A 54754-nucleotide genomic window follows, 5' to 3' on the forward strand; every position below is an offset into this window, starting at 1 on the left:
CCTATGCCTACAGCCACAGCAAGGTCGATGCGCCGGGCATGGCATTCGACGGCTTCGCGCCGGCGCAGGTGCCGCGCCATTTCGCCAGCGCGACGCTGGCCTGGGCGCCCAAGGCCGGGCCGGAGCTGTCGGCGACGCTGCGCTACACGGCCAAGCAATATGAGGATGATCTGCAGAGCGATGCGCTGCCCGATGCGCTGACGCTCGACGCCATCGCCCGGCTGCCGATCGGCCATGGCATCAGCCTGGTCGCGCGCGGCGAGAATCTGTTCGACGAGGATGTCGTCACCCGCAATGCCGGTGGATCGATCGATCTGGGTACGCCCAGGACGCTCTGGATCGGCGTCACCGTGCGCGGTTGAGCCGATTCCCGTCGCGCAGTTTCTTGCCCTCGCCTGGCTGCTGCTGGCGAACCTGATGGCCTTCATGCTGTTCGGGTTCGACAAGCGCCGGGCCGTGCGGGGGATGGCGCGAATCCGCGAGCGGACCTTGCTGCTCTGGGCGCTCGCAGGGGGGACGCTGGGTGCATTTGCCGCCCGCCACCTTTTTCGTCACAAGACGCGCAAACAGCCTTTCACCCGGTGGCTATGGCTGATCGCCGCGGCGCAGGGGCTGGTTCTCGCCGGATGGGCGATGATCTGATTTTTCATCTGTCGGGGGAGAAATGGTGCTGCCGGCGAGGATTGAACTCGCGACCTCAGCCTTACCAAGGATGCGCTCTACCACTGAGCTACGGCAGCACTCTATTTCGTCTCCGTCGCGCCGTGCGCTTCGGAGGTCGCGCCTATGGCCGCCCCATTGCCTCCTGTCAAGGCGGGTTGCGGCAGATAATGCATTTTGCTTATGCGCTTTGTCATGAGCGAGACCCAGGACGAAAAGAAAGCAAGGCTGGCGCAGGCGCTGCGCGACAATCTGCGGCGGCGCAAGGCCCAGAGCCGCGATGTGGCGCGGGAAGGGGCTGAGCCCACCCCCGCGCCGGAATCGTCCAAGGACTGATTCGGATTAGAGCGGCGCGCAGGCCGACTGGAGCCAGGCCAGCGCCTCGCCTTCGAGCTGCGGGCCGACCACGGCCAGCACCTGCGCATGATAGGCGTCGACCCAGGCGCGCTCGCCCGCATCCAGCAGATCGGTGGCGATGGCGTTGCGGTCGATCGGTGCGAAGGTCAGGGTCTCGAAACCCAGCATCGGCTTTTCGCCGCCGGCGATCGCCCGTTCCTCGACCAGCACCAGATTCTCGATCCGGATGCCATATTCGCCGGTCTTGTAATAGCCCGGCTCGTTCGAGAGGATCATGCCCGCCACCAGCGGCTCGTCGCCGCCGCCGAAGGTCGCGATCCGTTGCGGCCCTTCATGCACCGACAGGAAGCTGCCGACGCCATGGCCGGTGCCATGGGCATAATCCAGACCCTGCGCCCAGAGATATTGGCGCGCCAGCACGTCGAGCTGGCCACCGCGCGTGCCGACCGGGAAGACGGCGCGGGCCAAGGCGATATGGCCCTTCAACACCAGGGTGAAACGCTGCTTCATCTCTTCGCTAGGGCTGCCGATGGCGATGGTGCGGGTGACATCGGTGGTGCCGTCGCGATACTGGCCGCCCGAATCGACCAGGTAGAAGCTGCCGGTCTCGATCGGCCGATTGGTCTTTTCCTCGACGCGATAATGGACGACCGCGCCATTGGGACCGGCGCCACTGATCGTGTCGAAGGACAGATCCTCCAGCAGGCCGGTATCCTTGCGGAACGCTTCCAGCCGGTCCGAGGCGGAGAGTTCGGTCAGGCCGCCCTTGGGCGCTTCCACCGCGATCCAGTGCAGGAAGCGGCTCAGGGCCGCGCCGTCGCGCTCCTGCGCGGCCTTGTGGCCGGCAATCTCGGTGTCGTTCTTGATCGCCTTGGGCAGCACGGCGGGGTCGCGCAGGCTGAGTATCTGGGCGCCGCCGGCGTCGAGCGCCTCGAAGATGGCGGCGACCGCCCGCTCGGGATCGGCGACGACGGTCTTGCCCTTGAGGTCGGCCAGCGCATCGGCAAAGGCCGCGCGGTCATGGATGCGCACGGCGTTGCCCAAATGCTTGGCAACCGCCTCGTCCATCTTCTCCGGCGCGACATAGAGGTCGGCGGTCGCATCGGCATGGACGATGGCATAGGCGAGCGCGACCGGGGTGCGCTCGACATCCTTGCCGCGAATGTTGAAGGCCCAGGCAATCGAATCGAGCGCGGAGAGGACGGCGGCATCGGCCTTCTTCGACACCAGCCAGTCGGCGATGTCGGCGCGCTTCTCGGCCGCATTCTTGCCGGCATAGCGATCCTCATGGACCACCAGCTTGGCGTCGCTGGGCGCCGGGCGATCGGGCCAGACGGCATCGACGGGGTTGGTGTCGACTGCCACCAGCTCCGCGCCCTTCTGGGCCAGCGCTTCGGTGGCCTGCTTCACCCAGGCGCGGGTGTGCAGCCAGGAATCATAGCCGATGCGCGCGCCTTCGATCGCATGGTCTTTCAACCAGGCGGCGATCGAGGTCTGCGGCACGCTTTCATATTGCCAATGGGCGCCGTCCACCTGCTCGCGCACCTGCAGCGTATAGCGGCCGTCGACGAAGATCGCGGCCTCCTCCGGCAGGACCACGGCGCTGCCGGCCGAACCCTGGAAACCGGTCAGCCAAGCGAGCCGCTGGGCATAGGCGCCGACATATTCGCTCATATGCTCGTCGGTCAGGGGGACCACGAAACCATCGAGCTTCTGGCGTACCAGCTGGGCGCGCAGGGCCTTCAGGCGATCTTCATAACTGGACATCGAACTTCCCTTGGATCATTCCGGCCTCTTGCGTTGGCCATAATGCCGACAACATAGAGGGGCCGGCGCGCTTATTCCAGCGCAGCCCCCGTCTGGACCATGGATAGTTAATGACCGATCAAATGCAGCCGCCCCTGTCCCCGCCGATCGCCGAACGCCGCCCGCACAGTTTCGCGCATCATGGCATCACGGTGGACGATCCCTACGCATGGCTGCGCGACCCCGGCTATCCCGACGTCAAGGACAGGGATGTGCTGGCCTATCTGGAGGCGGAGAACACCTGGTTCGAGGGCGCGATGGCGCCGCACAAGCCGCTGCTCGACACGCTGTTCCACGAGATGAAGGGGCGCATCAAGGAAGATGACCAGTCGGTTCCGCAGAAGGATGGCGACTATATCTACTGGCGCGCCTTCGAGACCGGGGCGCAATATCGCAAATGGTATCGCAAGCCCGCAGCCGGCGGTGACGACCAGCTGATCCTGGACGAACCGGCGCTGGCGCAGGGCCATGACTATTTCCGGCTGGGTGCCATGTCGGTTAGCCCGGACGGCCGCTATCTGGCCTATGCCATCGACACCAATGGCTCCGAACGGTTCGAGGCGCGGATCAAGGATCTGTTTTCGGGTGAAATCCTGCCCGAAGTCATTCCCGACACATTGTCGTCGCTGGTGTGGACCAGCGATTCAAAGGGGCTGCTCTATGGCCTCGCCAATGAAAATTGGCGGACCGACAATGCGCGGCTGCACTGGCTGGGCCAGGATGTCGCGAGCGACGTCGAGCTGTTCCATGAGGAGGATGAGGGCTTTCGCGTCTCGATCGGCCTCACCTCCTCGGAAAAATGGATCGTCATCGCGACCGGCGACCATGTCACCAGCGAAGCCTGGCTGATCCCGGCCGACAATCCGACCGCGACGCCGCTGCTCGTCTCCGCGCGCAAGGCCGGCCGCGAATATGATGTCGATGAGCATGAGGGCACGCTCTACATCAAGACCAACGACACCCATCCCAATTTCCGGCTGGTGAAGGCATCGCTCGACGCGCCCGACCAGTGGAATGAAGTGATCGGCGCCGACGCCCATTTTTACCTGACCGATTTCACCCTGTTCAAGACCTTCTACGTTACAGAAGGGCGGCAGGACGGGCTCGACCAGATCGAGCTGCGCGATTATGCGACCCATGCGGCAAAGCGCATTCCGTTTCCGGAAGCCAGCTATTCGGCGAGCCTCGACGACAATCCCGAATATGAGGTGACGAAGCTGCGCATCGGCTATGAATCGATGGTCACGCCCGACACCATCTATGATTATCATCTGGCAACGGGTGAGTTGGAGATACTCAAGGTCCAGGAAATTCCCTCGGGCTATGACGCCAGCCGCTACGCCACCGAGCGGCTGATGATCCCGGCGCGCGACGGCACGCAGATTCCGGTGTCGATCGTCTATCCGGCCGACTTCCCCCGCGATGGCAGCGCGCCGCTGCACCTTTATGGCTATGGCGCCTATGGCCTGGCGATGGAGCCGGGCTTTTCGACCAGCCGCCTGTCGCTGCTGGATCGCGGCTTTGCCTTTGCCATCGCCCATATTCGCGGCGGCGACGATATGGGCCAGCAATGGTATCTGGACGGCAAGCTCGACAAGCGCACCAACACCTTCACCGATTTCGTCGATGTCGCGAAGGGGCTGATCGATCTTGGCTATTCGGCCAAGGGCAGGATCAGCATTTCGGGCGGATCGGCCGGCGGCGAACTGATGGGCGCGGTCATCAACTCCGATCCCGACCTGTGGGGCGCGGTGGTGGCGCATGTGCCGTTCGTCGATGTGCTCAACACCATGCTGGACGAAACGCTGCCACTGACGCCGGGCGAATGGCCCGAATGGGGCAATCCGATCGAGGATGAGGCCGCATTCCGCACCATCCAGTCCTATGACCCTTACACCCATGTCACCGCGCAGGATTATCCGCCGCTGATGGTGACTGCCGGGCTGAACGATCCGCGCGTCACCTATTGGGAGCCGGCCAAATGGGTGGCAAAGCTGCGCGCCACCAAGACCGACAAGAATATCCTGCTGCTCAAGACCAATATGGGCGCGGGCCATGGTGGCAAGTCGGGCCGGTTCGAGAGCCTGCACGAGACCGCCGAGGAATTTGCGTTCATCCTGTGGCAGCTGGGAGTGGAAGGCTGATGGCGTCGAGCTTCACCAAGCAGTTCACCGCACGGCCCGAGCATATCGATGTGCTGGGCCATGTGAACAATGCGGTGTGGGTGCAGTGGATGGAGCAATTGTCGGTCGAACATTGGATGACCGATGCCGATCCGGCCCATGTCGACGCCTATATCTGGGTCGTGACCCGGCATGAGGTTGATTATCGCGGTAACGTGACCGAGGGCGATGTCGTGTCGGGCCGCACCTGGATTCCGGAAGGACCGCGCGGCGCGCGGTTCGACCGGCTGATCGAGTTCACCGGGCCGGACGGCAAGGTGAAGGTGTCGGCCAAATCCACCTGGGCGATGATCGACAAGGAAAGCGGCCGATTGATGCGGGTGCCGGCCGAAGTCGCCGCCAACTTCATCGAGGGCTGAGCCGGCCCAGCTTCAGCGGGCGCTGACAGCCTGCGACAGGGCGCGGGCCGCCTGCACATAGGCCGGTCCGCCGCACACGGTCCAGGCCTGGGGCAGGCTGATGCGCGCTATGTCGCGCAGCACCGGATGGTGCAGCATTTCGGTGCCCTGGTCGGTGATGCGGTCGGTGGCGCTCTCGACGATCAGATAGTCGGGCCGGGCGGCGACCATCTCCTCCAGGCTGACCTGCGCGATCGCCGGCTTGCCAAGGTCGGCGGCCAGGTTGCGCAGCCCCGCCCGCGTCATCAGGTCGTCGACCAGCGTGCCCGTGCCGGTCATATAACCGCGCCGTTGATAATAGGCCGCCACCTTGGGCCGGGGTGCGCGGGGCAGGGCGGCAAGCTCCCGGTCCATCCGCGCGATCATCGCTTCGCCGCGGTCGGCATGGCCGATCGCCTGCGCCACCGTGCGGATCGACGCGACGATATCGGCATAGCTGTCCGCGCTCTTGAGATCGACGGCGGGATAATGCTGTGCCTTGAGGATCGCGATCGCCGGATTGCGCCGCGCCGGCATGCCGATCACCAGATCGGGATTGGTCGCCAATATCTGTTCGGCCGATCCGTCGAGGATGGGCAGGCCCTTCGTTACGGCCGCCACCGCCGACATCTGTCGATCGGCGGCATTATGGGTCAGGCCGGCAATCTGGTCGCGATCGGCCAGCGCGACCAGCAACTGGTCGGCGCACAGGTTGAGCGACACGATCCGTTGCGGACGTTTGCCTGCACTGGCAGGCTGGCGAGCGGTGGCCGCCCATAAGGTGGCGCCACCGACCAGAGCGATCATCAGGGCGATCATCCCCTTGCCGGGGCCGATGGGCGCAAATATCCGCATGGCCACCTCCCTTAGCCGGCGCGCTCCGCCAGGCAAGGAAGATTGACGCTCCAGTCGGGCTCGCCTATCGCCCGGACTGCGACAGGTTCCCCGGCAACGGGGATGAAAAGGGAATGGGGTTCAAGACCCCGGCTGCCCCTGCAACTGTGAGCGGCGAGCCTTTGTGCCACATGCCATTGGGACCGCAAGGTTCTGAGAAGGCGGCATGAATCAGCGATGACCCGTGAGCCAGGAGACCTGCCCGTCGCGGTCGTCCTTCGCGCGGACAGGGTGTGCCGAGCGGACGGGGGTGAACCCGCGTGGCGACAGGTGGACCGCACATTGCGGGGACCATGTCGCGCCCGGCCGGGCACCGATATCGTCCCTGGGATGCGGTCCCTCGTCCGGGGGCTTATGTGTTCAAATATCTGACTTTCTGTTCTTTCCTTCTCTCCACCACCGCTTTCGCCGAAGAGGCGCAGCAGGCGCCGCCGCCCGATGCCGCCGCCGATGTCGGGGCATCCTCGATCCTCGTCACCGCGACCCGCCTCGCCACGCCAGTGGATCAGGTGCCGGCCTCCGTCACCGTGCTCGACAAGGCGGCGATCGACCGGACGCAGGATCTGGGCGTCACCGAATTGCTGCTGCGCACGCCCGGCGTCAGCATCTCGCGCAATGGCGGCTATGGCACGGCGACGTCGCTGCGTATTCGGGGCGCGGAATCCGACCAGACCGTGGTCGTGATCGACGGCGTGAAGCTCAACGACCCGTCCTCGGCCGGCGGCGGCTATAATTTCGCCAATCTGCTGGTCGGCGATGCCTCGCGGATCGAAGTGCTGCGCGGCCCGCAGTCGACCCTGTGGGGCAGCCAGGCGATCGGCGGTGTCGTCAATGTCGTGACCGCCATGCCTGAAAAGGCGCTGGAGGGTAGCTTCGATATCGAGGCGGGGTCGCGTGACACGGTCAGCGCCCGTGCGGCGCTGGGCGGCAAGACCGGCCCGGTCAGTTGGAGGATCGGCGGCCAGAGCTTCACCACCGACGGCATTTCCGCGATCAGCCCGGCCTTTGGCGGCAAGGAGAAGGACGGCTACACCAATCGCAGCGTCACCGGCCGGGTCGAGGTCGCGCTGGCGGACGGGATCAGCGCGGACCTGCGCGGCTATTATTCCGACGGCCGGGTCGATTTCGACGCCACCAGCGCGGACAGCCCGGCCTATGGCACCAATCGCGAATTTGTCGGCTATGTCGGCCTTAACGTCGCGCTGCTCGACGGCCGGTTCCGCAACCGCTTCGGCTATGGCTATACCGACACCGATCGCGACAATTATGATCCGCGCAACCAGCGCAAGCAGACGTTCGACGCGGCGGGGCGCAACCAGCGGCTCGAATATCAGGGTAGCTTTGCCATTGCCGATGGCTGGACCGCGCTGTTCGGGGTGGAGAATGAGAATAGCCGCTTCCGCAGCGTGTCGCCTTCGGCGTCGCTTTCGGTGCCGATTCCCGACCCGGCCCGCGGCAAGGCGGAGATCACCAGCGTCTATGGCCAGCTCAATGCCCAGCCGATTACGGGCCTGACCCTGACCGGCGGGCTGCGCTACGACGATCATAACCGCTATGGCGGCCGGACCCTCTTTTCCGCCGGTGGCGTCTGGGCGCTGCCGACCGGGACGGTGCTGCGCGCCAGCTATGGTGAAGGGTTCAAGGCGCCGACCCTCTATCAGCTCTTTTCCGAATATGGGAATCAGGCGCTCGATCCCGAACGCGCCCATGGCTGGGAAGCGGGCGCGGAGCAGCGTTTCTTTGGCGAGAAACTGCGGCTGGGCGCGACCTGGTTCGATCGGACCACGACCGACCAGATCATCTATAACAGCTGTTCCTCCAGTTCGACCGATCCGCTCTGCTTCACGCCCGGCACCACCACCCGCCGCTATGGCTATTATCTCAATGTCGCGCGCGCCAAGGCGCATGGGATAGAGGCGCAGGCGGCGGTCGAGCCGGTCAAGGGGCTGACCATCGACGGCAATTATAGCTGGACCGTGGCGGAGGATCGTTCGGACGGCACCGCGAACGAAGGCAATTGGCTGCCGCGCCGGCCGCGCAACAGCGCCAATGGTTCGATCAGCTATGCCTGGCCGTTCGGCCTCACCACCGGCGCGGCGGTGCGCTGGTCCGGCCACAGCTATGATAATGCGGCCAACACGACGCGGCTGGACGATTATACGCTGGTAGACTTGCGCGCCGAATATGCGGTCACCCCGGCGTTGCGCCTGTTCGCCCGCGTCGAGAATCTCTTCGACGAGAATTATATGACGGCCTATCGCTATGGCACGCTCGGCCGCAGCATCTATGCCGGCTTCCGGGGGCGTTTCTGATGCTGCGCCCCGTCGAACCCGGCCCCGCCATCGTCGCCTGCAGCACCTGCCGCCATTCGGCCGAAGCACGGGAGGACGGGGAGGGCGTGCGCGGCGGGGCACGGCTGGCGCAGGCACTGCGCAGCGTGCAGGCCTCCGACCCGCGCTATGCCACCGTCGCGGTGCAGGACATGCCCTGCCTGTTCGCCTGCCAGGATCATTGCACCGTCCATCTGCGCGCACCGGGCAAGGTCGGCTATGTAATGGGGCGGTTCACCCCGGATGCCGATGCGGCGCGCGCGATCCTCGATTACGCCATTGCCTATGCCGCCAGCGAGCATGGCCGCGTCGCCTTTCGCGAATGGCCCGAAGGCGTGAAGGGCCATTTCATCACCCGTACCCCGCCGGAAGGATTTGTCGTCGAATGAGCTTCGCCTCGATCACCGATTTCGAAAATGCCCTGGCCAACCTGCCGCCGGCCGAGGAACTGGCGAGCGCGGCAGCACGCGCGCGGCAGGCCGAACTGACCAAGCCATTGGGGGCGCTCGGCCGGCTGGAGGATGTTGCGATCTTCATGGCGAGTTGGCAGGGGCGCGCGGTGCCGCGCCTGAAGCGGGCGCGTGCCGCGATCTTTGCCGGCAATCATGGCTTCACCGTCCATGGCGTCAGCGCCTATCCCCCCGCCGTGACCGCGCAGATGGTCGCCAATTTCGCCGCCGGCGGCGCGGCGATCAATGCGCTCGCCGGTGTCGCCGGGCTGGAACTGGCGGTGCGATCGATCGATCTGGACCGGCCAACGGCGGACTTCACCATTGCCCCCGCCATGACCGAGGAAGAGTGCCTGACCGCGCTGTCGATCGGCGCGGCGGCGGCCGAAGAGGATCTGGACCTGCTGGTCGTGGGCGAAATGGGGATCGGCAATTCGACCGCCGCCGCAGCCCTGAGCGCGCGCAGCTTTGGCGGCGCGGTGCGTGACTGGGTTGGTCCCGGCACGGGCGTCGATGGCGAGGGGATCGGGCGCAAGATCGCGACGATCGATCGGGCGCTCGCCTTCCATGCCGATGCGCCGGACAGCGCCTTCGAAACACTGCGCCGGCTGGGCGGACGCGAACTGGCGGCGATTGCCGGCGCAGTGCTGCGCGCCCGCCAACTGGGCGTGCCGGTGCTGCTCGACGGCTTCATCAGTTGCGCCGCGATCGCGCCGCTGGTGGCCCAGGTCCCGGCCTTTGCCGACCATTGCCTGGCTGGCCATTGCTCGGCCGAGCCTGGCCATGGCCTGCTGCTGGAGCGGATGGGCCTTGAACCGCTGCTGCGCCTCGACATGCGATTGGGCGAAGGCAGCGGCGCGGCGGTGGCGGCCAATATCGTCCGTGCGGCCGTAGCCGCGCATAGCGGCATGGCGACCTTTGCCGAAGCGGCGGTGTCGACCGCGACATGATGGGCATGCCGCTCCATCTGCTGCGGCATGGCGCACCCGAGACGCCCGGCCTGTTGCTGGGGCGGACCGACAGCGTGCCGACGCGCGCGGGCATCGACGCCTGTCTGGCGCAGACGGAGGGGCTGGAGATCGAGATGATCGTGACGTCCGACCTGCAGCGCGCCCGGCAGGCGGCAACCGCGATCGGCGAGCGCGCCGGCTTGCCGGTTTGGGTCGATCCGCGCTGGCGGGAACTGGATTTCGGCATCTGGGATGGCCTGGCCCCGGCCGATGTCGATCCCGAGGCGCTCGCCCGTTTCTGGCAGGATCCCGATGGCTTCGCGCCGCCGGGCAGCGAGGGATGGACGGCATTGCTGGGGCGGATCGCCGATGCGGTCGAGGATCTGCCGCGCGTGCCCACATTGGTGCTGACCCATGGCGGGGCGATGCGCGCGGCGCTGGCCCATTTGTGCGGGTTTAGCGTCCAGCAGAGCTGGAGCTTCGGCTTGCCCTATGCCGCCTTGCTGTCGCTGGAGCGCTGGACCGGGGAGCCGCCACTCGCCCGCATCACGGGCCTGCGCCCATGAAGGGGCTGGTCCTTGCCATCCAGTTTCTAACCCGCCTGCCGATGCCGAAGGTGACAGCGAACGAGACAGACTTCGCACGGTCCATTCGATGGTTTCCGGCGGTCGGCGCGATTGTCGGTCTATCTGTCATGTTCGCTGTCAATCTTGGCGTTCGCATCGATCCCTGGATCGGGGCGCTGGCCGGGCTGCTCTGCTGGGTCGGCGTGACCGGGGCGCTGCATCTCGACGGGCTGGGCGACATCGCTGATGCCTGCGGCGCGGTGCATAAAGGGCGGGACAGGCTGCTGGCGGTGCTGGCCGACCCGCATGTCGGCAGTTTCGGCGTGGTGGCGATCGGCCTGCAACTGATCGTCAAGCTGCTGCTGCTCCATGCGCTGGTCGAGCGGGGCATGATGTTGCCGCTGCTGCTCATTCCCTTTGCCGCGCGGATCGGGCCGCTGCTGTGGGCGCGGATGCTGCCGCCGCTGCATGCCGGGCTGGGCGCGCGCTTTGCCGATGCCGTCAAAACGATTCACATCGCCCTGTGGATAAGTCTGTTGATAATCGCCGCCTGGTGGCTGCCGGCCCTGCTCGCGGCGCCGCTGCTGATGCTGGTCTGGGGCCTGTGGCTGAAGCGCAGGCTGGGCGGCATTTCCGGCGATGGCCATGGCGCGGGTATCGAACTGGTTGAAAGCGGGCTGCTTTTCGTCGTCCTGATCGCGGGCGGCACGACATGACGACGCGCTGGACTTGGCATGGCGGCGGTGTCGCGGCGGCGAGCGCGCATTTCGGCGGCGCGCCCGCAAGCTGGCTCGACTTATCCACAGGCATCAATCCCCATGCCTGGCCCGGCGCTGCCGAGCAGGCGATCGACTGGCGCGCCTTGCCCGACGAGCAGGGACTGCGCGTGCTCGAACAGGCGGCGGCCGATCATTTCGGCGTCGCGGCCGATCATGTCTGCGCGTTGCCGGGGACGGAGATTGGCCTGCGCCTCGTTGGCAAATTGCTCGACGGTCCGGTCCGCCATGCCAGCCCGGCCTATCGCACCCATGGCGCGATGGTGCCCGGCGCCGCGCCGGTCGATCTCGACCATCTGGACCATGCGGATGGGCAGACGCTGATCCTCGCCAATCCCAATAATCCCGACGGGCGCATCCATGGCGTGGCCGCTCTGCGCGCCCTGCTCGACCGGCGCGGGCCGGACGGCTGGCTGGTGGTGGATGAGGCCTTTGCCGATGGCCATCCGGATATCAGCCTGGCGCCCTTCGTGGCCGACGATCGTCGCCTCATGCTGTTGCGATCCTTCGGCAAGTTTTTCGGTCTGGCCGGCCTGCGGCTCGGCTTTCTGGTGGCGCCGCGTGCAATCATTGCGCGGGTGCGGGACAGGCTGGGTGCCTGGCCCGTATCGGCCGCCGCCATTGCCATCGGCACGGCCGCCTATCGCGAGACCGCTTGGATAGAAGCGATGCGCGATCAGCTCCAGCGGGAGGCGCAGGCGCTCGACGCGCTGCTGTTGCGCTGCGGCTATCAGTCGATCGGCCAAAGCCCGCTCTTCCGCCTGATCGAAACGTCCCATGCCATGGCCCTGTTCGAGCGGCTGGCCGGGCAGGCGATCCTGACCCGGCCGTTCGAGGCCCAGCCGCGCTGGTTGCGCATCGGCCTACCGGCCGACGCGATGGGCCTGGCCCGACTGGAACGGGCGCTGCGCCATGGCTGATCCGGTTGCGTTGCTGGCGCTCGCGCTCGACGCAGTGGTCGGCTGGCCGGCGGCACTCTATCGCCGGGTCGGCCATCCGGTCGGCGGCTTTGCGCGGCTTATCGACCATTGTGCTGCGCGCTGGAATGATCCGAGGCGTAGCCATCGTGCCCGGCAAATGGGCGGAATGGCAACCGTGCTGGTCCTGCTGTTGGTGGCGGGCGGTGGCGGATGGCTGGTCCAATATCTGCTCCGTCTCTGGTTGCCGCAGCTGTGGAGCTGGCTGCTGATCGGCCTGTTGGCCTATCCGGCGCTGGCGCTGCGCAGCCTCTATAGCCATGTCCGCGCAGTCCATCACGCGCTGGCGGCCGATGATCTGCCGGCGGCGCGGGAGGCGGTCGGCATGATCGTCGGTCGCGATACGCAATCGCTCGATGAAAGCGGCGTGACCCGCGCCGCGATCGAGAGTTTGGCGGAAAGCTTCTGCGATGGCGTGGTCGCGCCCTTCTTCTGGCTGCTGTTGCTGGGCCTGCCGGGTGTCTGGGCCTATAAGGCGGTGAACACGGCTGACAGCATGATCGGCCATCGCGAAGCCCCCTGGGGGCCGTTCGGCTGGGCGGCGGCGCGCACCGACGATCTGATGAACCTGATCCCGGCGCGGCTCGCCGGTTGCCTGCTCTGTCTGGCCGGGGGGGGCGGCTGGCGGGTGATGTGGCGCGACGCGCGCAATCATGCCTCGCCCAATGCCGGCTGGCCCGAAGCGGCGATGGCGGGCGCGCTCGACCTGCGGCTGGCCGGGCCGATCCGCTATGATGGCGTACGCCATGACAAGCCGTGGATCGGCAGCGGGCGGATCGAGGCCGATCCGCTCGACCTGCGCTGGGCGCTGGCCATCTATGTTCAGGCCTGCCTGCTGCTCTGGCTGGTGGCCGGGCTGCAGGCACTGTTTGCGGGAGACATGATATGACAAGCAGCCTGCTGGTGCTGGGCGGTGCGCGATCGGGCAAGAGCCGCCATGCCCAGGCAGCGGCTGAAGCGCTGCCCGGCGCGCACGTCTTCATCGCCACGGCCCAGATTTGGGACGCGGAAATGGCCGACCGGATCGCCCGGCACCGGGCCGATCGCGGGCCGGAATGGGAAACAGTGGAGGCGCCGATCGACCTGCCCGGCGCGATCGCGGCGGCGCGGGGCAAGGCCGTGCTGGTCGACTGCCTGACCTTGTGGGCCAGCAACCTGCTGCTGGCGGATCGGGATGGGGAGGCGGCGGCCGACGCGCTCTGTGCCGCGATCCTGGCCCATGACGGGGCGATCATCCTAGTCGCCAATGAAGTGGGGCTGGGTATCGTGCCCGACAATGCGCTGGCGCGGCGCTTTCGCGATCTGGCCGGCACCTTGAACCAGCGGATCGCGGCGGTGGTGGATCGGGTCGTTTTCGTTGCGGCCGGCCTGCCGCTCGCGCTCAAGGGGTGAAGGGGCGGCGGACCGCCCCTTCGCTCGATTAGTCGCGCAGCAGTTCGTTGATGCCGGTCTTCGACCGGGTCTGGGCGTCGACGCGCTTGACGATCACGGCGCAATAGAGGCTGGGGCCGGGCGTGCCGTCGGGCAGCGGCTTGCCGGGCAGCGAGCCGGGGACGACGACCGAGTAGGGCGGCACTTCACCCATGAAGACTTCGCCGGTGGCGCGATCGATGATCTTGGTCGACTGGCCGATGAACACGCCCATCGACAGCACAGACCCCTTGCCGATGCGCACGCCCTCGACCACTTCCGAACGGGCGCCGATGAAGCAGTCATCCTCGATGATGACCGGGTCGGCCTGCAGCGGTTCGAGCACGCCGCCAATGCCCACGCCGCCCGACAGATGGACATTCTTGCCGATCTGGGCGCAGCTGCCGACCGTCACCCAGGTGTCGACCATCGTGCCTTCATCGACGAAGGCGCCGATGTTGACGAAGCTGGGCATCAGGATGACATTCTTGGCGATGTGCGATCCAGCGCGGGCGAAGCTGCCCGGCACGGCGCGGAAACCGGCGGCGCGGAAGGCGGCCTCGTCCCAGCCGGCGAACTTGCTGGGCACCTTGTCCCACCAGTGGCCGGCGCCCGGACCATTGTCGATCATGACATTGTCGTTGAGGCGGAAGGAGAGCAGTACAGCCTTCTTCGCCCACTGGTTGACCTGCCAGCCGGCTTCGGTCGGTTCGGCGACGCGCAGCTCGCCCTTGTCGAGCAGGGCCAGCGCCTTGTCGACTGCCTGGCGGACTTCGCCCTGGGTCGACAGGTTGATGTTGGCCCGGTCCTCCCAGGCGGCGTCGATGATCGCGATCAGGTCTTGGCTCATGGTCTTTCCCCAAAAATATCCGCCAGGAACGGCGTCAGATGGTCGGTTTCAAAATCGATGAAATCGGGATGATGGTCGTGATTGCCGGCTTCCGACCCGTTATTGACCCAGATGGTGGTCATGCCGATCGCCTTGGCGGGCTTGAGGTTGCGGGCCATGTCCTCGAAAAAGGCGGCGCGGGTCGGGTCTACGGCGTGGACGCTGCACAGTTCCGCATAGCCCGACGGATCGGGCTTGGGCACATAACGGCAGGCATGGATGTCGTGGATCAGCTCGAACGCGCCGGCGAGGCCCAGTCGATCGAGCACGCGGCCCGCATAGGTGGCATCGCCATTGGTGAAGATCAGCCGGCGGCCAGGCAGGGCGGCGATATGGGCGTTGAGGGCAGTGTCGACCGCCAGCCGCTCCATCGATATGTCATGGACATAGTCGAGAAATGCGCGCGGCTCGATGCCATGATGGTGCATCAGCCCCGACAGGGTCGTGCCATGCTCCATGAAATAGCGTTTCTGGACGATCCGCGCCTCGGCCGGGTCGCAGCCCAGCAGGCCCTGGATATATTCGCCCATCTTCACGTCGATCAGGGCGAACAGGTCCGCCTTCGCCGGATAGAGCGTATTGTCCAGATCGAAGATCCAGGTGTCGACATGGGCCAGGTCCGCGCGCATGGCCGCGCCCTAATCCCCGCCGGGGATTAGGGCAAGGGCGCAAAGGCCCCATGGATGGGCCGCATCAGCCGCAGCCGGGCGCTTCGCTGTCGTGATAGAAGTCCTGCACTGCGGCCCAGGCATCCTCGGCCGTTTCGACCCAGGTCAGCAGGTTGAGGTCATTGTGCGAAATCACACCTTCATCGGCCAGCGCCTCGAAATCCACGACCTTGTTCCAGAAATCCTTGCCGAACAGCAGGATCGGGATCGGCTTCATCTTGCCGGTTTGGATCAGGGTCAGCAGCTCGAACATCTCGTCGAACGTGCCGAAGCCGCCGGGGAAGACGGCGAGCGCGCGGGCGCGCAGCAGGAAATGCATCTTGCGCAGCGCGAAATAGTGGAACTGGAAGCTCAGCTCCGGTGTGACGAACAGGTTGGGCGCCTGTTCATGCGGCAGGACGATGTTCATGCCGATCGTGGTCTGGCCGACATCGACCGCGCCGCGATTGGCCGCTTCCATGATCGAGGGACCACCGCCCGAGCAGACGACGAAGTGGCGGCAACCGGCGGCGTTCACCGGATATTGCGCCGCGATCCGCGCCAGCTTGCGCGCTTCCTCATAATAGCGGGCCTTCTTGCCCAGATTTTCGGCAATCTTCTTCTGTTCGGGCGTGGTGGCGGCGTCGATCCGCGCCTGGACCTGATCGGGTTCGGGAATGCGGGCGGAGCCGTAGAAGACGAAGGTGGATTCGATCCGCGCCTCGTCCATCAGCAACTGGGGTTTCAGCAATTCGAGCTGGAAGCGCACCGGGCGCAGATCCTCGCGCAGCAGGAACTCATTGTCCTGGAAGGCGAGCTTGTAGGCGGCGCTGCTGGTCTGGGGGGTTTCGATCGCCTTCCTGGCGTCGTCCGCTTCCTGGCGTGCGGGGCGGAATTTGCGTTCTTCAATTTCTTTCTTGGTCATTCCCAACAAGCTAGGCGCGGCAGGTGACAATGCCAAGACCGTTAGCGGGAAAATCCGCCAAGTTGGCTATTTCGGCTTAGCGGCAAAAGCCGCCGCGGCCACCCATGTCGAAATGGAAATGGTCATGATGGGCGGCGTTATAGTCGGGCGACAGCACCGTGTTGAACCGCTTGCAGGCGCTGGCATGGACCACTTCCAGGAACTGGCGGGTGCGCTTGTCACCATTCCAGTCCTTCTCGACGCTGATCCGGCGTCCATCGCTCAGGACGAAGGCGGATACGTCGATCGCATTGCTGTGGGCATGTTCGCTGAGCTTGCCGCTGCCCGCGATCGGCCGGCAATTATAGGTGCCGAACGTCTCGATCTTTTCGATCTCCGCGCCCAGGATCAGCCGGGCGGCAGGCTGCACGGCATAGCGCGACCAGGCGGCGAAATTGGCGGCAAGGTTGCAGGTCATGGCGCCAAGGCCCGAGGTCGGCACGCCGATGTCGAGCAGTTTGACGCTGCCGATCGCACTGCATCCGCCGCCGAAATTCTGATCGGGCAGGGGGGTGAAGGCGACCGACTGGGATTGCAGCTTGGCGAAACATTGCCGGGTTTCGAGTGGCGGCGGCGCGGGCGGGGTGGCCGGGCGCGCGCTCTTCACCGGCTTGGATGCACGCGCGACTCGACCTTTGGGCACCAGGTCGCCGCTGCAGGCGGCCAGCATGCTCGCCATCGTCGCGGCCAGGGCCGCGCTGCGCCATACCGAATTTTTCGTCGCCCGCTCTACCATCAATCCCGCATTTACCACGGCTTTCCGGGCTGATGGGTTAACGGCGCTGTCATTTCGTCGCATTTTGCTGCGGCTTGACTCTTTTTCCGAAATCTTTAGGGCGGCCGACGGGCCACGCGGTCCCAACGCCGCGCGTGCTCTCTGTAAGGAGACGCATTACATGACTGATCTGACTGCCGTTGACGCCACCATTGCGCCTGCCGCAAAGCCCGCAACCCGTCCGGCTCGCCCCTTTTTCTCTTCCGGTCCCTGCGCCAAGCCTCCGGGCTGGGATGCCGCCAAGCTGGCCACCGAGTCGCTCGGCCGTTCGCACCGCGCCAAGATCGGCAAGACCCGCCTTGCCTACAGCATCGACCTGATGCGCGAGCTGCTGAACCTGCCCGACACCCACCGCATCGGCATCGTGCCGGGTAGCGACACCGGCGCCTTCGAAATGGCGATGTGGACCATGCTGGGCGCCCGCCCGGTGACGACGCTGGCCTGGGAAAGCTTCGGCGAAGGCTGGGTGACGGACGCTGCCAAGCAGCTGAAGCTCGATCCGACCGTGATCCGCGCCGACTATGGCCAGTTGCCCGACCTTTCCACCGTCGACTTCTCGAACGACGTGCTGTTCACTTGGAATGGCACCACCTCGGGCGTGCGCGTGCCGAACGCCGACTGGATCCCGGCCGACCGCGAGGGCCTGACCTTCGCCGACGCCACCAGCGCGGTCTTCGCCTATGAGATTGACTGGACCAAGATCGACGTCGCCACCTTCTCCTGGCAGAAGGTGCTGGGCGGCGAGGGCGGCCATGGCGTGCTGATCCTGGGCCCCCGCGCGGTCGAGCGTCTGGAAAACCACACCCCCGCCTGGCCGCTGCCCAAGGTGTTCCGCCTGATGGCCAAGGGCAAGCTCGCCGAAGGCGTGTTCAAGGGCGAAACCATCAACACCCCGTCGATGCTGGCCGTCGAGGACGCGATCTTCGCGCTGGAATGGGGCAAGTCGCTGGGCGGCCTCAATGGCCTGATCGCGCGCAGCAACGCCAATGCGGCGGCGCTGGGCAAGATCGTCGCCGAACGCGACTGGCTCGGTCATCTCGCCGTCGATGAAGCCTCGCGCTCGACCACCAGCGTCTGCCTGACCGTCGAGGGCGCCGACGAAGCCTTCATCAAGGCCTTCGCCGGCCTGCTCGAGAAGGAAGGCGCCGCCTATGACGTGGCGGGCTATCGCGACGCCCCGGCCGGCCTGCGCATCTGGTGCGGCGCCACGGTCGAGACCGCCGATATCGAGGCGCTCGGTCCTTGGCTCGACTGGGCATATGCTGAGATCAAGGCTGCCGCTTAATCACATCATGGCGTCACCCCGGCCCTGAGCCGGGGGGCCGCTTCTTCATGTCCACTCCCGCAGATGAGCGGGACCCCGGATCAAGTCCGGGGTGACGATGAACGACAAGGATATTCCCATGCCCAAGGTTCTTATTTCCGACAAGATGGACCCCCGCGCCGCCGCGATCTTCCGCGAGCGTGGTGTCGAGGTTGACGTCATCACCGGGCAGACCCCGGAAGAACTGGCCGCGATGATCGGCGCTTATGATGGCCTGGCCATCCGCAGCTCGACCAAGGTCACCAAGGCGATTCTCGACGCCGCGACCAACCTCAAGGTCATCGGCCGCGCCGGCATCGGCGTCGACAATGTCGATATCCCGGCTGCATCGGCCCAGGGCGTGATCGTGATGAACACGCCGTTCGGCAACTCGATCACCACCGCCGAACATGCCATCGCGCTGATGTTCGCGCTGGCCCGCCAGATCCCCGAAGCCAATGCCCAGACGCAGCAAGGCCTGTGGCCCAAGAACGGCTTCATGGGCGTGGAAGTGACCGGCAAGACGCTGGGCCTGATCGGCGCCGGCAATATCGGGTCGATCGTCGCCAGCCGCGCGCTCGGCCTCAAGATGAAGGTCGTCGCCTTCGATCCGTTCCTGACGCCCGAGCGCGCCGTGGAAATGGGCGTGGAAAAGGCCGATCTCGACACGCTGCTGGCGAAGGCCGACTTCATCACGCTGCACACGCCGCTGACCGACCAGACCCGCAACATCCTGTCGAAGGAAAATCTGGCCAAGACCAAGAAGGGCGTGCGCATCGTCAACTGTGCCCGTGGCGGCCTGATCGACGAAGCGGCGCTGAAGGAGGCGCTGGATTCGGGCCATGTCGCCGGCGCCGCGCTCGACGTGTTCCAGACCGAACCGGCCAAGGAATCGCCGCTGTTCGGCACGCCCAACTTCATCTGCACCCCGCATCTGGGCGCATCGACGGACGAAGCGCAGGTCAATGTCGCGCTGCAGGTGGCCGAACAGCTCAGCGACTATCTGCTCGACGGCGGCATCACCAATGCGCTGAACGTGCCGAGCCTGTCGGCCGAGGAAGCGCCCAAGCTCAAGCCCTATATGGCGCTGGCGGAAAAGCTGGGCAGCCTGATCGGCCAGCTGGAAGGCGATGCCATCACCGGCGTCGCGGTCGAGGTCGAGGGCCATGCCGCCGAGCTGAACCAGAAGCCGATCACCGCCGCGGTGCTGGCCGGCCTGATGCGCGTCTATTCGGACACGGTGAACATGGTCAACGCGCCCTTCCTGGCGAAGGAGCGTGGCCTGGACGTGCGTGAAGTGCGCCATGACCGCGAGGGCGACTATCAGACGCTGGTGCGCGTCACCGTTTCGACCGAAGCGGGCGACAAGTCGGTTGCCGGCACGCTGTTCGGCCACGCCCAGCCGCGCCTGGTCGAACTGTTCGGCATCAAGGTCGAAGCCGATCTCGACGGCCACATGCTCTACATCGTCAACCAGGACGCGCCGGGCTTCATCGGCCGCCTGGGCTCGAAGCTGGGCGAGTCGGACGTCAATATCGGCACCTTCCATCTGGGTCGTCGCAATCAGGGCGGCGAAGCCGTGCTGCTGCTGTCGGTCGACGGCACCGTCACCGAACCGCTGCGCTGGGCGATCTGCAACCTCGCCGGCGTGAAGCAGGTGAAGCTGCTGCGCTTCGCCTAAGCTGACCTAAATATCTGCCGTTCGGTTCGAGCAGCCCTTCGACTGCCTGCAAGGCAGGCGCTCAGGACAGGCTTCGAGCTTGTCGAGAAGCGTCGTCGAGAACAGTTCTCGACAAGCTCGAACCGAACGGGGGTAGGGGATGGCCTAACCCCAAAATTCCGCTAAAGGGCCTGTCCCATGACCATGATCCCGCCCGGCCTTCTTCCTGAAGGACTTTCCGATCGCCTGCCGCCGCAGGCCGAAGCTTCCGCGCGCCTGGCGCGCCGCGTGCTCGATACGGTCGCGACCCATGGCTATGAGCGGGTCATGCCGCCGCTGGCGGAGTTCGAGGACACACTGACCCAGCGGCTCAAGTCGATGCGCGCGCAGGATCTGGTCCGCGCCGTCGACCCGGTGTCGCAGCGCACTTTGGCCTTCCGCCCCGACATGACCGCGCAGGTCGGTCGCATCGCCGCCACCCGCCTGCGCAGCGCGCCGCGTCCGTTGCGCCTGTCCTATGCCGGGCCGGTGATCCGCCAGAAGGCGAGCCAGTTGCGCCCCGAGCGCGAGAAGATGCAGCTGGGCGCCGAGCTGATCGGCAGCGACAGCGCCGCCGCTGCGGTCGAGATCGTCAACATCGCGATCGAGGCGCTCACCGCCGCCGGCGTCACCGGCATCACCATCGATTTCACCTTGCCCGACCTGATCGACGCGCTGGCCGCCGGTCCGTTGCCGCTGGGGGCGGAGGAACTGGAAGCCGTGCGCGCCGAACTGGACGCCAAGGATGCCGGCGCGCTGGTGGCGATCAGCCCGGCCGCCGCCGCCTATCTGCCGCTGATCGAGGCGACCGGCCCCTTCCACGCCGCGATGGAACGGCTGGAGGCGTTCAGCGCCAGCCTGGGTGGCGCCATCGACAGCCGCATCGCGGGCCTGCGCGCGATCGCCAAGCCGATCGGCTGGGACATCACCCTGACCCTCGACCCGACCGAACGGCACGGTTTCGAATTCCAGAACTGGTTCGGCTTCTCCATCTTTGCCGAGGGCTTCATCGGCGAGATCGGCCGTGGCGGCAGCTATGCCATTGCCCGTGCCGGCGAAACGGACGAGCCCGCCATGGGCTTTTCGCTCTATCCCGATCCGCTGATCGACGCGGGCTTTGGCGACGAACGGCCCAAGCGCCTGTTCCTGCCGGTCGGCCATGATGTCGTGCGCGCGGCCGCGCTGCGGGCCGAAGGCTGGCACACGGTTGCGGCCCTGGCTGACGGCGAAGATGGCACTGCCCAGCGCTGTTCGCACTGGCTGGATGGCGGCGAGCCCCGCGCCTACTGACCGAACAGTCGACGCAGCCAGGCGTCCACGATGCCGGTGCCGGCATAGTCGGCGTCGCCCATCTCGCGGTTGATCTGCATATGGCCGCGCAGCCCGCGTCCGGGGAGCGCATGAATCTCCACGGGTGTGCCCGCCTTGCGCAGCGCGGCGGCGAGCGCATTGGACTGGGCGGTGCCGTCGACCCGATCGACATGGAGCAGCAGGAAATCGGGAACGTTGGGCTTTGCCGCCTGCAAGGTGGGCGATAGCGCCTTCTGCCGCGCCGGATCGATGCCGAACGCCTGTTCATAGGTCTTCGCCATGAAGCGGCCGCCCTGCGCCATCTGTCTCGGCACGTCATAGGCCGCGCCATCCAGCGCGATGATGCCGCGCACCGCATCGGGCTTCAGGCCGACCTTGGCGAAATAGCGCATGTCGGTGCCGACCAGCGCGACCAGATGCGCGCCGGCGCTGTGGCCCATCAGGATGATGCGGTTGGGGTCGATGCCCAGCGTCGCCGCCCGGCTGCGCAGATGGGCGACCGCATCGGCGACATCCTGCGCTTGGCTCTCGACCGTCGCATCGGGCACCAGCCGGTAATTGATCGAGGCAAAGGCATAGCCAAGGCCGGTATAATGGGGCGCCTTGGCCGCGCCGGTGGCATTGTCCTTGCTGCCGCGCTTCCAGCCGCCGCCATGGACGAAGATAACCAGCGGTGCCTTCGTGCCCTTGCCCGGCCAGAAGTCGATCGCCTGCAATGGATCATGGCCATAGGTCATGGCCTGCGGCGCGGCGGCGGCCGTCTGGGCCTGGGCGGCCATCGGCGTGCCCGCGAGCAGGGAGAGAATCAGGATGGGAATCAGCCGTCTGCGCATATGGATCGTCCTTCGCTGCCCCCTGCGCCGCCATGATCGCGAGGGCGCATCCTGCCGTAAAGTCGGCACCTGGTATCAAAGTGTAATGTGCCTCCAACCTTGACGCATCGGCCATGCCCGGCTAACGCGCGCCCCGCACAGGGCGTACCCCGCCCATCCTATTCCACCGGCATGCCGAGTCCCGTCGAAGGGCATGGCCGGTCCGCGCGGCGGGCGGAGGAGTGTATCCATGGCAAATGTTACCGTGATCGGCGCCCAATGGGGTGACGAAGGCAAGGGCAAGATCGTCGACTGGCTGTCGGAGCGCGCGGATGTCGTCGCCCGTTTCCAGGGCGGCCATAACGCCGGCCACACGCTGGTCGTCGGCGAGAGGGTCTACAAGCTCTCGCTGCTGCCGTCGGGCATCGTGCGTGGCACGCTGTCGGTGATCGGCAATGGCGTGGTGCTGGACCCGTGGCACTTCCGTGACGAGGTCGCGAAGCTGAAGGGCCAGGGCGTCGAGATCACGCCGGAAAATTTGCAGATCGCCGAGACCTGCCCGCTGATCCTGCCCTTCCACCGTGACCTGGACGGTCTGCGCGAAGACGCATCGGGCGCCGGCAAGATCGGCACCACCCGTCGCGGCATCGGCCCGGCCTATGAGGACAAGGTCGGCCGTCGCGCCATCCGCGTCTGCGACCTCGCCCATCTCGACGATCTCGACCTGCAGATCGATCGTCTGACCGCCCATCATGATGCGCTGCGCGCCGGCTTTGGCGAGGCGCCGATCGACCGTGCCCAGCTGATGGCCGACCTGACCGAAATCGCCGCCTTCATCCTCCCCTTCGTGAAGCCCGTCTGGCTGACGCTCAACAAGGCGAAGTCGGAAGGCAAGCGCATCCTGTTCGAAGGCGCGCAGGGCACTTTGCTCGACATCGACCATGGCACCTATCCCTTCGTCACCTCGTCCAACACGGTGGCGGGTACGGCGGCGAGCGGCACCGGTCTTGGTCCCAATGGCGCCGGCTTCGTGCTGGGCATCGTCAAGGCCTATACCACCCGCGTCGGTTCGGGCCCGTTCCCGACCGAGCAGGAAAATGACGTCGGCCAGCGCCTGGGCGAGCGGGGCCATGAATTCGGCACCGTCACCGGCCGCAAGCGCCGCTGTGGCTGGTTCGACGCTGTGCTGGTGCGCCAGTCGGTCGCGGTTTCGGGCGTGACCGGCATTGCGCTGACCAAGCTGGACGTGCTCGACGGGTTTGAGGAACTGAAGATCTGCGTCGGCTACAAGATTGGCGACCAGAGCTTCGACTATCTGCCCGCCCATGCGCAGGACCAGGCCAAGGCCGAGCCGATCTATGAAAGCATTGCCGGCTGGAGCGAAACCACCGCGGGCGCGCGCAGCTGGGCGGACCTCCCGGCACAGGCGATCAAATATATCCGCCGTATCGAGGAACTGATCGGCTGCCCGGTCACGCTCGTGTCGACCAGCCCGGAACGCGACGACACCATCCTCGTCCGCGATCCCTTCGCGGATTAAGGGGCATGGCCGGCGAACGTTTCGAGCGGCACAAGCAGCCCTGGACCCAGGATGAGGTCCAGAAGCTGCACACGCTCGCCAAGAAGGGCATGGCGCTGAAGGCGATCGCCAAGGCGCTGACCCGCAGCGAGGAATCGGTGAAGACCCGCGCCAAGCAGGACGGTCTATCGATCGCCAAACTGCGCTGAGAGATGAGAAGGCCGGGCGGAAACGTCCGGCCTTTCCTCATTCCGGGGCGTGGCGCTCGACCGGCTGGATGGCCCCGTCCTTGGCATAGGTCAGTGGGGCGATGGTGATCGAGCGCCGGTGATCGCCACCGCCGGGCAACAGCTTGTCATGATAGAAGAGCCAGCTCTTGCCGCCTCGCTCGACGATCGCCTGATGATTGGTCGAGATCGGCAGATAGTCGAGGATCACCCCGCCATAGGCGAAGGGGCCGAGCGGCGAGGCGGCGGTGCCATAGATGATCTGGCCGGGCCAGCCGGTCGAGAAGCTGAAATAATAGCGGCCCATATGGGCGTGGAGATAGGGCGCCTCGCCATATGTCTTCTTGGGGTCGCTGGCCGGCAGTCCGGTGACGACGACATCCATGATCGGGCCGTCCACATGGATCATGTCGGGTTTCAACCGCACCACCTTGGGCACGCGGGTGCCGAAATAGAGATAGGCCTGTCCGTCCTTGTCGATGAAGACGGCGGGGTCGATCGGCTCGGCGCCGGCATTGGCGTCGCGCGCCTTGTCGATCAACGCGTCGCCGCGCGCATCGCGATAGGGGCCCTGGGGCTGGTCGGCCACCGCAACGCCGATCCGGTCGCCGCCGATCGGCGCATAGAAATAATAGCGTCCGTTGCGCCGGGCGACTTCAGGGGCCCAGCCTTTGGCATCGGGGCGTGCCCATTGGAAGGTGGTGACGTCGAGGAAGGCGCCGTCATCCTGCCAGCTTTTCATGTCGGCCGAACTGTAGAGGCGCCAGCTGGTGCTGTCCCAGTAGCGGCCGGAATTGGACGCGTCGTCGGTGGCATAGAGATACCAGCGATCGTCGAACCAATGCGGCGACGGATCACCGGCAAAGCGCGGGCTGATCGGCTTGCCCGGTTCGACCTCGCCATTGGCCATCAGCAGGCCCATGCAGGCCAGCAGCGCCATCCTCTTCATCCGCATCCTCCCTGATCGATATCTGATATGATGATGGCGTTCCGCCATGTGAAATGCAATTTCGCATCATGAAATATTGAAAGATTAGAAGGCCGGCTGGACCCGATCGGGGCGGGATGCGACAAGTCTGTCGACATCCAGACAGGAGGCTCCGCATGGCACTCGACATCCTCGTCCTCTACGGTTCCTATCGGCGCAGCCGGCTCGGTATCCGGCTGGCCGACTATTTAATCCGCAGCTTTGAGGGGCTGGGGCACAAGGCGGAACTGGTCGATGCCAAGGCGGTCGACCTGCCGATGCTCGACCGGCGCTACAGCGACTACCCGGCTGGCGAGGCGCCCGCCGCCATGGCCCATCTTGCCGAGCGTCTGTCCGCTGCCGATGCCTTCGTCTTCGTCGCGGGCGAATATAATCGCGGCATGCAGCCGGGCCTCAAGAATCTGGTGGACCATTATCTCAAGGAGTTCGACCGCCGCCCCGCCGCGATCGCCAGTTACTCGATGGGGCGTTTTGCCGGGGTCAACAGCCATGCCGACTGGACGGTGACGCTGTCCGCCATGGGCATGGCGGTAATGCCCGAGCGGCTGAGCGTCGGTCAGATCCAGCAGGTGCTGGATGAAAATGCCCAGCCTCACGGTGACGGCGGCGCGGCGCTGGATCGGGGCTTTGCCGGTTTCGCCGACACGCTCATCTGGTGGGCGCTGGCGGCGAAGGCGCAGCGCTGATATCCTCGCGCGCTGATATCACCGTCGCGGCGACCAGATCGCCGGTGACGTTGAGCGCGGTGCGGCACATGTCGAGCAGTCGGTCGACGCCCAGCACCAGCCCGATCCCCTCGGGCGGGATGCCGACCATCGCCAGGATCATCGCCACCACCGGCAGCGACCCGGCCGGCACGCCTGCCGTGCCGACCCCGCCCAATATGCAGACCAGCATCACCATCAGCTGCTGGCCAAGGCTGAGGTCGACATGGAAGAATTGGGCGAGGAACAGGACGGTGATCCCTTCGAACATCGCCGTGCCATTCTGGTTGGCGGTGGCGCCGATGGTGAGGACGAAGCGGGCGATGCGGCGCGGCAGGTGCAGCTTCTCTTCCGCGACGCGGATGGCGGTCGGCAGGGTGGCGTTGGAGGAGGCGGTGGCAAAGGCCATGACGCTCGCTTCCTGCACGGCGGCGAAGAAGCGCAGCGGCGACCGGCGCGCCAGCAGGCCGATCAGCAGCGAATAGATGCCGAACATCTGGATCGCGAGCGCCAGCAACACGACCCCGACATAGGCGGACAGGCGCACCAGCAAGTCCCAGCCGAACTGGGCGGCGAGGTTGAACATGAAGCAGGCGATGGCGATCGGCGCCAGGCGGATGACGATCGAGATGAGGCGCATCGTCACCGCGAACAGCCCCTCCATCGCGTCGAGCAGCAGCTTCGTTTCCTTCGTCTGCACCAGCACCAGCCCGATGCCGAAGAAGAGGGCGAAGACCATCACCGCCAATATGTCATTGTCGGCCATCGCCGCGATCACATTGTCGGGGACGATCGCGATCAGCGCCTGCATGCCGGTGGGCGTGTCGGCGCCGCGGTCGAGGATCGCCTGCGCCCCCTGGCCCGCATCGGCCAGCAGTGCGCGCGCCTGCGCCGGATCGACGCCGCTGCCCGGTTGCAGCAGATTGACCAGCGCAAGGCTGATGACGACGGCTATGCCCGACACGATCAGCGTGTAGAGGAGAGTGCGCAGCCCCACCCGGCGCAGCGAGCGCATCTCGCCCATTTCGGCGATGCCGACGATCAGCGCGGAGACCAGCAGCGGGATCACCAGCATGAACAGCAGCCGCAGGAAGATTTGGCCGATCGGGCCGGTGAGATAGCGGGTGACCGCATCGATCCAGGGCGCGCCGGGGTTCACGGCATAGGCGACCAGTCCGGCAGTGAGGCCGATCAGGAAGCCGACCAGCATCTGCCATTGTAGCGAGAAGGCCGCGCGCCGGCCCGCCTGTTCCTCTGTGCCCGGATCACTCATGGCCTCTCCTCTTCCTCCCGACCAACGAGCCATGCGGAAGCGGGTTGCGCGGCCGGCAATATTTCGTTTCGTTAGGGCATCGACGGAGCATAGCCGCATGCTCGGGCGTTGGGCCGGTTCACCAGAAGGAGTCTTGCATGATCGTTGATGCCGTCCCCAGCATGCGCCGGATCGCATCGGAAGTGTGGAAACCGCTGACCGCGCTGTTCGTGTGGGACTGTGCGGTCACGGCCGCTTATTATCTGTTGCCGTTCAAGGCCCCTTCGCTGCCGCTCACCATCTTTGGTTCGGCCCTCGCCCTGTTCCTGGGCTTCCGGTCGAACAGCAGTTACCAGCGCTGGTGGGAAGGGCGCACATTGTGGGGGGCGATGATCAACGCATCGCGCAGCCTGGCGCGGTCTGCGCGCAATTTCCTGCCCGACCCGGAGGCACGCGACCTCAAGCGCGAAATCGTCAAGCGCCAGATTGCCTATGTGAATGCGCTGCGCTGCCAGTTGCGGCGCCAGACGATCGGCGAGGATGTGACCAAATTCCTGCGCGAGGAGGACAAGGGCAAGGCGCTGGCGCGCGCCAATCCGGCCAATGGTCTGCTCGACAGCACCGGCCGGCGGATCGACATGGCGCGGCGGGAAGGCTGGATCGATACCATCCAGCAGACCCAGATGGAAAAGGTGCTGGTCGACATCGCCAATGCCCAGGGCGGGATGGAGCGGCTGAAGAACACGCCGCTGCCCTTCCAATATCGACTGCTGCCGGTCGTGTTCACCCATCTCTTCTGTATCCTGCTGCCGATCGGGCTGGTCGAGACGCTGGGTTTCGCCACGCCGCTCGGTTCGACGGTGGCGGGCCTGATGTTCATGGCGGTGCTGCGGATTGGTGACGATCTGACCGATCCGTTTGCTGACAGCGTGCATGACGTGCCGCTGACCGCGATGTGCCGGACGATCGAGATCGACCTGCTCCAGTCGATCGGCGATCCGGCGCCAGATCCTGTCACGCCGGTGCGTGGTGTCCTGTGGTAAGGTAACAAAAAGCCCCGCCGGCATGATGCAGGCGGGGCTTTTTCTTTGGCATTGAAGCGCGGGCTTATCCCTTGCGGTCTTCGTCGACCATGTCGGAGGCCAGTTCCAGCCCGGCCCGGCCATGGGACGGGGTATGGGCCGGCGCCTTGGGATGGGGCACGTCGACCGGCTCCTCCACCTCCAGCATACCTTCCCACTTGGTGATGACCGAGGTGGCAATGGCATTGCCCAGCACGTTGGTGGCGGTGCGGCCCATGTCCATGAAATGGTCGACCGCCAGGATGAAGGCGACGCCCTCGACCGGCAGGTCGAACTGGCCGAGCGTGGCGGCGACCACGACCAGCGAGGCGCGCGGCACGGCGGCGATGCCCTTGCTGGTGACCATCAGGACGAGCAGGATCGTGATCTGGGTCGCGATCGGCAGGTCGATGCCATAGGCCTGGGCGATGAAGATGGTCGCGAAGGTCGCATACATCATCGAGCCGTCGAGGTTGAAGCTGTAGCCCAGCGGCAGCACGAAGCTGTAGATGCGGCGCGGCACGCCGAACCGGTCGAGCTGTTCCAGCATCTTGGGATAGGCGGCTTCCGACGAGGCGGTCGAGAAGGCGATCAGGATCGGCTCGCGGACATAACGGATCAGCTTGAACATCCGCTTGCCGAGGAAAATCGCACCCGCGCCGAACAGCAGCACCCACAGGCAGATGAGGGCGATGTAGAATTCGCCAACCAGTGCGCCGTAGGTCTTGAGCACGCCCAGGCCCTGCACCGTCACCGACGAGGCGAGGGCGCCGAACACGGCGAGCGGCGCGACCCGCATGACATAGCCGGTGACCTGCAGCATCAGCTCGACCAGCGCCTCGATCACGGTGATGATCGGCTTGCCCTTTTCGCCGATGGCGGTCAGCGCCACGCCGACGAACAGCGAGAAGACGACGATCTGCAGGATCTGGTTGTCCGCCATCGCGCCGATCATCGACGTCGGGAAGACGTGCAGGATGAAGTCGCGGAAATTGAGCGCTTCGGTGTTGACGCCTGCATCCGCGCCCGACCGGACGAGGTTGAGGCCGGCGCCCGGCTCGAAGAAATTGACGAAGATCAGGCCCAAGGTCAGCGAGATCAGGCTGGCGATGATGAACCAGGCGAGCGCGCGCCCGCCGATCCGCCCCAGCGCCGCGCTGTCGCCCATATGGGCGATGCCCGCGACCAGCGTGGAAAAGACCAGCGGCGCGATGATCATCTTGATCAAATGGAGGAAGATGTCGGCCAGAAGATGGAAGTAGCCCGCCACATCCTTGGCCAGCGCTTCATCCCCGCCGACCCAGAGATTGGCCACGAAGCCCACGATCACGCCCAGGACCATGCCTGTCAGGATGTAGGCCGTCAGTCGATTTCGCATTATATTCCTCTAGCCAGCGAGCGGTCCGCCCGCGCATTCATTCTGTTCTGCTGGGTGGTGACACCTAACAGGCGCCCGGCCAGCCCGCAATCGGGCAGGCTTGGACTGTGCGGGGATAGACGAATGAGCCACCATATTCCGCGCCCTGTTTTACGGCAGGACAATGGCATGGTGCTCGCTCAGGGGTAGAGAAGCCCCTCGTTCCAGGCATTTTCCTGGCGGGAGAAGACGCGCCGTTCATGCAGGCGATGCTCGCGATCCTGCCAGAACTCGATCCGTTCCGGGGTCAGGCGGAAGCCCGACCAGTGGGGTGGGCGCGGCACCGGGCCACCTTCGAACCGGGCGCGCACCTCTTCATAGCGATCCATGAAGACGGCGCGCGAGGGCAGCGGGCGGGACTGGTCGGAGGCCCAGGCGCCCAGCTGGCTGTCGCGGCTGCGGGTGGCGAAATAGGCGTCGGCGGTGGCGTCGTCGACCGGGCCGACACTGCCCTCGATCCGGATCTGGCGGCGCACCGACTTCCAGTGGAACAGCAGGGCGGCATGCGGATTGGCGAGCAGGTCGCCCGCCTTGCGCCCTTCGAAATTGGTGTAGAAGATGAAGCCGTCGGGGCCATGGCCCTTGAGCAGCACCATGCGGACCGAAGGGCGGCCCTGTGCATCGGCCGTGGCCAGCGCCATGGCGTTGCTGTCATTGAGTTCGGTCTCGCGCGCCTGCGCATACCACTCGTCGAAAAGGGCGAAGGGATCGGTCATGCCCCTGCCTTAGATTCCCGGCACCGCACTGTCGATACGGATGCGCCGCAGCTTGAACGATGCCCGGCCTTCGGCCACATAGGGGCGATATGGCCGTGATGCGGCAGATACCGGTTTCAGCATAACAGGATGATAGATGGCGGATCCCTATTCCACTCTGGGTGTGGCGCGCAGCGCGAGCGAAGCGGAAATCAAGTCCGCCTATCGCAAGCTGGCCAAGCAATATCACCCCGACAAGAATCAGGACAATCCGAAGGCGGCGGAGAAATTCTCGGCCGTGACCAACGCCTATGACCTGCTGTCGGACAAGGACAAGCGGGCCCGCTTCGACCGGGGCGAGATCGATGCCGATGGCAATCCGACAGCACCCTTCGGCTTTGGCGGCGGTGGCGGCGGGCGTGGCCGTCCCGGCGGGTTCGAGTTCAACGAGGGCGGTGCCGATTTCGGCGATATTTTCGAAGGCCTGTTCGGCGGTGCGGGCCGTCGCGCCGGGGGTGGCGGCGGCTTCGGCGGCTTTGGTCGCGGCGCGCCGCCCGCCAAGGGGGCCAATGTCGCCTATCGGCTGGCGGTGCAGTTCGTTGATGCGGCGACGCTGGCGCCGCAGCGCATCACCCTGCAGGACGGCAAGACGATCGACCTGAAGCTGCCCGCCGGGGTCGAGACCGGCACGCAGATGCGCCTGACCGGCAAGGGGCAGCCGGGCGCCGGCGGCGCGGGCGACGCGATCGTCACCATCGAGGTGAAGTCGCACCCCTTCTTCAAGCGCGACGGCGACAATGTGCTGCTCGACCTGCCGATCACCATCAACGAAGCCGTGAAGGGCGGCAAGGTGAAGGTGCCGACCGTCGATGGCCCGGTGATGCTGGGCGTGCCGGCCGGCACCACATCGGGCAAGACGCTGCGCCTGCGCGGCAAGGGCTTTACCGGCAAGGACGGCCAGCGCGGCGACCAGCTTGTGACCCTGCTGATCGACGTGCCTGCCGATGATCCGGTGATCCTCCAACTGGTCGAGGATTGGCAGGATGGTCGCGCGGTGCGGACCCATCTGGGCGTCTAGGACGTTCGGCAAGGGTGCCGCTGCCTTCCCCCTATAGTCCGGAGTCGCGCCGCCGCATGGCGGCGCAGGCGCAGGAGAAATTCCATCGCCAGATCGATCGGGTCCGGCCGGGTTCGCGCAGCTTCGAGATCGCCAAGCGGGTGATGGTGGGCGTCTATAGCGACGGGTTCATCCATGCGGGGAACCTGGCCTACCTCTCGTTGATGACGCTGTTTCCCTTCTTCATCGTCGCCGCCGCCGTCGCCAGCGTCTTTGGCCGCACGTCGGACGGGCTCTCGGCGGTGAATGCCTTTCTCTACACCGTGCCGCGCGGCGTTGCCGATGTCGTGCGCCAGCCGATCAGCGATGTGTTGCAGGCCCGTTCCGGCAATCTGCTCTGGTTCGGTGGTCTGGTGGGGCTCTGGACCGTGGGCAGCCTGATCGAGACGATCCGCGATATATTGCGCCGCGCCTATGGGACGAAGAGCACCAAGCCCTTCTGGCGGTATCGGCTGGCGTCGGTGGGCATCACCCTGGTCAGTGTGCTAGCTGTGATGTTCGCCTTTTCGATGCAGGTGATGATAACGGCGGTGGACCAGCTGCTCCACCGGCTGCTGCCCTTCGCGGATGAGGCGATCGCCTGGGTTTCCTCGGCCAAGCTGGTGCCGATGGCGATATTATGCGTGGCGCTCCACTCGCTCTATGTCTCGCTGACCCCGTCGCTCTACCGTGACAAGCGCTTTCCCAAATGGCCTGGCGCCGCCGCCACCGCGCTCTGGTGGTATGCCGTCACTCTGCTATTGCCGGTCACATTGTCGATGCTGGGCGGCTATGACCGGACCTATGGCAGTCTGGCCGGTGTCATGATCACCCTCATTTTTTTCTTTCTCGTGGGGCTCGGCGTGGTAATTGGCGCCGAATTGAATGCGGCACTGGCGGAATTTCCGGAAGACGAAGCAGCCGGCACCGTGCAGGACAAAGGGAACGGAACGACGATATGACAGGCTTGATGGCGGGAAAGCGCGGGCTCATCATGGGGCTGGCGAACGACAAGTCGCTGGCTTGGGGTATTTCGCAGCAACTGCATGCGCAGGGCGCGGAACTGGCCTTCTCCTACCAGGGCGAGGCGCTGGCCAAGCGCGTCAAGCCGCTGGCGGAACAGCTGGGCTCGGACTTCCTGATCGACTGCGACGTATCCGACATGGCGAAGCTGGACGAGGCCTTTGCCGAGATCGAGGCGCGCTGGGGCAAGCTGGACTTCGTCGTCCATGCGATCGGCTTTTCCGACAAGAATGAGCTGCGCGGCCTCTATGCCGACACCAGCCTCGACAATTTCCTGATGACCATGAACATATCGGTCTACAGCTTCGTCGCCGTCGCGGCCCGCGCGCGCAAGCTGATGAAGGAAGGCGGCAGCCTGCTGACGCTGAGCTATTATGGCGCGGAAAAGGTCATCCCCCATTATAACGTCATGGGGGTGGCCAAGGCGGCGCTGGAAACCAGCGTCAAATATCTGGCGATGGACCTTGGCCCGGAAAATATCCGCGTCAACGCGATCTCGGCCGGACCGATCAAGACGCTGGCGGCCAGCGGCATCGGTGATTTCCGCTACATCATGAAGTGGAACGAGCTGAACTCGCCGCTGCGTCGCAACGTGACGATCGACGATGTCGGCGGTGCCGGCCTTTACCTGCTGTCGGACCTCGCTTCGGGCGTGACGGGTGAGATCCACCATGTCGACGCGGGCTATAATGTCATCGGCATGAAGGCCGAAGACGCGCCCGACATCGCGCTGGACAAGTAAGAACGACGCGACCGGATTGGAACGGATATGAGCTTCAACACATTCGGTCGCGTCTTCCGCTTCTCGACCTGGGGCGAGAGCCATGGCCCGGCGATCGGCGCGATGGTCGATGGCTGCCCTCCGGGCCTGGCATTGAGCGAGGCGGACATCCAGCCCTGGCTCGACCTGCGCAAGCCGGGCACGTCCAAGTTCACGACCCAGCGGCGCGAGCCGGACGAGGTGCGCATCCTGTCGGGCGTGTTCGAGGGCAAGACCACCGGCACGCCGATCAGCCTGATGATCGAGAATACCGACCAGCGATCGAAGGATTACTCGGAGGTCGCCAAGGCCTATCGTCCCGGCCATGCCGACTATGCCTATGACGCCAAATATGGCTTTCGCGACTATCGCGGCGGTGGGCGCTCCTCGGCACGCGAAACCGCCAGCCGGGTCGCGGCCGGTGCAGTGGCGCGGCTGGTCATCCCCGAAGTCGATATCTTCGCCTATGTGAGCGAGATCGGCGGCGACGCGATCGACTATGGCAATTTCGACGCGGCGCAGATCGGCCAGAATCCCTTCTTCTGTCCCGACGCCGAAGCCGCGGTGCGCTGGGAAGCGCTGGTCGATGGCGCGCGCAAGGACGGTTCCTCGCTCGGCGCAGTGGTCGAATGCGTGGCCAGTGGCGTGCCGGCCGGCTGGGGCGCGCCGCTCTATGCCAAGCTCGACAGCGAACTGGCGAGCGCGATGATGAGCATCAACGCGGTCAAGGGCGTGGAGATTGGCGACGGCTTCGCGGCTGCCCGGTTGCGCGGCGAGCAGAATGCCGATCCGATGCGGCCCGGCGCCGATGGCCCGGTTTTCCTCGCCAATCATGCCGGCGGCATTGCGGGCGGCATTTCGACCGGCCAGCCGGTCAAGGTGCGGATCGCCTTCAAGCCGACCAGTTCGATCCTGATTCCGGTCGAGACGGTGACGCGCGAAGGCGATGCGTCGGACATCATCACCAAGGGCCGTCATGACCCGTGCGTTGGCATTCGCGGCGTGCCGGTGGTCGAAGCGATGATGGCGCTGGTGCTGGCCGACCAGAAGCTGCTGCACCGCGCCCAGTGCGGGGCCGACTGACGCGCCGAACCGCGCCAATCGCGCGCCGAATGTGCAAAAGATGCGAGACGACTCACCCATGTTACGCTAGGATGACATGGTCACCCGCGGGAGGGTGAGCGGCAGAGCGTAAGCCTGGGGAGCGTCAGCACGCTATGCGTGGATTGACGGTCAAAACGTCCCCTGACGCCGCGACACGGGCCAGCCATGCAACCATGGCTGGCCCATTTCGTTTCACCTCCGTTAGAGACGCGATCACGCGATCAAACGGGGGCAATACGAGATGCATTTCATCACCGCGCTATTGGGCATTTATCGCGCGGAAATCGGCCTGGTCATTCTCGCCTGCATGTTCGTCGCCTTCGTGCGCGAACGCTATTCCCCGACCGTCGTGTCGGTGCTGGGCGCCTGTGCCTTCGCGCTGCTCGGCCTGCTCGACGAGAAATCGCTCTTCTCCGTCTTTTCGAACAGCGCGCCGCTGACCGTGGGCGCGATGTTCGTGCTGTCGGGGGCGCTCATCCGCACCGGCACGATCAACCGCATCGCCGATCTGGTCATGGTCCGGGCGCAGAAGCATCCGCGGCTGGCGCTGATCGAGGTTGCGGTGGGCACGGTGCTGCTGTCGGCCTTCCTCAACAACACGCCGGTCGTCGTGCTGCTGATCCCGATCATGTTCCGGCTGGCGCAGGCGACCGCCTATCCGGTCAAAAAGTTGCTGATTCCGATGAATGCGGTGGCGGTGATGGGCGGTTGCGTTACCCTGATCGGCACGTCGACCAACCTGATCGTCGCGGGCATCGCGGCCGAACAGGGCATGCAGCCCTTCGGCATTTTCGATATCACCCCCTATGGCCTGGCCGGCACCATTGCCGGCGTCATCGGCCTGGCCTGCCTCAGTTTCCTGCTGCCCAGCGACCCGCCCTCGATCGCGGGCGAGAATGGCGGCAATGTGCAGGAATATCTGACCGAACTGGTCGTGACGCCGGACAGCGAGGTGGTCGGGCGGGAGATTGGCGAATTGTCCGTCCTCGGCCGCTCGGTCACCCTGATCGGGCTCAAGCGGGCCGGCGAGATACGGCGCCACGACCTGGAGCAGGAGGAACTGCATGTCGGCGACCGGCTGATCGTCCGGGCCGATGGCACGGCGATCATGACGCTGCGCGAATCGGGCGATTTCGAACTGGGCATTGCCGCCGATTCCGAGACCTCCGCCCGCGAGGGCACGGTGATCGAGGCGATGGTCGCGCCCAGTCATCCATCGATCGGGGAGCGGCTGATCGACATTCCCTTCCTCCATGCCCTGCGTGTCCGGTTGATCGGCATCCATCGCGCCCGCCATCTACCCGGTCCGGACCTGGCCGATACGCGGGTGCGCGGCGCCGACCGGCTGCTGGTGGCGGGCAGCGACGACGCGATGCGTTCGCTGAAAGACAATCCCAACCTGATCGGCGTTGACATCAGCCGCACCCGCGCCTTCCGCCCGCGCAAGGCATGGATCGCGATCCTGGCGATGGCCGCGGTGGTGATCCTGTCGGCGCTCGACGTGATCGGCATCGGCCTGGCCGCCTTCATCGCCGTCGGCGTGATCCTGGTCACCCGCTGCATCGATGCGGAGGAGGCGTGGGCGGCGATCGACGGCGATGTGCTGATCCTGATCTTTGCCATGCTGGCGGTCGGCCTGGCGCTGGAACAGGCAGGCAGCGTCGCGCTGATGGTCGGCTGGATCACGCCGCTGATGCAGGTCGCGCCGCAATGGAGCCTGGTCTTCATCGTCTATTTTGCGGCGCTGATCCTGTCCGAGCTGCTCAGCAACAATGCGGTCGCGGCGCTGCTGACCCCACTGACCATCGCGCTGGCGCATCAGCTGGGCACCGATCCGCGTCCGCTGGTGATCGCGCTGATGATCGGCGCATCGGCCTGTTTCGCGACGCCGATCGGCTATCAGACCAATGCGCTTGTCTATGCCGCGGGCGATTATCGCTTCGCCGATTTTGTGCGCATCGGCGTGCCGCTCAACCTGATCGTCGGGGTTGCGGTTTGTTCGGCGTTGGTCATTTTGGGCTAGCGTCGCGCCGTCTATCGCCGTTCGCCCTGAGCGAAGTCGAAGGGCTCACCCGACCGACGGGAGGGCACTTCGCTCCGCTCAGTGGATGGCTTCGACTTCGCTCAGCCCGAACGGGATTTTAAACGTACCTGCCAAGGGACCAATTGCCCGCATCCGGCCCTGTCGGCACGGATGCGGGCCCGGCATGAAGGCGGCGATCCATCAGGAGTATCGCTATGACCCGCCTTCGCTTCACCCAGGTCGACGCCTTTGCCGACGCGCCCTTCACCGGCAATCCGGCGGCGGTGATGCCACTCGACGCCTGGCTCGACGATGCGGTGCTGCAGGCGATCGCGGCGGAAAACAACCTGTCCGAAACCGCCTTCACCGTGCCGACGCCGGACGATGCGGAGGCCGATTATGCGTTGCGCTGGTTCACCCCGGCGGTCGAGGTGAAGCTGTGCGGTCATGCCACGCTGGCGAGCGGGCATGTGCTGATCGAGGGCGATGGCATCCGTTTTCGCACCCACCATGCCGGGGTGCTGACCGTGACCCGCGCGGGCGAGGGCTATGAACTGTCGCTGCCGGCCTGGACCAGCGCGCCGAAGGCGCTGCCGGAACTGGCGGCGGGGATGGGTGGCGATATTGTCGAAACGCGCTGGCGCGAGGGTGGCTATGCGATCTTCGTCTATCGCGATGCCGAAGCGATCCGCGCGCTGGAGCCCGATTTCGCGACCCTGCGCAAGCTGGGCGACAATCTGCTGATGGCGACCGCGCCGGGCGACGACAGCGACATCATCAGCCGCGTCTTCGTGCCGGGCGGCGGTATCGACGAGGATCCGGTGACCGGATCGGCCCATGGCCTGCTGACGCCCTATTGGGCGGAGCGGCTCGCCAAGGATGCGATCAGTGCCTATCAGGCTTCGGCGCGGGGCGGGCGGCTCGGCTGCCGGCTGGAGGGCGACCGGGTGGTGATGACCGGCGCCTGCCGCACGGTCATCGAAGGCACCTTTACCCTTTAACCGGGGAAGAGGCCGATCAGCCGGGCGAGCTGCGCCTTCACGGCGGTGCGCTGTTCCTTCTTGGGCGACATGCCGATCCGCACGATCGTCAGCCGCTGGCCGGGCGCGACCAATATATATTGGCCATTATGGCCGACGCAGCCGAACAGGCTGGCCGAGGCGAGGCCGGGCATCAGCGCGCTCTCGCTGCTGTCCCGGTTGAGCCAGAGATGGGCGCCATAGGCCGCGTTCCGGGGCGAGGGCGCGCGCATATAGTCGACCCATTTTTCCGGCACGATCTGATGGCCGTTGGGCGACCGACCATGGTTGCGCAGCAATTCGCCAAAGCGGCCATAGTCGCGCGCGGTCATGTGCATGATCGACCCGCCGATCAGCGTGCCATTGGCGTCATATTCCGGGGTCAGGCTGGACAGCTTGCCCGGTGCCTTCAGCCGGCCGTCGATGAACATCTGCATCGCCCGGCGGCGCACGTCGGGATGGGGGCTGTTGGTCAGCATCCGGGTCATCAGGTCCGACAGGATCATCGTGCTGCCGGTGGAGTAGGAAAATGTCTCGCCGGGATTGTGCGCGAGCGGCTTGGATTCGGCATAGGCCGCCATGTCCTGCGCGCCGTCCATGAACAGCATGCGCACGGTGTCGCCGTCGGTGATCGGCTCGCCATCCTCGGCATGGTCGAGGCCCGAGGTCATCGACAGCAACTGGCGCAGGGTGATGCGGCCGCGCGGATCGCCCGGCTGGCTCCAGGCCGCGACCGGCACCGGCGAATCGAGCGCCAGCCGTCCGTCCGACACCATCAGGCCGACCAGCACCGCGGTCACGCTCTTGGCCATCGACCAGGACAGCAATTTCGTGTCGGGGGTGATGCCGGGGGCATAGCGTTCGGCAATCACCTTGCCGTCGCGCATCACCAGCAGGGCGCGGGTATCGCCCATGTCCTTGTCGTCGAACAGCGGATCGATCGCGCCGCGCAGCGCGCTGGCGCTGACCACCGCATCGGTATCGACACGATAGACGGGCTCAGGCGCATGGGCCGCGCGCCCCGCCAGCGTACCGGCCAGGACGAGCGCCACCAGTCCGGCACCCATGGCAAGGCGCTTTACGATTCGCTTCTCGATCTGCATAAGCCGGCGCCCTTAGCATGGAGGCGGGAAGAAGGGCCATGGCAGTTCGTGGTAAATGGTGGATCGTCGCGGCGGTGATTGTCGTCGCGCTGCTGGCGGCGCTGGCGTGGAACTGGTCGACCCTGCGCGCCCGCGCGCAGCTCGGCTCGGCTTATGGCGCGCGGCTGACCTGTTCCTGCCGCTATGTCGAGGGCCGCGCCATGGGCAGCTGCCAGGGCGACAAGGAGCCGGGCATGGCGATGGTGCGGCTGACCGACAAGCCGGAGGAACGGGCGGTCGAGGCGCATGTGCCGCTGCTGGCGTCGCGCACTGCGCGGTTCAAGCCGGGCTGGGGCTGTCTGCTCGACCCGGTGGGGTAAGCGCGTGTTTGAGAAATCGCGAAAGAGCGATTTCTGATACGGCACCAGCCCGCTCCCCCACCCGGCCACCCAACGGCAGTATTCTATGGGTGGCCGGGTGGGGGAGCGGGCTGGTGCTGGAATGCGCCATCTGGCGCATCTCAAACAGACACTCCGCGCTACTGGCACCTGTGGCCCTGACTCGCTAAGGCCGGTCCATGCCCCGCGACATTCCCACGCTGCTCCACGATATTTTCGGCTTCACGACGTTCCGCGGGGTGCAGGAACAGGTGGTCGGCCGGGTCATGACGGGGCAGCCGACCCTGGCGATCATGCCGACCGGCGCGGGCAAGTCGCTCTGCTACCAGTTGCCGGCCGTGGCGCTCGATGGCTGCTGCGTCGTGGTCTCGCCGCTGATCGCGCTGATGCATGACCAGCTGCGCGCGGCGACCGCGGTGGGCATCCGCGCCGCCAGTCTGACCAGCGTCGATGCCGACTGGCGCGAGACGCAGGACCGGCTGCGCAATGGCGAACTGGACCTGCTCTATGTCGCGCCGGAACGGGCGAGCGGCGAGGGGTTCCGCAATCTGCTGCGCTCGGCGAAGGTCGCGCTGTTCGCGATCGACGAAGCGCATTGCGTGTCCGAATGGGGGCATGATTTCCGCCCCGACTATCGGTTGCTGCGGCCGCTGCTCGATGAGTTTCCCGATGTTCCGCGCCTCGCGCTGACGGCGACGGCGGACGCGCATACCCGCAAGGATATCCTCGTCCAGCTCGGCATTCCCGAGGATGGGCTGATCATCTCGGGCTTCGATCGGCCCAATATCCGCTATGCCGTCCATCCGCGCGATGGGCTGACCCGGCAGTTGGCCGACCTGCTCGCCGCCAATCCGGGGCCGGGCGTGGTCTATGCGCCGACCCGCGCCGCGACCGAGAAGCTGGCCGAGACGCTGGGGCGCGGTGGCCGGGCGGTGCGCGCCTATCATGCCGGCATGGACCCGGCCCAACGCGCCGCCAACCAGTCCGCCTTCATCGCCAGCGAGGATATGGTGATGGTCGCCACCGTCGCCTTCGGCATGGGGATCGACAAGCCCGACGTGCGCTTCGTCGCCCATGCCGGCCTGCCCAAGTCGATCGAGGGCTATTACCAGGAATCGGGCCGCGCCGGCCGCGACGGCGAACCGGCGGTCGCACATCTCTTCTGGGGGGCGGAGGATTTCGCCCGTGCCCGCCAGCGCATCATGGAGCTGGAACCGGCGCGCCAGCAGGGCGAGCGGGCGCGGATCGCGGCGCTGGGGGCGCTGGTGGAAACCGCGACTTGCCGCCGGGCGATCCTGCTGCGGCACTTTGGCGAGAATCCGCCGGCGACCTGCGGCAATTGCGACAATTGCCTGACTCCGCCGGCCAGTGTCGACGCGACAGAGACCGCGCGCAAATATCTGTCGGCGGTCTATCGCACCGGCCAGAGCTTTGGCGCGGGCCATATCGAGGCGGTGCTGAGCGGCGCCGTCACCGACAAGATTCGCGAGCGCGGACATGACAAGATTTCCGTCTATGCGATCGTCGATGGCGATGAGACGGCGCTGCTGCGGCCGGTGTCGCGGGCGCTGCTGGTGCGGGACGCGCTGGAGACGACCGAGCATGGCGGGCTGATGCTCGGCCCCAATGCCCGGCCGATCCTGCGCGGCGAGGAGGAAGTGCGCATCCTGGTACCGCCGCGGCGCGAGCGGAAGAAGCGCAACGCCCGCAATGGCAGCGACGCCAATCCGGTCGGCGATCCGCTGTTCGATGCGCTGCGCACCTGTCGCCGCGAACTGGCGCAGGATGCTGGGGTGCCGCCCTATGTCATCTTCCATGATTCGACGCTGCGCGAAATGGCGGAGCAGCGGCCGGCGACCATCCATGAGCTGGGCATGGTGAGCGGCGTCGGGCAGAAGAAGCTGGATGCCTATGGCGACGCCTTCCTGGCGGCGATCCGACCCTATCTGTAGCGGATGAGCGTGTGGCCCCGTTTCTCGACAGGCTCGAAACGAACGGATGAAGGGGCATCGATGCCGGTTGGGCGTGCAGACGCTTGAATCCTGTGGCGGGCGGGCGCATGGCGGGGGCGAAGGAGATTTGCCCATGTTCCGCCAGTTGACCGACCGCCTCTATGTCTCGCCCCAGATCAGTGTCGATCAGGTGGAGACCGCCAAGGCGCTGGGCGTGACCATGATCATCAACAACCGTCCCGATGACGAGGAACCGGGCCAGACCAACGGTGCCGCGGTCGAGGCAGCGGCGATCGACGCGGGCGTCGCCTATGCCGCCGTGCCGGTGGCTCATGGCGGCTTCGCGCCCTGGCAGCTCGACGGCATGGCCGCCGCGATCGAGCAGGCGGGCGAGGGCAAGATCCTGGCCTATTGCCGGTCGGGCACGCGCAGCACCCTGCTGTGGGCGCTGACCCGCGCGCGGGCCGGCGACGATGCCGACGCGCTGTCGGCGCAGGCGACGGCTGCGGGCTATGATCTTGGCCCGGTGCGCCAGATCATGGATGCGTTGAAGCCCGCCTGAAAATAGGATTTCGTCCGCTTAACTTCGCATATTTCCCGCACATTTCGACATTTCCTTGCTCAAGTAGGAAATCATGTTGCGAGAAGGATGGGGACGCCGGACGATGGGAAAGAGCCGGGCGCAGCCTAACATGGGCCCGGCTCTGTAGGACAGGGCAGGGGAGCGGGTCGGGACCGGCTTTCTCAAGCGGACGCTCAGCCGCACTCCACCGTGACATGCTCCATGCGCGGCAGGCTGCGCACCCGTTCACGGACACGGGCGCCGTCGGCGCCGGGCGCCAGGCTGATGATCGCGGCATGGGCGTGCGGGCCGATGCGCCAGACATGGAGGTCGCGGATGGTGGCGCCTTCGGCTTCGACCAGGCCGCGCACCCTGGCCATCAGCGCGGGTTCGGCGGTGTCGAGCAGGATCGCTGCGGTGTCCTTCATCAGGCCCCAGGCCCAGCGGGCGATGACCACCGCGCCGAGCAGGCCGACCGCCGGATCGAGCCACCACCAGCCGAGATAGCGGCCGGCCAGCAGCGCGGCGATCGCCAGCACCGACGTCAGCGCATCGGTCAGCACATGGACATAGGCGGCGCGCAGGTTGTTGTCGGCATGGCCCCCCTTGTGGTCGTGATCATGGTCGTCATGCGCGTGGCTATGCCCATGATCATGGCTATGGTCGTGGCCGAGCAGCAGGGCGCTGACTAGATTGATGACCAGGCCGATGATGGCGACCAGGGTCGCCTCGCCAAAGGCGACCTTCACCGGCTCGAACAAGCGCATGCCGGATTCGATCGCGATGAACAGCGCGGTCAGCAGCAGCAGCAGCGCGGAGGCAAAGCCGGACAGGTCGCCGACCTTGCCGGTGCCGAAAGTGTAGCGCGGGTTGCGGGCATGGCGCCTGGCATAGCTGTAGGCGGCGGCCGCCACCGCCAGCGCGCCGGCATGGGTCGCCATGTGGAAACCGTCGGCCAGCAGTGCCATCGACCCGGTGATCCAGCCGAAGGCGATTTCCACCACCATGGTCGCGGCGGTCAGCCAGACGACCCACAGGGTGCGCCTGGCATTCTTGTCATGCCCGGCGCTCAGATAGATATGGTCGAAATAATGGCGTTCCTCGCCATCCTTGTCAGTCGGTGGCGGGGCGGCCGGGGCGGGATGATGCGCATGGTCATGGTCGCATCCGGCGCCATGATGATGGTGCCCATGGGCGTGATCGTCGTGCATGGTCATTTCCCGTAGCGGCGGATCAGCGCCAGCATTTCTTCGGTGGCGGCCGTGCGCGCTTCGTCGGTCAGGCCGGGGCGGGCGACATGCTCGCGCATATGCTGCTCGATCAGTTCCTCCATCAGGCTGCCGACCGCGCCGCGCACCGAGGCGACCAGTTGGAGTGTCTCCGAGCAGCCGGCATCCCCCGCCAGCTGGCGTTCGACGGCGTTGACCTGCCCCGCGATGCGGCGCACCCGCGCCAGCAATTTGTCCCGATCCGCGATGATATGCATAGGATACCCCCCTATACTATGTGGATAAGGGGCGCAAGCCGCTGGGGATAGGGCGGGGATGCCAATTGGCGCCCAAAATCGACGCGACAGTCGAAGTTCACAGTGTCGTGCGGGTGATTTCGGGCCAATGCGCCGGCCAAGCACCTGCCCCGTGCCGGTGAAGCGACAGGCGCGCGACAATCGGGTCATGATGACGCGCCTTCGACGCGACAGGGAAAGGACAGTGAGGCGACAGGAAAGCGACACTTGCGCGCCGGTCGGGCGACAGCGGCTTGGCGGCGAAGGGCTGGAAAGAGGAGCGGGTGTCCATCGCCCAGGGTAGATCAGAGAAAGGCCGAGTAGGAAAGCGGGATGCCGGGTCAGGCCCGGCATGACGGACGGGAGGATGGCAACTGACGACCAGAAGCAGCCATCGTCACCCCGGCCTTGAGCCGGGGTCTCGCTTCTTTATTTGTTGCATAGAAAAGTGGGATGCCGGGTCAAGCCCGGCATGACGGATGTGGGTAGGGCGGCCAGGACCATTTCTTGCCATTCCCATCCCTTGTTGATCTGCCAAAAAGCAGGCACTCTTGCCCAGAACCGCCGGGTGGGTAACCAGACGGTGAACTCATACATCGCGTTTTGAACTAGAGGCCTTTATAGAATGCGCGGCCGCCGATGACGGCAGCGATCCACAGGCTGATGCCGACGAGGCCTTTTACAATGCCCCAGACCGATTGGGCGTGAGCATTGAATAGGAGTATTCCTCCAATGATCGCTGCAAGTCCCACCAATGCAAACACCGACTTTGCAGCGATCAGGTCATCGTTGAATGGTTCTGCCATGCAGGCAGGTTTATCGCATTTCCATTGTCGGGCCTACAGACGGGTTTCAATGATCAAGGAAAGCTGATTCAACACGGCGAAGCTGCCGGACAAGAAACGACCAGTTATTGCCGTTCCATCGAAAAGCACGATTGCCGGTAAGCTGCCATTGGGGCAGTTCAATAACCATGCGAGACGAGCGGAAATATGTAGTTGAGACGATTGGAGCATTCCTGAACGGGGCCAGTGGTAAGTGGGACTGGGATGACTTCACATCGACCTCGCTGCGCAGTGCGAAACTGAACAGCATTCGCTTGCGGGTTGCTGCGTTAGATTTGCCGCTCGATGCGGAAAGCGAGGCCACCTTGATGGCACTGCGTGACGAGGCAGAGCTACTGACTGACGCTAACATTGCAAAGCCAAGGCCTTGGCGCATGGCAACCGGAGTTGTTTGTGGGCTTCTCGTTGGTGCTGTCATCTGGTGGAACAATTACATTCCCGGCGCAGGCTTGTTTCAAAACCCTCAACTTTTCCTAATTCCAGCCGCGCTAGGCATTGTGGTCGTATCTCTACGCAATAAACGAAAAAAGGTCGGCCCGTATGATCCTGCTGTAGTGGCACTCAGCAGGCATGGTCGAGTTTAGGTTTGTCGGCTTTTCCTGATCGAGAATATAAAGCCGCCATTCCGCACCCCACCCATCCCGGACACCCCTGCCTGCCCGTCCCGCTTTGCCTTTGGCGTCGGCATCGCTAACAGGAGTGGGTGGCTGATCTGGAATGCGATCTTGCGATTATCGGCGGGGGCCTTGCCGGCGGGCTGATCGCGCTTGCCTTTGCCGAGCGGCGGCCGGGTACGCGCATCCTGTTGATCGAGCAGGCCGATCATGTCGGCGGCAATCATATCTGGTCCTTCTTCGACGGGGATGTCGATGCGCGCGACCGCTGGCTGGTCGATCCGTTGGTCAGCAGCCGCTGGTCGCAGGGGCATGAAGTGCGCTTTCCCGGCTATCGGCGGCAACTCGACACCCCTTATAACAGCATCGCCTCCCCCCGTTTCGACGCGCATGTGCGGGCGGCGCTGGGCGATCGCCTGCTGACCGGGGCGCGGGTGGCGACGATCGGCCGGCAATTTCTGGTGCTGGAGGACGGACGGCGGATCAGCGCGCCTGCGATGATCGATGCGCGGGGGGCAGGCGACCTGTCGGCGCTGCGCTGTGGCTGGCAGAAATTCGTCGGGCAGACGCTGCGGCTGGCGCAGCCGCACGGGATTGCGCGGCCGGTGATCATGGACGCGACGGTGGCGCAGATCGACGGCTATCGCTTCGTCTATCTGCTGCCGCGCGACGCCCGGACGATCTTTGTCGAGGATACCTATTATAGCGACGGACCGGCGCTGGACGAGGCAGGGATCGCGGAGCGGATCGCCGCCTATGCGCAGGCGCAGGGGTGGCAGGTGGAGGAAGTTATCCACAGCGAGAGCGGCGTGCTGCCGGTAGTGCATGGCGGCGATTTCGACCTTCACTGGCCGGTCGATGACCCGGTCGCGCGAGCCGGGGTGAAGGCGGGGCTGTTCCAGCCGATGACCGGCTATTCGCTGCCCGATGCGGTGCGATTCGCGACCTGGCTGGTGGAGCAGCCGCTGAAGGGCCTGCCGGCGGCGACGCGGACCTATGCTGCGGCGCACTGGAAGAAGGGACTTTATTATCGGCTGCTTGGCCGGATGCTCTTCGGCGCTGCGGCGCCGGACCAGCGCTGGCGCATCTTTGCCCGCTTCTACCGACTGCGGCCGGGGCTGATCCAGCGCTTCTACGCCGGGCGATCGACCATCGCCGATCGCATCCGCATCTTGTGCGGGCGTCCCCCGGTGCGCATAAGGGATGCCATGCACGCATTGCTGAACCCACCCGCCTGATGGAGCGGAAAGCGATTGTCATTGGCGCGGGCTTTGGCGGCCTGGCGCTGGCCATCCGTCTGCAGTCGGCCGGGGTGGCAACCACCCTGATCGAGGCGCGCGACCGCCCCGGTGGCCGCGCCTATATGTGGGAGAAGGACGGCTTCACCTTCGACGCGGGGCCGACGGTCATCACTGATCCGGCCTGCCTGGCCGAATTGTGGCGCCTGTCGGGGAACGACATGGCGCAGGATGTCAGCCTGGTGCCGGTGTCGCCCTTCTACCGGCTCAACTGGCGCGACGGCACCAATTTCGACTATTCCAACGACGAAGTGGCGCTGCGCGCGCAGATCGCCAAGCTCAATCCCGAGGACGTCGCGGGCTATGAGCGGTTCCTCGACTATGCCGACGGCGTCTATGAGGAGGGCTATCGCAAGCTCGGCTCGGTCGCCTTCCTCGACTTCGCCTCGATGGTGCGGGCGGGGCCGAGTCTTGCCAAATATCAGGCCTGGCGATCGGTCTATTCGATCGTGTCGAGCCATGTGAAGGACGAGAAGCTGCGCCAGGCGCTGTCCTTCCACAGCCTGCTGGTCGGCGGCAATCCGATGACCACCAGCGGCATCTATGCCCTGATCCACAAGCTGGAAAAGGATGGCGGGGTCTGGTTCGCCAAGGGCGGCACCAACCGGCTGGTGCAGGGCATGGCGACCCATTTCGAGCGGCTGGGCGGCGTGCTGCGGCTGGGCGACGCGGTGGTCGAGATCGAGACCCATGGCGACCGGGCGGTGGCGGTGCGCACGGCGTCGGGCTGGCGCGGGGAGGCGGATGCGATCGCCAGCAATGGCGACCTGATGCACAGCTATCGCGACCTGCTGGGCCATCATCCGCGCGGCCAGAAGCAGGCGGAAAAGCTGCAGCACAAGAAATGGTCGCCCAGCCTGTTCGTGCTGCATTTCGGCATCAAGGGCAGCTGGCCGGGCATTCCCCACCATATGATCCTGTTCGGCCCGCGCTATGAGGGGCTGCTGACCGATATCTACAGCCATGGCGTGCTGCCGGCGGATTTCTCGCTCTATCTGCATCACCCGACCGTCACCGATCCGTCGATGGCGCCGGAAGGCTATTCGACCTTCTATGCGCTCGCCCCGGTGCCGCACATGGGCAAGCTGCCGATCGACTGGGACCGGTTCGGCCCGGCCTATGCCGAGCGTATCCTGGACGAGATCCAGCATCGGCTGATCCCCGACATCCGGTCGCGCATCGTGACTCAGTTCCATTATGCGCCGAGTGACTTCGGCCGCGACCTCAATGCCCATCTGGGCAGCGGTTTCAGCCTGGAGCCGCTGTTGACCCAGAGCGCCTGGTTCCGCGCCCATAATCGGGACGATGTCATTCCCAACCTTTATCTGGTAGGGGCCGGCACCCATCCCGGCGCGGGCATCCCCGGCGTGGTGGGCAGCGCCAAGGCGACCGCGGCGCTGATGCTGCAGGACATGGCTTGAGGAGCGCGCGGCGCTTCGGGACTGGAAGATGATGAAAAGACTGGCTGTTTATTGTGGTTCGGCGACGCCGGCCGACCTCACCTATATCGACGCGGCGCGCCATGTCGGCCGCACCCTGGCACAGCGGGGAATCGGTGTCGTCTATGGCGGCGGCCGGCTGGGCCTGATGGGCGCGGTGGCGGATGCGGCGCTGGAAGCGGGCGGCGAGGTGATCGGCGTGATCCCCGAGGCGCTGGTCGGCGCCGAAGTCGCGCATCGCGGCTGCACCGAACTGCACGTCGTCCAGACCATGCACCAGCGCAAGCAGTTCTTCACCGACCTGTCGGACGGTTTCGTCACGATTCCGGGCGGCGTCGGCACGATGGACGAGCTGTGGGAGGCGATCAGCTGGGCGCAGCTGGGCTATCACAACAAGCCGGTCGGCCTGCTCAATGTCGCGGGCTTCTATGACCAGTTGATCGGCTTCAACCGGCAGATGGTGGAAGCCGGCTTCATCCGGCCGCAGCATGCCGGCATCATGATCCATGATGACAGCATCGAGGGGCTGCTGGACCAGATGGCCGCCTATCAGCCGCACGAGACGATCTTCGCGATGAAGGCCGCGCGGCTCTGAAATAATATTCCCCTCCCGCTTGCGGGAGGGGTTAGGGGAGGGCATGTCCGCTTCATGGACTTAACAGGCCCTCCCCCGGCCCCTCCCGCAGGCGGGACGGGAGAATGGAATCGCCCCGCCCTGGTCGCCCATGCCCGCGATAGCATTGCGCGGGGCTCCAGGAGCTTTGCCATGGCGTCGAAGCTGTTCGACCGGGTGACGCGCGAGCGGGCCTGGCTGCTCTACGCCTGGTGCCGCAAATGCGACGATATCGCCGATGGGCAGGACCATGGCGGGACGATGCGCGGCGTCGCCGACGGGCAGGCGCGGCTGTCGACCCTGCGGGTGCTGACCGATGCGGCGCTGCGCGGCGAGCCGACCGGCGACCCGGCCTTTGACGGCTTTGGCGTCGTCATGCGCGAATGCGCGATCCCGCACCGCTATGCCCATGATCTGCTGGAGGGGTTTGCGCTCGATGCGCGCGACTGGCGGCCGCGCAGCGAGGCGGACATGCTGCGCTATTGCTATCATGTCGCGGGCGCCGTGGGCTGCATGATGGCGGTGCTGATGGGCGTCGCCCCGGAGGATGAGGCGACGCTCGACCGCGCCTGTGACCTGGGCATCGCCTTCCAGCTCGCCAATATCGCCCGCGACATCAGCGAGGATGAACTGGCCGACCGCTGCTACCTGCCGGTCGAATGGCTGGTGGAAATGGACATGCCCCCCGGCGAGCATATGAAGCCCTGGCTGCGGCCGCAGCTGGCGATATTGGGCCAGCGGCTGGCCGACATGGCGGCGGCCTATGAGGACAGCGCGCGCCATGGCACCGGCGCGCTGCCGGCGCGGGCGGCCTGGGCGGTGCTGGCGGCGGCGGGCATATATGGCGACATCGCACGCGAAGTGGCGCGGCGGGGCGAGCATGCCTGGGACCATCGCGTGGTGACGCCGGGGCGCGAGAAGCTGGGCTGGGTAATCCGCGCGGGACGGCAGGTGCCGGGACGGGCGCGGCGCTGGCCGGCAGGGGCAGCGCGGTCTGCCGGGTTGTGGACGCGGCCGACTGTTTGATGGGTCGGTTTTCCGCCATTCCCCTCCCGCCTGCGGGAGGGGGAACATGTCAGCTTCTGGTCGCTGCCAGCATCCTCAATCCCATCCACTGCCTGCCCTGGGGATAAAAATAGGGCCGGTACTTTCGTACCGACCCCAAGGCATGTTCGCAGGAGGAACAAGGTGAGGCGGGCGGGCCGTGTCCCGGTCGGGCGGCCGCCCTGCCAATCTCAGTAGTTGTAGGCGCGCTCGCCATGCTCGCCGAGGTCGAGGCCTTCATATTCGACCTCCTGGCTGACCCGCAGGCCGGTGATGGCCTTGGCGATGAAGATGGCGATGGCGGTGCCGATCGAGGCCCAGATGATGGTCACGACGACCGCTTCGATCTGGACGAGCAGCTTGGCGCCGATTTCATAGTCCGCCGCGCCGGGGCCGCCGAGGGCGGGCGAGTAGACGATGGCGGTACCGATGGCGCCGATCATGCCGCCGATGCCGTGGATGCCGAAGGCGTCCAGGCTGTCGTCATAGCCAAGCTTGGGCTTGAGCACGGTGACGGCATAGAAGCAGATGATCGAGGCAACGGCGCCCAGCACGATCGCACCGAACGGGCCCGAGTTGCCGGCCGCCGGGGTGACCGCGACGAGGCCGGCGATGACGCCCGAGCAGAAGCCCAGGGCCGACGCCTTGTGGCCGTTGACGCGCTCAGCCAGCATCCAGAACAGAGCGCCCGATGCGGTGGCGACGAAGGTGTTGATCATCGCGAGGGCGGCCGAACCATTGGCTTCGAGCGCCGAGCCGGCGTTGAAGCCGAACCAGCCGACCCACAGCAGGCCGGTGCCGACGGCGGTCAGCGTCAGGCTGTGCGGGGCCATCGGTTCCTTGGGGAAGCCGATGCGCTTGCCCAGGATGAGGCAGGCCACCAGCGCCGAGACGCCGGCGTTGATGTGAACGACGGTGCCGCCCGCGAAATCGAGCGCGCCGGCCTTGAAGAAATAGCCAGAAGCAGCCCAGACCATGTGCGCGATCGGGAAATAGACGATGGTCAGCCAGATGGCGGCGAACACCATCACGGCCGAGAATTTGATGCGTTCGACCACCGAACCCAGCACCAGCGCAACGGTGATCGCGGCGAAGGTCATCTGGAAGCAGACGAAGACATATTCCGGAATCTCGACGCCGGCGGTGAAGGTCGCGGCCTGCGAAGCGGGCGTGATGCCCTTCAGGAAGGCCTTGTCGAAGGTCGAGACGAAGTTGGAGAGGCCGCTGGTATAATCGGGACCGAAGGCCATCGAATAGCCGTACATGACCCAGATCAGCATGGCGAGGCAGGCGGCGGCGCCGATCTGCGTCATCACCGACAGCATGTTCTTGCTGCGGGCAAGACCGCCGTAGAACAGGGCGAGGCCGGGCAGGATCATCAGGAAGACGAGGATGGTGGAGGTCATCATCCAGGCGGTATCGCCCTTGTCCACGGTCGCGGCCGGCGCGGCCGCGTCCTGTGCCCAGGCGGGCAGCGCGGCGAACAGCGAAAGGCCGGTGGCCCCCAGCGCGCCGCAGAGTTTCTTCGAAAAGGTCATTATTCCCCCCCCTTCTTACAGCGCGGTTTCGCCGGTTTCGCCGGTGCGGATGCGCACGGCCTGGCCGACATCGAGGACGAAGATCTTGCCATCGCCGATCGCGCCCGAATTGGCGGCGGCCTGCGTCGCTTCCACCACGCGCGGCGCGAGGTCGTCGTCGCAGACCACCTCGATCTTGATCTTGGGAACCATGTTGGTGGAATATTCGGCGCCGCGATAGATTTCGGTCTGGCCCTTCTGGCGACCAAAGCCCTTCACTTCGCTGACCGTCATACCGGCGATGCCAAGCGAGGAAAGAGCCTCGCGGACATCGTCAAGCTTGAACGGCTTGATGATAGCCATGACAAGTTTCATGTCGCCCCCTTATTTGGTGTGCGGCGACATACCAGCAAGAGGCGTGCCAATTTGCTAATGACGCATTAACGCGGGATTTCCACTAGGGGAGATTGTTGCGCCGCCGAAAAAATGTGCAGATGCACAGCCATGCCTAAAAAATAGGCATGTTCCCGCCTACCATTGCGATCCTTCGGCGACCGCTGCCGCTTCGGCGGGCAGGGTGGTGCGACCAAGGGCAGCGTTGCGATGGGGGAAACGGCCGAAGCGCGCGATGGTTGCATGATGCTGGCGGGCGAAATCGAGCGACCGGGCGTCGCCGGTCCCTTCGAACAGGGAGAGCGACAGCTCCTGATCGGCCAGATCCTCGCTATGCTGGAAGGGCATGTAGAAGAAGAGCCGGCCCGCCCCGCCAATCTGGATGTCATAGCCCAGCGCGATGGCGCCGCGCGCTACCTCACGGGCGATCGGGTCGGTGGCAAAGGCCTGGGCCTGGCCGCGGAACATGTTGCGGGGCAGCTGGTCGAACAGCAGCACCGCGGCCAGCGCATCGTCGGCGCGGTCGAGGAAGCTTTCGGGCGGAAGCGTCCGCTTCTCGCTCCACAGGACGGCGAAGCGGTCGATGCAATGCTGGTCGAGCGCCGGATCATGGCTGTACCAGCCTTCCTCGCCCACCTGGTTGAACCAGAAGTCGAGCAGGGCCGCCGCCCAGTCGGCGGTCACGGCGTCATGGCTGTCGGTCAGCATGTTCATACGCAAAATACGTATCGATCGTCGCCCGGTTCCTCGGCCCATGGCGGCGGCGGGTCGGGTGACCGCGCCGCCATGGCAGGAAGGGGGTCAGGCGGCGGTGCCGCCGACGGTCAGCCCGTCCATCAGCAGCGTCGGCTGGCCGACGCCGGCCGGCACGCTCTGTCCACCCTTGCCGCACATGCCGATGCCTTCGTCGAGCGCCCAATCGTTGCCGATGCCGATCACCTTGGTCAGCGCGGTCGGGCCGTCGCCGATCAGGGTCGCGCCCTTGATCGGATCACCGATCTTGCCATTCTCGACCTTATAGGCCTCGGTGCAGGAGAAGACGAACTTGCCCGAGACGATGTCGACCTGGCCGCCGCCAAAGCTCTTGGCGAAGATGCCCGACTTGACGCGCGACAGCAGCTCTTCCGGATTGTCCTGGCCACCCTTGATGAAGGTGTTGGTCATGCGCGGCATCGGCGCATGGGCATAGGATTCGCGGCGACCATTGCCGGTCGGCGCGACGCCCATCAGCCGGGCGTTGAGGCGGTCCTGCATATAGCCCTTGAGGATGCCGTCCTCGATCAGGATATTTTCCTGGGTCGGCGTGCCTTCGTCGTCGATCGACAGCGAGCCGCGGCGATCGAGGATGCTGCCATCGTCGACCACGGTGACGCCCGGCGCGGCGACGCGCTGGCCGATGCGGCCGGAAAAGGCGCTGGTGCCCTTGCGGTTGAAATCGCCTTCCAGGCCATGGCCGATCGCTTCATGGACCAGCACGCCCGGCCAGCCGGGGCCGAGCAGCACGGTCATTTCGCCGGCGGGGGCGGCGACCGAGCGGAGATTGACCTGCGCCTGGGCCAGCGCCTCGTCAATCGCGCGGTTCCAGATCTTGGGGTCCATCACCTGATCGTAGAGATAGCGGCCGCCAATGCCGAACACGCCGGTTTCGCGCCGGCCATTTTCCTCCAGGATGACCGAGACGTTGAGGCGGACGAGCGGGCGGATGTCGCTGGCGGTGAAACCGTCGGCGCGGACGATCTCGATCACCGACCAGCTGCCGGCGAGGCTGACCGAGACCTGGGCGACGCGCGGGTCGCGGGCGCGGGCGGCGGCGTCGATCGCGGCGCACAGGGTCACCTTCTCGGCGAAGGGCACCAGCTCCAGCGGATTGGCGTCGGTATAGAGGTGGCGATTGGTGCGCTGGGGCGGCGGGGCGGGCTGGCCCTTGGCCGGATCGAGCAGGGTCAGCGTCTGCGCCGCCTTGGCGATCGCCGCTTCGCTGAGGTCGTTGGCATGGGCAAAGCCGGTCATCTCGCCCGAGACGCCGCGCAGGCCGAAGCCCGCGTCGGTCGAATAATCGGCGGTCTTGAGCCGGCCGTCGTCGAAGCCGAAGCTCTCGCTGGCGCGATATTGGAGGTAGAGCTCGCCATCGTCGCAGGCTGAAAGCGCCTGCGCGGTTAGGCGGCGCGCACCATCGGGATCGAGCAGGCCAGGACGATAGAGCAGGCCGCGGGCATCAGTGAATTGCGAAGCGAGATCGGTCATGCCGCCCGATATAGGCGCGGCATGACGGATGCCCAATGGAAATTTTAAAGGCTGGCGCCCGAAGCGATGTCCGGCTTGTTGCCGAGATCGGCATTGTCGGCGACGCCGCCGGCCAGCACGAAGCGGCGATCGCAATAGCCGCAATCGACATAGCCATGCTCGTCGATTTCCAGGAAGACGCGCGGATGGCCAAGGGCGGCGGGAATGTCACCCGAACCGTCGCAGGAGACGCGGGACTTGGTGACTCGGATGATTTCGGGCGGCTGGATCATGGGAGGCGGAATTAGCAGCGGTAACGCGGCGCCGCAATATCTGGCAGCGCGCGATTACATCAGCGGATAGCGGGGCTGGCTGCAGCCGGCGTCGGCGGGGGGCTTTGCCGCGATCCTTGCGCTTGGGGTCTTGGGTTGCCAGTCGGCGCAATTGCCGACCGCCATCACCGCGAAGGGCGACAGCATCAGCAATATCGGCGCGACGGAGCCGCCAAGGAAGACGCTGATCGGCATGGGCGGGAAGATGCCGGAACCATGCTTGCTGCAGGATGAATGTTACGGGGGCGGATCGGGGCCGGTTTGTGGTGGTGCCAAGCCCTCGCTGTCGCTCGGGAGTTTTGCGGCCGCCCGTCCCCAGGACGGGCTCTAAAGGCCGAGCCCTTCGCTGTCGCTCGGGAGTTTCGCCGGAAGCCGTCCCCCGGACGGCTTCTCATTCGGCGAAACTGGTGGGCGATGACGGGCTCGAACCGCCGACATTCTCGGTGTAAACGAGACGCTCTACCAACTGAGCTAATCGCCCCCATGGGGTGCGGGCGCTTCTAGATTTTTTTGGGCGCGGGTCAAGCGGCCTTTATCCGATGCGGCAGATCAATGCGCGCGATAGCGATGGCTGGCACCGAACCAGCGTATGAGCTTCTCAGCCGCGTCGTCGGCGAGCGCGATGAAGATGCGGCGACCGTCATGCGGATCGGCGCGGCGCTCGACCAGGGCCTTGTCGGTCAATGTGCGAATCCAGCGCAGCGCCGTGGTCGGCGGCACGGCGGACGCGATGCATAGGCTGGAGACCGAGACATGGGCCTGTTCCAGCCGGGCGGCGAGCAGGTCGAGCATCATGTCCCAGGCCGGATCGGCAAACAGGTCGCCGGGCAGGAAATCGGCACGCAGCCGGCGGGCGCGCAGCAGGTCGCGGACCTGGGCGGCGGTGACGGAAGCGGTTTCCGCCATGGTGGCCGCGCCGATCGTGGCCATGGCCGGCATGGCGGTATAGCCACCCTGGCGGTCGGCGATGCGCGCGGGCATGTCGAACGCGGGGAGCGTAGGGCGCGGCCGATCGGTCAGGGCCTCGATGGTGCGAGCAAGACGGCTGACTTCCTCGCTCAGCCGCTGCAGCCGGTTGCCGTCGCTTTCATGGGTGGCGTCATGCAGATTACGGGGCAGAGCATCGCCGTGCGCGGCGGCGAGCAGGGCGGCGGCGATGTCGCTATTGTCGGGACTGCACAGCAACTGGGTCTGCGGGCTGCGCATGCAGGCAAAGGCCATGTCGAGTGTCTCGATCCCGGCGAGCAGCACGACCGCCATGCGATTCTGGATCGCGATCGTCTCGACCTGAACGATCAGCCGTTCGAGCAACGGATCAGGCTGGTGGCAGTGCAGCAGGACGACATCGCACCCGACCTGCATGTCGAGGCGGGCGGCGGCCTGATCGAGCGGCACGGTGCCGAGCAGGCGCAGGCCGGCGGCATGGGCCAGCATGGCGGCATCGTCGAACCATTCGTCATCGGCAACGATCAGCAGCCCACGCCGGTCATCCGGCGCGGCATAGGGGCTATCATGATCGGTCGAGAAGGGATCGGCCATCACCACGCAATCTCCCGTGCCTGTTATGTTCCGCAGCTTAGCCGCTTGCCCACCGGGCGCAGCCGGCGCTGACTCCATAATGGCGCAAATGCACGGGGCTGTCGTGATGGCCGTCACGCGCCCGCGATATCGGTGGGGATGCGGAAACGAAAAGGGCGCCGGCTGATGCGGGCGCCCTGTTCTGCCATTCGATCCGAAATGGAGTCATTTCGTCGCAGGTCAGACCGCGGTGCGGCGGGCGAAGTCGATATAGAGTTCGCGCAGCCGGGTCGCGACCGGGCCCGGCGTGCCGTCACCGACCGGCTGGCCGTCGATCCTGACGATCGAGAGGCAGAAGGTCGAGGCGCTGGTCATGAAGGCTTCCTTGGCGGCGAGC

At 65.8% G+C, this 54754-nt stretch carries 56 protein-coding genes, 2 tRNA genes, 1 pseudogene and 1 riboswitch (1 of these 60 cut by a window edge); of the genes and pseudogenes, 34 read left to right on the forward strand and 25 right to left on the reverse strand.

The window, feature by feature from the left end:
- Nucleotides 1-362, forward strand: a pseudogene (locus BRX37_RS18850) (TonB-dependent receptor); the annotation flags it as partial.
- Nucleotides 363-417: 55 nt separating this feature from the next.
- Nucleotides 418-642, forward strand: coding sequence for a DUF1294 domain-containing protein (locus tag BRX37_RS18855; RefSeq protein WP_125988689.1), 225 nt, complete (start codon nt 418-420; stop codon nt 640-642).
- A 23-nt stretch (nt 643-665) separates the two neighbouring features.
- Here the strand turns inward: BRX37_RS18855 and BRX37_RS18860 are convergent.
- Nucleotides 666-740 (reverse strand) — tRNA-Thr (locus BRX37_RS18860).
- A 115-nt stretch (nt 741-855) separates the two neighbouring features.
- Here BRX37_RS18860 and BRX37_RS26815 point away from each other — a divergent pair.
- Nucleotides 856-996, forward strand: a complete 141-nt coding sequence (locus BRX37_RS26815) for a hypothetical protein (RefSeq protein WP_164522487.1) — start codon at nt 856-858, stop codon at nt 994-996.
- 6 nt (nt 997-1002) lie between these two features.
- On the opposite strand, the gene BRX37_RS18865 is transcribed toward BRX37_RS26815, so the two are convergent.
- Nucleotides 1003-2784 (reverse strand): aminopeptidase P family protein, encoded by a 1782-nt coding sequence (locus BRX37_RS18865; protein ID WP_125988691.1) that lies wholly within the window; start codon nt 2782-2784, stop codon nt 1003-1005.
- Nucleotides 2785-2894: 110 nt separating this feature from the next.
- Here BRX37_RS18865 and BRX37_RS18870 point away from each other — a divergent pair, with 110 nt between their 5' ends.
- Both BRX37_RS18870 and BRX37_RS18875 read left to right on the forward strand, forming a co-directional pair.
- Nucleotides 2895-4967: a S9 family peptidase gene (locus tag BRX37_RS18870; RefSeq protein ID WP_125988693.1), complete on the forward strand. Its 2073-nt coding sequence runs from the start codon at nt 2895-2897 to the stop codon at nt 4965-4967.
- Nucleotides 4967-5365: an acyl-CoA thioesterase gene (locus BRX37_RS18875; RefSeq protein ID WP_004209723.1), complete on the forward strand. Its 399-nt coding sequence runs from the start codon at nt 4967-4969 to the stop codon at nt 5363-5365. Before BRX37_RS18870 ends, BRX37_RS18875 begins: the two co-directional genes overlap by 1 nt.
- A gap of 12 nt (nt 5366-5377) precedes the next feature.
- On the opposite strand, the gene BRX37_RS18880 is transcribed toward BRX37_RS18875, so the two are convergent.
- The gene (locus BRX37_RS18880) at nt 5378-6238 is read right to left on the reverse strand and encodes an ABC transporter substrate-binding protein (RefSeq protein ID WP_125988695.1); all 861 of its coding nucleotides are present in this window, start codon (nt 6236-6238) and stop codon (nt 5378-5380) included.
- Between the two features lie 66 nt (nt 6239-6304).
- Nucleotides 6305-6497: riboswitch (cobalamin riboswitch) on the forward strand.
- A gap of 136 nt (nt 6498-6633) precedes the next feature.
- On the opposite strand from BRX37_RS18880, the gene BRX37_RS18885 reads away from it, so the two are divergent.
- The 8 genes from BRX37_RS18885 to cobU are packed head-to-tail and all read left to right on the forward strand — an operon-like array spanning nt 6634 to nt 13717.
- Nucleotides 6634-8589: a TonB-dependent receptor plug domain-containing protein gene (locus BRX37_RS18885; RefSeq protein WP_125988697.1), complete on the forward strand. Its 1956-nt coding sequence runs from the start codon at nt 6634-6636 to the stop codon at nt 8587-8589.
- On the forward strand, nt 8589-8996 hold the full coding sequence (locus BRX37_RS18890) for a DUF1636 domain-containing protein (RefSeq protein ID WP_125988699.1): 408 nt from the start codon (nt 8589-8591) through the stop codon (nt 8994-8996). Before BRX37_RS18885 ends, BRX37_RS18890 begins: the two co-directional genes overlap by 1 nt.
- Nucleotides 8993-10006, forward strand: coding sequence for a nicotinate-nucleotide--dimethylbenzimidazole phosphoribosyltransferase (gene cobT, locus BRX37_RS18895; RefSeq protein WP_125988700.1), 1014 nt, complete (start codon nt 8993-8995; stop codon nt 10004-10006). The genes BRX37_RS18890 and cobT overlap by 4 nt, the downstream gene beginning before the upstream one ends.
- Nucleotides 10003-10572, forward strand: a complete 570-nt coding sequence (locus BRX37_RS18900; protein WP_029547980.1) for a histidine phosphatase family protein — start codon at nt 10003-10005, stop codon at nt 10570-10572. The genes cobT and BRX37_RS18900 overlap by 4 nt, the downstream gene beginning before the upstream one ends.
- Entirely contained in the window at nt 10569-11288 is a 720-nt protein-coding gene (locus BRX37_RS18905) for an adenosylcobinamide-GDP ribazoletransferase (RefSeq protein ID WP_125988702.1), read from the forward strand. Before BRX37_RS18900 ends, BRX37_RS18905 begins: the two co-directional genes overlap by 4 nt.
- Nucleotides 11285-12268, forward strand: coding sequence for a threonine-phosphate decarboxylase (locus BRX37_RS18910; RefSeq protein ID WP_125988704.1), 984 nt, complete (start codon nt 11285-11287; stop codon nt 12266-12268). Before BRX37_RS18905 ends, BRX37_RS18910 begins: the two co-directional genes overlap by 4 nt.
- A complete protein-coding gene (gene cbiB / locus BRX37_RS18915; RefSeq protein WP_125988706.1) occupies nt 12261-13214 on the forward strand; it encodes an adenosylcobinamide-phosphate synthase CbiB in 954 nt (317 codons plus the stop codon). Before BRX37_RS18910 ends, cbiB begins: the two co-directional genes overlap by 8 nt.
- Nucleotides 13211-13717: a bifunctional adenosylcobinamide kinase/adenosylcobinamide-phosphate guanylyltransferase gene (cobU, locus tag BRX37_RS18920; protein WP_125988708.1), complete on the forward strand. Its 507-nt coding sequence runs from the start codon at nt 13211-13213 to the stop codon at nt 13715-13717. The genes cbiB and cobU overlap by 4 nt, the downstream gene beginning before the upstream one ends.
- A gap of 28 nt (nt 13718-13745) precedes the next feature.
- Here cobU and dapD read toward each other — a convergent pair whose 3' ends face one another.
- The 4 genes from dapD to BRX37_RS18940 form a co-directional block, all read right to left on the reverse strand.
- A complete protein-coding gene (gene dapD, locus BRX37_RS18925) occupies nt 13746-14585 on the reverse strand; it encodes a 2,3,4,5-tetrahydropyridine-2,6-dicarboxylate N-succinyltransferase (protein WP_010335569.1) in 840 nt (279 codons plus the stop codon).
- Nucleotides 14582-15253 carry a pyrimidine 5'-nucleotidase gene (locus BRX37_RS18930; protein WP_125988710.1) on the reverse strand — a complete coding sequence of 224 codons (672 nt, stop codon included), beginning with the start codon at nt 15251-15253 and terminating at the stop codon, nt 14582-14584. The genes dapD and BRX37_RS18930 overlap by 4 nt, the downstream gene beginning before the upstream one ends.
- A 64-nt stretch (nt 15254-15317) precedes the next feature.
- Nucleotides 15318-16196, reverse strand: coding sequence for an LOG family protein (locus tag BRX37_RS18935; RefSeq protein ID WP_004209740.1), 879 nt, complete (start codon nt 16194-16196; stop codon nt 15318-15320).
- 76 nt (nt 16197-16272) lie between these two features.
- Nucleotides 16273-16971, reverse strand: coding sequence for an extensin family protein (locus BRX37_RS18940; RefSeq protein WP_048936180.1), 699 nt, complete (start codon nt 16969-16971; stop codon nt 16273-16275).
- Between the two features lie 160 nt (nt 16972-17131).
- Here BRX37_RS18940 and BRX37_RS18945 point away from each other — a divergent pair, with 160 nt between their 5' ends.
- From BRX37_RS18945 to BRX37_RS18955, 3 genes are all read left to right on the forward strand, one after another.
- A complete protein-coding gene (locus tag BRX37_RS18945) occupies nt 17132-18295 on the forward strand; it encodes a phosphoserine transaminase (RefSeq protein ID WP_125988712.1) in 1164 nt (387 codons plus the stop codon).
- Between the two features lie 118 nt (nt 18296-18413).
- A complete protein-coding gene (serA, locus tag BRX37_RS18950) occupies nt 18414-19994 on the forward strand; it encodes a phosphoglycerate dehydrogenase (RefSeq protein WP_026109465.1) in 1581 nt (526 codons plus the stop codon).
- 177 nt (nt 19995-20171) lie between these two features.
- Complete coding sequence (locus tag BRX37_RS18955; protein WP_125988714.1) at nt 20172-21302, forward strand: ATP phosphoribosyltransferase regulatory subunit; 1131 nt, start codon at nt 20172-20174, stop codon at nt 21300-21302.
- Here the strand turns inward: BRX37_RS18955 and BRX37_RS18960 are convergent.
- Nucleotides 21296-22156, reverse strand: coding sequence for an alpha/beta hydrolase (locus tag BRX37_RS18960; protein ID WP_125988716.1), 861 nt, complete (start codon nt 22154-22156; stop codon nt 21296-21298). The genes BRX37_RS18955 and BRX37_RS18960 overlap by 7 nt on opposite strands.
- Before the next feature lie 229 nt (nt 22157-22385).
- Here BRX37_RS18960 and BRX37_RS18965 point away from each other — a divergent pair, with 229 nt between their 5' ends.
- Nucleotides 22386-23675 (forward strand): adenylosuccinate synthase, encoded by a 1290-nt coding sequence (locus BRX37_RS18965; protein WP_125988718.1) that lies wholly within the window; start codon nt 22386-22388, stop codon nt 23673-23675.
- A gap of 5 nt (nt 23676-23680) precedes the next feature.
- Nucleotides 23681-23863 (forward strand): hypothetical protein, encoded by a 183-nt coding sequence (locus tag BRX37_RS18970; RefSeq protein ID WP_004209747.1) that lies wholly within the window; start codon nt 23681-23683, stop codon nt 23861-23863.
- A 37-nt stretch (nt 23864-23900) separates the two neighbouring features.
- Here BRX37_RS18970 and BRX37_RS18975 read toward each other — a convergent pair whose 3' ends face one another.
- The gene (locus BRX37_RS18975) at nt 23901-24830 is read right to left on the reverse strand and encodes a family 43 glycosylhydrolase (protein WP_125988720.1); all 930 of its coding nucleotides are present in this window, start codon (nt 24828-24830) and stop codon (nt 23901-23903) included.
- Between the two features lie 155 nt (nt 24831-24985).
- Here BRX37_RS18975 and BRX37_RS18980 point away from each other — a divergent pair, with 155 nt between their 5' ends.
- A complete protein-coding gene (locus BRX37_RS18980) occupies nt 24986-25555 on the forward strand; it encodes an NADPH-dependent FMN reductase (protein WP_125988722.1) in 570 nt (189 codons plus the stop codon).
- On the opposite strand, the gene BRX37_RS18985 is transcribed toward BRX37_RS18980, so the two are convergent.
- The gene (locus BRX37_RS18985) at nt 25518-26846 is read right to left on the reverse strand and encodes a dicarboxylate/amino acid:cation symporter (protein ID WP_125988724.1); all 1329 of its coding nucleotides are present in this window, start codon (nt 26844-26846) and stop codon (nt 25518-25520) included. The genes BRX37_RS18980 and BRX37_RS18985 overlap by 38 nt on opposite strands.
- Before the next feature lie 137 nt (nt 26847-26983).
- Between BRX37_RS18985 and BRX37_RS18990 the strand changes: the two genes are divergently transcribed.
- Nucleotides 26984-27868 (forward strand): bestrophin family protein, encoded by an 885-nt coding sequence (locus BRX37_RS18990; protein WP_010335581.1) that lies wholly within the window; start codon nt 26984-26986, stop codon nt 27866-27868.
- A 64-nt stretch (nt 27869-27932) separates the two neighbouring features.
- Here the strand turns inward: BRX37_RS18990 and BRX37_RS18995 are convergent, their stop codons facing one another.
- Complete coding sequence (locus BRX37_RS18995) at nt 27933-29264, reverse strand: dicarboxylate/amino acid:cation symporter (protein ID WP_004209753.1); 1332 nt, start codon at nt 29262-29264, stop codon at nt 27933-27935.
- Nucleotides 29265-29443: 179 nt separating this feature from the next.
- Entirely contained in the window at nt 29444-30019 is a 576-nt protein-coding gene (pdxH, locus tag BRX37_RS19000) for a pyridoxamine 5'-phosphate oxidase (RefSeq protein WP_004209754.1), read from the reverse strand.
- Between the two features lie 136 nt (nt 30020-30155).
- Here pdxH and BRX37_RS19005 point away from each other — a divergent pair, with 136 nt between their 5' ends.
- From BRX37_RS19005 to BRX37_RS19030, 6 genes are all read left to right on the forward strand, one after another.
- Complete coding sequence (locus BRX37_RS19005) at nt 30156-31076, forward strand: DnaJ C-terminal domain-containing protein (RefSeq protein WP_010335582.1); 921 nt, start codon at nt 30156-30158, stop codon at nt 31074-31076.
- A 56-nt stretch (nt 31077-31132) separates the two neighbouring features.
- On the forward strand, nt 31133-32056 hold the full coding sequence (locus BRX37_RS19010) for a YihY/virulence factor BrkB family protein (RefSeq protein WP_099232815.1): 924 nt from the start codon (nt 31133-31135) through the stop codon (nt 32054-32056).
- Entirely contained in the window at nt 32053-32859 is an 807-nt protein-coding gene (fabI, locus tag BRX37_RS19015) for an enoyl-ACP reductase FabI (protein ID WP_004209757.1), read from the forward strand. The genes BRX37_RS19010 and fabI overlap by 4 nt, the downstream gene beginning before the upstream one ends.
- Before the next feature lie 27 nt (nt 32860-32886).
- Entirely contained in the window at nt 32887-33960 is a 1074-nt protein-coding gene (gene aroC / locus BRX37_RS19020) for a chorismate synthase (protein ID WP_097385215.1), read from the forward strand.
- 262 nt (nt 33961-34222) lie between these two features.
- Nucleotides 34223-36004, forward strand: a complete 1782-nt coding sequence (locus BRX37_RS19025; RefSeq protein WP_125988726.1) for an SLC13 family permease — start codon at nt 34223-34225, stop codon at nt 36002-36004.
- A gap of 215 nt (nt 36005-36219) precedes the next feature.
- A complete protein-coding gene (locus BRX37_RS19030; protein WP_125988728.1) occupies nt 36220-37005 on the forward strand; it encodes a PhzF family phenazine biosynthesis protein in 786 nt (261 codons plus the stop codon).
- Here BRX37_RS19030 and BRX37_RS19035 read toward each other — a convergent pair.
- The gene (locus BRX37_RS19035) at nt 37002-38126 is read right to left on the reverse strand and encodes a serine hydrolase domain-containing protein (protein WP_125988730.1); all 1125 of its coding nucleotides are present in this window, start codon (nt 38124-38126) and stop codon (nt 37002-37004) included. The genes BRX37_RS19030 and BRX37_RS19035 overlap by 4 nt on opposite strands.
- A gap of 38 nt (nt 38127-38164) precedes the next feature.
- Here BRX37_RS19035 and BRX37_RS19040 point away from each other — a divergent pair, with 38 nt between their 5' ends.
- The 3 genes from BRX37_RS19040 to BRX37_RS19050 all read left to right on the forward strand — a co-directional run bounded on the left by BRX37_RS19040 (nt 38165) and on the right by BRX37_RS19050 (nt 41017).
- A complete protein-coding gene (locus BRX37_RS19040; protein ID WP_099232805.1) occupies nt 38165-38485 on the forward strand; it encodes a hypothetical protein in 321 nt (106 codons plus the stop codon).
- A gap of 197 nt (nt 38486-38682) precedes the next feature.
- A complete protein-coding gene (recQ, locus tag BRX37_RS19045; RefSeq protein ID WP_125988732.1) occupies nt 38683-40455 on the forward strand; it encodes a DNA helicase RecQ in 1773 nt (590 codons plus the stop codon).
- A 133-nt stretch (nt 40456-40588) separates the two neighbouring features.
- Nucleotides 40589-41017 (forward strand): protein tyrosine phosphatase family protein, encoded by a 429-nt coding sequence (locus BRX37_RS19050; RefSeq protein ID WP_004209769.1) that lies wholly within the window; start codon nt 40589-40591, stop codon nt 41015-41017.
- Between the two features lie 194 nt (nt 41018-41211).
- Here the strand turns inward: BRX37_RS19050 and dmeF are convergent, their stop codons facing one another.
- From dmeF to BRX37_RS19065, 3 genes are all read right to left on the reverse strand, one after another.
- On the reverse strand, nt 41212-42234 hold the full coding sequence (gene dmeF / locus BRX37_RS19055) for a CDF family Co(II)/Ni(II) efflux transporter DmeF (protein WP_125988733.1): 1023 nt from the start codon (nt 42232-42234) through the stop codon (nt 41212-41214).
- Entirely contained in the window at nt 42231-42503 is a 273-nt protein-coding gene (locus BRX37_RS19060; RefSeq protein ID WP_010335593.1) for a metal/formaldehyde-sensitive transcriptional repressor, read from the reverse strand. Before BRX37_RS19060 ends, dmeF begins: the two co-directional genes overlap by 4 nt.
- 626 nt (nt 42504-43129) lie before the next feature.
- Entirely contained in the window at nt 43130-43327 is a 198-nt protein-coding gene (locus BRX37_RS19065; RefSeq protein ID WP_097384118.1) for a hypothetical protein, read from the reverse strand.
- Between the two features lie 167 nt (nt 43328-43494).
- Here BRX37_RS19065 and BRX37_RS27120 point away from each other — a divergent pair, with 167 nt between their 5' ends.
- The 5 genes from BRX37_RS27120 to BRX37_RS19090 all read left to right on the forward strand — a co-directional run bounded on the left by BRX37_RS27120 (nt 43495) and on the right by BRX37_RS19090 (nt 48356).
- Entirely contained in the window at nt 43495-43950 is a 456-nt protein-coding gene (locus tag BRX37_RS27120) for a hypothetical protein (protein ID WP_206434183.1), read from the forward strand.
- Nucleotides 43951-44069: 119 nt separating this feature from the next.
- Complete coding sequence (gene crtY / locus BRX37_RS19075) at nt 44070-45218, forward strand: lycopene beta-cyclase CrtY (RefSeq protein ID WP_125988735.1); 1149 nt, start codon at nt 44070-44072, stop codon at nt 45216-45218.
- Complete coding sequence (locus tag BRX37_RS19080; RefSeq protein WP_017503709.1) at nt 45218-46699, forward strand: phytoene desaturase; 1482 nt, start codon at nt 45218-45220, stop codon at nt 46697-46699. The genes crtY and BRX37_RS19080 overlap by 1 nt, the downstream gene beginning before the upstream one ends.
- 31 nt (nt 46700-46730) lie before the next feature.
- The gene (locus BRX37_RS19085) at nt 46731-47312 is read left to right on the forward strand and encodes an LOG family protein (protein WP_010335596.1); all 582 of its coding nucleotides are present in this window, start codon (nt 46731-46733) and stop codon (nt 47310-47312) included.
- Between the two features lie 54 nt (nt 47313-47366).
- Nucleotides 47367-48356, forward strand: coding sequence for a phytoene/squalene synthase family protein (locus BRX37_RS19090; RefSeq protein WP_125988737.1), 990 nt, complete (start codon nt 47367-47369; stop codon nt 48354-48356).
- Between the two features lie 209 nt (nt 48357-48565).
- On the opposite strand, the gene BRX37_RS19095 is transcribed toward BRX37_RS19090, so the two are convergent.
- The 9 genes from BRX37_RS19095 to BRX37_RS19135 all read right to left on the reverse strand — a co-directional run.
- On the reverse strand, nt 48566-49912 hold the full coding sequence (locus BRX37_RS19095) for an ammonium transporter (protein WP_017501519.1): 1347 nt from the start codon (nt 49910-49912) through the stop codon (nt 48566-48568).
- Between the two features lie 15 nt (nt 49913-49927).
- The gene (locus BRX37_RS19100; RefSeq protein WP_004209785.1) at nt 49928-50266 is read right to left on the reverse strand and encodes a P-II family nitrogen regulator; all 339 of its coding nucleotides are present in this window, start codon (nt 50264-50266) and stop codon (nt 49928-49930) included.
- A 156-nt stretch (nt 50267-50422) separates the two neighbouring features.
- Nucleotides 50423-50998, reverse strand: a complete 576-nt coding sequence (locus tag BRX37_RS19105; RefSeq protein ID WP_010336942.1) for a DUF924 family protein — start codon at nt 50996-50998, stop codon at nt 50423-50425.
- 87 nt (nt 50999-51085) lie between these two features.
- Nucleotides 51086-52528: a metalloprotease TldD gene (gene tldD, locus BRX37_RS19110; protein ID WP_125988739.1), complete on the reverse strand. Its 1443-nt coding sequence runs from the start codon at nt 52526-52528 to the stop codon at nt 51086-51088.
- A gap of 44 nt (nt 52529-52572) precedes the next feature.
- Nucleotides 52573-52800, reverse strand: a complete 228-nt coding sequence (locus BRX37_RS19115) for a zinc-finger domain-containing protein (RefSeq protein WP_037518483.1) — start codon at nt 52798-52800, stop codon at nt 52573-52575.
- Nucleotides 52801-52854: 54 nt separating this feature from the next.
- Nucleotides 52855-53034 (reverse strand): hypothetical protein, encoded by a 180-nt coding sequence (locus BRX37_RS19120; RefSeq protein ID WP_125988741.1) that lies wholly within the window; start codon nt 53032-53034, stop codon nt 52855-52857.
- Nucleotides 53035-53244: 210 nt separating this feature from the next.
- Nucleotides 53245-53320, reverse strand: a tRNA-Val gene (locus BRX37_RS19125).
- A 68-nt stretch (nt 53321-53388) separates the two neighbouring features.
- Nucleotides 53389-54378: a helix-turn-helix domain-containing protein gene (locus tag BRX37_RS19130; RefSeq protein ID WP_125988769.1), complete on the reverse strand. Its 990-nt coding sequence runs from the start codon at nt 54376-54378 to the stop codon at nt 53389-53391.
- Between the two features lie 219 nt (nt 54379-54597).
- Nucleotides 54598-54754 carry the 3' end of a D-amino-acid transaminase gene (locus tag BRX37_RS19135; protein ID WP_099232577.1) on the reverse strand. The gene runs 695 nt beyond the window's last position, so the window shows 157 of its 852 coding nt (coding positions 696-852); its start codon lies off the right edge, out of view — the gene reads right to left on this strand; its stop codon occupies nt 54598-54600.

Source organism: Sphingomonas sp. S-NIH.Pt3_0716 (assembly GCF_003950715.1).
Lineage (GTDB): Bacteria > Pseudomonadota > Alphaproteobacteria > Sphingomonadales > Sphingomonadaceae > Sphingobium > Sphingobium yanoikuyae_A.

Excerpts from the sequence above, each read along its gene's own strand:
- BRX37_RS18855 (WP_125988689.1), top strand. The coding sequence starts at position 418 with ATGGCCTTCATGCTGTTCGGGTTCGACAAGCGCCGGGCCGTGCGGGGG.
- BRX37_RS26815 (WP_164522487.1), top strand. The coding sequence starts at position 856 with ATGAGCGAGACCCAGGACGAAAAGAAAGCAAGGCTGGCGCAGGCGCTG.
- BRX37_RS18865 (WP_125988691.1), bottom strand. The coding sequence starts at position 2,784 with ATGTCCAGTTATGAAGATCGCCTGAAGGCCCTGCGCGCCCAGCTGGTA.
- BRX37_RS18870 (WP_125988693.1), top strand. The coding sequence starts at position 2,895 with ATGACCGATCAAATGCAGCCGCCCCTGTCCCCGCCGATCGCCGAACGC.
- BRX37_RS18875 (WP_004209723.1), top strand. The coding sequence starts at position 4,967 with ATGGCGTCGAGCTTCACCAAGCAGTTCACCGCACGGCCCGAGCATATC.
- BRX37_RS18880 (WP_125988695.1), bottom strand. The coding sequence starts at position 6,238 with ATGCGGATATTTGCGCCCATCGGCCCCGGCAAGGGGATGATCGCCCTG.
- BRX37_RS18890 (WP_125988699.1), top strand. The coding sequence starts at position 8,589 with ATGCTGCGCCCCGTCGAACCCGGCCCCGCCATCGTCGCCTGCAGCACC.
- cobT (WP_125988700.1), top strand. The coding sequence starts at position 8,993 with ATGAGCTTCGCCTCGATCACCGATTTCGAAAATGCCCTGGCCAACCTG.
- BRX37_RS18900 (WP_029547980.1), top strand. The coding sequence starts at position 10,003 with ATGATGGGCATGCCGCTCCATCTGCTGCGGCATGGCGCACCCGAGACG.
- BRX37_RS18905 (WP_125988702.1), top strand. The coding sequence starts at position 10,569 with ATGAAGGGGCTGGTCCTTGCCATCCAGTTTCTAACCCGCCTGCCGATG.
- BRX37_RS18910 (WP_125988704.1), top strand. The coding sequence starts at position 11,285 with ATGACGACGCGCTGGACTTGGCATGGCGGCGGTGTCGCGGCGGCGAGC.
- cbiB (WP_125988706.1), top strand. The coding sequence starts at position 12,261 with ATGGCTGATCCGGTTGCGTTGCTGGCGCTCGCGCTCGACGCAGTGGTC.
- cobU (WP_125988708.1), top strand. The coding sequence starts at position 13,211 with ATGACAAGCAGCCTGCTGGTGCTGGGCGGTGCGCGATCGGGCAAGAGC.
- dapD (WP_010335569.1), bottom strand. The coding sequence starts at position 14,585 with ATGAGCCAAGACCTGATCGCGATCATCGACGCCGCCTGGGAGGACCGG.
- BRX37_RS18930 (WP_125988710.1), bottom strand. The coding sequence starts at position 15,253 with ATGCGCGCGGACCTGGCCCATGTCGACACCTGGATCTTCGATCTGGAC.
- BRX37_RS18935 (WP_004209740.1), bottom strand. The coding sequence starts at position 16,196 with ATGACCAAGAAAGAAATTGAAGAACGCAAATTCCGCCCCGCACGCCAG.
- BRX37_RS18940 (WP_048936180.1), bottom strand. The coding sequence starts at position 16,971 with ATGGTAGAGCGGGCGACGAAAAATTCGGTATGGCGCAGCGCGGCCCTG.
- BRX37_RS18945 (WP_125988712.1), top strand. The coding sequence starts at position 17,132 with ATGACTGATCTGACTGCCGTTGACGCCACCATTGCGCCTGCCGCAAAG.
- serA (WP_026109465.1), top strand. The coding sequence starts at position 18,414 with ATGCCCAAGGTTCTTATTTCCGACAAGATGGACCCCCGCGCCGCCGCG.
- BRX37_RS18955 (WP_125988714.1), top strand. The coding sequence starts at position 20,172 with ATGACCATGATCCCGCCCGGCCTTCTTCCTGAAGGACTTTCCGATCGC.
- BRX37_RS18960 (WP_125988716.1), bottom strand. The coding sequence starts at position 22,156 with ATGCGCAGACGGCTGATTCCCATCCTGATTCTCTCCCTGCTCGCGGGC.
- BRX37_RS18965 (WP_125988718.1), top strand. The coding sequence starts at position 22,386 with ATGGCAAATGTTACCGTGATCGGCGCCCAATGGGGTGACGAAGGCAAG.
- BRX37_RS18970 (WP_004209747.1), top strand. The coding sequence starts at position 23,681 with ATGGCCGGCGAACGTTTCGAGCGGCACAAGCAGCCCTGGACCCAGGAT.
- BRX37_RS18975 (WP_125988720.1), bottom strand. The coding sequence starts at position 24,830 with ATGAAGAGGATGGCGCTGCTGGCCTGCATGGGCCTGCTGATGGCCAAT.
- BRX37_RS18980 (WP_125988722.1), top strand. The coding sequence starts at position 24,986 with ATGGCACTCGACATCCTCGTCCTCTACGGTTCCTATCGGCGCAGCCGG.
- BRX37_RS18985 (WP_125988724.1), bottom strand. The coding sequence starts at position 26,846 with ATGAGTGATCCGGGCACAGAGGAACAGGCGGGCCGGCGCGCGGCCTTC.
- BRX37_RS18990 (WP_010335581.1), top strand. The coding sequence starts at position 26,984 with ATGATCGTTGATGCCGTCCCCAGCATGCGCCGGATCGCATCGGAAGTG.
- BRX37_RS18995 (WP_004209753.1), bottom strand. The coding sequence starts at position 29,264 with ATGCGAAATCGACTGACGGCCTACATCCTGACAGGCATGGTCCTGGGC.
- pdxH (WP_004209754.1), bottom strand. The coding sequence starts at position 30,019 with ATGACCGATCCCTTCGCCCTTTTCGACGAGTGGTATGCGCAGGCGCGC.
- BRX37_RS19005 (WP_010335582.1), top strand. The coding sequence starts at position 30,156 with ATGGCGGATCCCTATTCCACTCTGGGTGTGGCGCGCAGCGCGAGCGAA.
- BRX37_RS19010 (WP_099232815.1), top strand. The coding sequence starts at position 31,133 with ATGGCGGCGCAGGCGCAGGAGAAATTCCATCGCCAGATCGATCGGGTC.
- fabI (WP_004209757.1), top strand. The coding sequence starts at position 32,053 with ATGACAGGCTTGATGGCGGGAAAGCGCGGGCTCATCATGGGGCTGGCG.
- aroC (WP_097385215.1), top strand. The coding sequence starts at position 32,887 with ATGAGCTTCAACACATTCGGTCGCGTCTTCCGCTTCTCGACCTGGGGC.
- BRX37_RS19025 (WP_125988726.1), top strand. The coding sequence starts at position 34,223 with ATGCATTTCATCACCGCGCTATTGGGCATTTATCGCGCGGAAATCGGC.
- BRX37_RS19030 (WP_125988728.1), top strand. The coding sequence starts at position 36,220 with ATGACCCGCCTTCGCTTCACCCAGGTCGACGCCTTTGCCGACGCGCCC.
- BRX37_RS19035 (WP_125988730.1), bottom strand. The coding sequence starts at position 38,126 with ATGCAGATCGAGAAGCGAATCGTAAAGCGCCTTGCCATGGGTGCCGGA.
- BRX37_RS19040 (WP_099232805.1), top strand. The coding sequence starts at position 38,165 with ATGGCAGTTCGTGGTAAATGGTGGATCGTCGCGGCGGTGATTGTCGTC.
- recQ (WP_125988732.1), top strand. The coding sequence starts at position 38,683 with ATGCCCCGCGACATTCCCACGCTGCTCCACGATATTTTCGGCTTCACG.
- BRX37_RS19050 (WP_004209769.1), top strand. The coding sequence starts at position 40,589 with ATGTTCCGCCAGTTGACCGACCGCCTCTATGTCTCGCCCCAGATCAGT.
- dmeF (WP_125988733.1), bottom strand. The coding sequence starts at position 42,234 with ATGACCATGCACGACGATCACGCCCATGGGCACCATCATCATGGCGCC.
- BRX37_RS19060 (WP_010335593.1), bottom strand. The coding sequence starts at position 42,503 with ATGCATATCATCGCGGATCGGGACAAATTGCTGGCGCGGGTGCGCCGC.
- BRX37_RS19065 (WP_097384118.1), bottom strand. The coding sequence starts at position 43,327 with ATGGCAGAACCATTCAACGATGACCTGATCGCTGCAAAGTCGGTGTTT.
- BRX37_RS27120 (WP_206434183.1), top strand. The coding sequence starts at position 43,495 with ATGCGAGACGAGCGGAAATATGTAGTTGAGACGATTGGAGCATTCCTG.
- BRX37_RS19080 (WP_017503709.1), top strand. The coding sequence starts at position 45,218 with ATGGAGCGGAAAGCGATTGTCATTGGCGCGGGCTTTGGCGGCCTGGCG.
- BRX37_RS19085 (WP_010335596.1), top strand. The coding sequence starts at position 46,731 with ATGAAAAGACTGGCTGTTTATTGTGGTTCGGCGACGCCGGCCGACCTC.
- BRX37_RS19090 (WP_125988737.1), top strand. The coding sequence starts at position 47,367 with ATGGACTTAACAGGCCCTCCCCCGGCCCCTCCCGCAGGCGGGACGGGA.
- BRX37_RS19095 (WP_017501519.1), bottom strand. The coding sequence starts at position 49,912 with ATGACCTTTTCGAAGAAACTCTGCGGCGCGCTGGGGGCCACCGGCCTT.
- BRX37_RS19100 (WP_004209785.1), bottom strand. The coding sequence starts at position 50,266 with ATGAAACTTGTCATGGCTATCATCAAGCCGTTCAAGCTTGACGATGTC.
- BRX37_RS19105 (WP_010336942.1), bottom strand. The coding sequence starts at position 50,998 with ATGAACATGCTGACCGACAGCCATGACGCCGTGACCGCCGACTGGGCG.
- tldD (WP_125988739.1), bottom strand. The coding sequence starts at position 52,528 with ATGACCGATCTCGCTTCGCAATTCACTGATGCCCGCGGCCTGCTCTAT.
- BRX37_RS19115 (WP_037518483.1), bottom strand. The coding sequence starts at position 52,800 with ATGATCCAGCCGCCCGAAATCATCCGAGTCACCAAGTCCCGCGTCTCC.
- BRX37_RS19120 (WP_125988741.1), bottom strand. The coding sequence starts at position 53,034 with ATGCCGATCAGCGTCTTCCTTGGCGGCTCCGTCGCGCCGATATTGCTG.
- BRX37_RS19130 (WP_125988769.1), bottom strand. The coding sequence starts at position 54,378 with ATGGCCGATCCCTTCTCGACCGATCATGATAGCCCCTATGCCGCGCCG.